61 protein-coding genes, 1 tRNA gene and 3 pseudogenes (1 of these 65 cut by a window edge) are annotated in these 54444 nt (G+C 69.7%); 49 read left to right on the top strand and 16 right to left on the bottom strand.

The window, feature by feature from the left end:
- The 22 genes from ACFWWQ_RS12235 to ACFWWQ_RS12130 form a co-directional block, all read left to right on the top strand.
- Nucleotides 1-245: the 3' portion of a hypothetical protein gene (locus ACFWWQ_RS12235; protein WP_384594253.1), read on the top strand. It extends 130 nt beyond the left edge of the window; 245 of the gene's 375 nt are visible here — the last part of the coding sequence; its start codon lies off the left edge, out of view; its stop codon occupies nt 243-245.
- On the top strand, nt 242-565 hold the full coding sequence (locus tag ACFWWQ_RS12230; RefSeq protein WP_384594250.1) for a hypothetical protein: 324 nt from the start codon (nt 242-244) through the stop codon (nt 563-565). The genes ACFWWQ_RS12235 and ACFWWQ_RS12230 overlap by 4 nt, the downstream gene beginning before the upstream one ends.
- A 46-nt stretch (nt 566-611) precedes the next feature.
- A complete protein-coding gene (locus ACFWWQ_RS12225) occupies nt 612-896 on the top strand; it encodes a DUF5403 family protein (protein ID WP_384594247.1) in 285 nt (94 codons plus the stop codon).
- Nucleotides 893-1306 carry a hypothetical protein gene (locus ACFWWQ_RS12220; protein ID WP_384594244.1) on the top strand — a complete coding sequence of 138 codons (414 nt, stop codon included), beginning with the start codon at nt 893-895 and terminating at the stop codon, nt 1304-1306. The genes ACFWWQ_RS12225 and ACFWWQ_RS12220 overlap by 4 nt, the downstream gene beginning before the upstream one ends.
- Nucleotides 1307-1379: 73 nt before the next feature.
- Nucleotides 1380-2027: a hypothetical protein gene (locus tag ACFWWQ_RS12215; RefSeq protein ID WP_384594241.1), complete on the top strand. Its 648-nt coding sequence runs from the start codon at nt 1380-1382 to the stop codon at nt 2025-2027.
- Nucleotides 2024-2374 (top strand): phage tail assembly protein, encoded by a 351-nt coding sequence (locus tag ACFWWQ_RS12210; RefSeq protein ID WP_384594238.1) that lies wholly within the window; start codon nt 2024-2026, stop codon nt 2372-2374. The genes ACFWWQ_RS12215 and ACFWWQ_RS12210 overlap by 4 nt, the downstream gene beginning before the upstream one ends.
- 386 nt (nt 2375-2760) lie before the next feature.
- Entirely contained in the window at nt 2761-5460 is a 2700-nt protein-coding gene (locus ACFWWQ_RS12205; RefSeq protein WP_384594236.1) for a hypothetical protein, read from the top strand.
- A 31-nt stretch (nt 5461-5491) separates the two neighbouring features.
- Nucleotides 5492-6328: a phage distal tail protein gene (locus ACFWWQ_RS12200; RefSeq protein ID WP_384594234.1), complete on the top strand. Its 837-nt coding sequence runs from the start codon at nt 5492-5494 to the stop codon at nt 6326-6328.
- 102 nt (nt 6329-6430) lie between these two features.
- Complete coding sequence (locus ACFWWQ_RS12195; RefSeq protein ID WP_384594231.1) at nt 6431-7348, top strand: hypothetical protein; 918 nt, start codon at nt 6431-6433, stop codon at nt 7346-7348.
- Nucleotides 7349-7359: 11 nt separating this feature from the next.
- The gene (locus tag ACFWWQ_RS12190; protein WP_384594228.1) at nt 7360-8475 is read left to right on the top strand and encodes a hypothetical protein; all 1116 of its coding nucleotides are present in this window, start codon (nt 7360-7362) and stop codon (nt 8473-8475) included.
- On the top strand, nt 8475-9260 hold the full coding sequence (locus ACFWWQ_RS12185) for a hypothetical protein (RefSeq protein ID WP_384594225.1): 786 nt from the start codon (nt 8475-8477) through the stop codon (nt 9258-9260). The genes ACFWWQ_RS12190 and ACFWWQ_RS12185 overlap by 1 nt, the downstream gene beginning before the upstream one ends.
- Before the next feature lie 48 nt (nt 9261-9308).
- Nucleotides 9309-9551 carry a hypothetical protein gene (locus ACFWWQ_RS12180; RefSeq protein WP_384594222.1) on the top strand — a complete coding sequence of 81 codons (243 nt, stop codon included), beginning with the start codon at nt 9309-9311 and terminating at the stop codon, nt 9549-9551.
- 132 nt (nt 9552-9683) lie between these two features.
- The gene (locus tag ACFWWQ_RS12175; protein ID WP_384594219.1) at nt 9684-10340 is read left to right on the top strand and encodes a hypothetical protein; all 657 of its coding nucleotides are present in this window, start codon (nt 9684-9686) and stop codon (nt 10338-10340) included.
- A gap of 124 nt (nt 10341-10464) precedes the next feature.
- A complete protein-coding gene (locus ACFWWQ_RS12170; RefSeq protein ID WP_384594216.1) occupies nt 10465-11535 on the top strand; it encodes a histone-like nucleoid-structuring protein Lsr2 in 1071 nt (356 codons plus the stop codon).
- Nucleotides 11536-11672: 137 nt separating this feature from the next.
- On the top strand, nt 11673-12467 hold the full coding sequence (locus ACFWWQ_RS12165; RefSeq protein ID WP_384594213.1) for a hypothetical protein: 795 nt from the start codon (nt 11673-11675) through the stop codon (nt 12465-12467).
- 124 nt (nt 12468-12591) lie between these two features.
- Nucleotides 12592-13317, top strand: a complete 726-nt coding sequence (locus ACFWWQ_RS12160; protein WP_384594210.1) for a hypothetical protein — start codon at nt 12592-12594, stop codon at nt 13315-13317.
- Nucleotides 13317-13946 (top strand): DNA cytosine methyltransferase, encoded by a 630-nt coding sequence (locus tag ACFWWQ_RS12155; protein WP_384594207.1) that lies wholly within the window; start codon nt 13317-13319, stop codon nt 13944-13946. The genes ACFWWQ_RS12160 and ACFWWQ_RS12155 overlap by 1 nt, the downstream gene beginning before the upstream one ends.
- Complete coding sequence (locus ACFWWQ_RS12150; protein WP_384594204.1) at nt 13867-14631, top strand: hypothetical protein; 765 nt, start codon at nt 13867-13869, stop codon at nt 14629-14631. Before ACFWWQ_RS12155 ends, ACFWWQ_RS12150 begins: the two co-directional genes overlap by 80 nt.
- Nucleotides 14628-14903, top strand: coding sequence for a hypothetical protein (locus tag ACFWWQ_RS12145; protein ID WP_384594201.1), 276 nt, complete (start codon nt 14628-14630; stop codon nt 14901-14903). Before ACFWWQ_RS12150 ends, ACFWWQ_RS12145 begins: the two co-directional genes overlap by 4 nt.
- Nucleotides 14904-14998: 95 nt before the next feature.
- Nucleotides 14999-15178, top strand: a complete 180-nt coding sequence (locus ACFWWQ_RS12140) for a hypothetical protein (RefSeq protein ID WP_384594198.1) — start codon at nt 14999-15001, stop codon at nt 15176-15178.
- On the top strand, nt 15178-15426 hold the full coding sequence (locus ACFWWQ_RS12135; protein ID WP_384594195.1) for a hypothetical protein: 249 nt from the start codon (nt 15178-15180) through the stop codon (nt 15424-15426). Before ACFWWQ_RS12140 ends, ACFWWQ_RS12135 begins: the two co-directional genes overlap by 1 nt.
- Nucleotides 15423-15806: a hypothetical protein gene (locus tag ACFWWQ_RS12130; RefSeq protein ID WP_384594192.1), complete on the top strand. Its 384-nt coding sequence runs from the start codon at nt 15423-15425 to the stop codon at nt 15804-15806. The genes ACFWWQ_RS12135 and ACFWWQ_RS12130 overlap by 4 nt, the downstream gene beginning before the upstream one ends.
- Here the strand turns inward: ACFWWQ_RS12130 and ACFWWQ_RS12125 are convergent, their stop codons facing one another.
- On the bottom strand, nt 15807-15962 hold the full coding sequence (locus ACFWWQ_RS12125; RefSeq protein ID WP_384594189.1) for a hypothetical protein: 156 nt from the start codon (nt 15960-15962) through the stop codon (nt 15807-15809).
- A 471-nt stretch (nt 15963-16433) separates the two neighbouring features.
- Here ACFWWQ_RS12125 and ACFWWQ_RS12120 point away from each other — a divergent pair, with 471 nt between their 5' ends.
- From ACFWWQ_RS12120 to ACFWWQ_RS12075, 10 genes are all read left to right on the top strand, one after another.
- On the top strand, nt 16434-18884 hold the full coding sequence (locus ACFWWQ_RS12120; protein ID WP_384594186.1) for a phage/plasmid primase, P4 family: 2451 nt from the start codon (nt 16434-16436) through the stop codon (nt 18882-18884).
- A gap of 91 nt (nt 18885-18975) precedes the next feature.
- Complete coding sequence (locus tag ACFWWQ_RS12115; protein WP_384594183.1) at nt 18976-20868, top strand: DNA polymerase; 1893 nt, start codon at nt 18976-18978, stop codon at nt 20866-20868.
- Between the two features lie 121 nt (nt 20869-20989).
- On the top strand, nt 20990-21292 hold the full coding sequence (locus ACFWWQ_RS12110; RefSeq protein ID WP_384594181.1) for a hypothetical protein: 303 nt from the start codon (nt 20990-20992) through the stop codon (nt 21290-21292).
- Nucleotides 21293-21654: 362 nt separating this feature from the next.
- Complete coding sequence (locus tag ACFWWQ_RS12105; RefSeq protein ID WP_384594178.1) at nt 21655-22506, top strand: sigma factor; 852 nt, start codon at nt 21655-21657, stop codon at nt 22504-22506.
- Nucleotides 22503-22808 (top strand): HNH endonuclease, encoded by a 306-nt coding sequence (locus ACFWWQ_RS12100; RefSeq protein WP_384594175.1) that lies wholly within the window; start codon nt 22503-22505, stop codon nt 22806-22808. The genes ACFWWQ_RS12105 and ACFWWQ_RS12100 overlap by 4 nt, the downstream gene beginning before the upstream one ends.
- A gap of 3 nt (nt 22809-22811) precedes the next feature.
- Nucleotides 22812-23006 (top strand): hypothetical protein, encoded by a 195-nt coding sequence (locus tag ACFWWQ_RS12095; RefSeq protein ID WP_384594172.1) that lies wholly within the window; start codon nt 22812-22814, stop codon nt 23004-23006.
- 326 nt (nt 23007-23332) lie between these two features.
- Nucleotides 23333-23713 (top strand): hypothetical protein, encoded by a 381-nt coding sequence (locus tag ACFWWQ_RS12090; RefSeq protein ID WP_384594169.1) that lies wholly within the window; start codon nt 23333-23335, stop codon nt 23711-23713.
- A gap of 165 nt (nt 23714-23878) precedes the next feature.
- Nucleotides 23879-24151 carry a hypothetical protein gene (locus tag ACFWWQ_RS12085; RefSeq protein WP_384594166.1) on the top strand — a complete coding sequence of 91 codons (273 nt, stop codon included), beginning with the start codon at nt 23879-23881 and terminating at the stop codon, nt 24149-24151.
- 92 nt (nt 24152-24243) lie between these two features.
- A complete protein-coding gene (locus ACFWWQ_RS12080) occupies nt 24244-24642 on the top strand; it encodes a hypothetical protein (RefSeq protein WP_384594162.1) in 399 nt (132 codons plus the stop codon).
- Nucleotides 24643-24862: 220 nt separating this feature from the next.
- Entirely contained in the window at nt 24863-25051 is a 189-nt protein-coding gene (locus tag ACFWWQ_RS12075) for a hypothetical protein (RefSeq protein WP_384594159.1), read from the top strand.
- Nucleotides 25052-25214: 163 nt separating this feature from the next.
- On the opposite strand, the gene ACFWWQ_RS12070 is transcribed toward ACFWWQ_RS12075, so the two are convergent.
- The 11 genes and pseudogenes from ACFWWQ_RS12070 to ACFWWQ_RS12020 all read right to left on the bottom strand — a co-directional run bounded on the left by ACFWWQ_RS12070 (nt 25215) and on the right by ACFWWQ_RS12020 (nt 29803).
- Nucleotides 25215-25412, bottom strand: a complete 198-nt coding sequence (locus ACFWWQ_RS12070) for a hypothetical protein (RefSeq protein WP_384594156.1) — start codon at nt 25410-25412, stop codon at nt 25215-25217.
- Between the two features lie 464 nt (nt 25413-25876).
- Entirely contained in the window at nt 25877-26470 is a 594-nt protein-coding gene (locus ACFWWQ_RS12065) for a hypothetical protein (protein ID WP_384594153.1), read from the bottom strand.
- A 74-nt stretch (nt 26471-26544) separates the two neighbouring features.
- Nucleotides 26545-26643 (bottom strand): annotated as a pseudogene (locus ACFWWQ_RS12060).
- Nucleotides 26644-26729: 86 nt separating this feature from the next.
- The gene (locus ACFWWQ_RS12055) at nt 26730-26873 is read right to left on the bottom strand and encodes a hypothetical protein (RefSeq protein ID WP_384594150.1); all 144 of its coding nucleotides are present in this window, start codon (nt 26871-26873) and stop codon (nt 26730-26732) included.
- Between the two features lie 484 nt (nt 26874-27357).
- Nucleotides 27358-27543, bottom strand: coding sequence for a hypothetical protein (locus tag ACFWWQ_RS12050; RefSeq protein ID WP_384594147.1), 186 nt, complete (start codon nt 27541-27543; stop codon nt 27358-27360).
- Between the two features lie 39 nt (nt 27544-27582).
- Nucleotides 27583-27678 (bottom strand) — tRNA-OTHER (locus ACFWWQ_RS12045).
- 399 nt (nt 27679-28077) lie between these two features.
- Complete coding sequence (locus ACFWWQ_RS12040) at nt 28078-28374, bottom strand: hypothetical protein (RefSeq protein WP_384594144.1); 297 nt, start codon at nt 28372-28374, stop codon at nt 28078-28080.
- 433 nt (nt 28375-28807) lie between these two features.
- Nucleotides 28808-29239 carry a hypothetical protein gene (locus tag ACFWWQ_RS12035; RefSeq protein WP_384594141.1) on the bottom strand — a complete coding sequence of 144 codons (432 nt, stop codon included), beginning with the start codon at nt 29237-29239 and terminating at the stop codon, nt 28808-28810.
- Between the two features lie 26 nt (nt 29240-29265).
- Nucleotides 29266-29469 (bottom strand): hypothetical protein, encoded by a 204-nt coding sequence (locus ACFWWQ_RS12030; RefSeq protein WP_384594138.1) that lies wholly within the window; start codon nt 29467-29469, stop codon nt 29266-29268.
- On the bottom strand, nt 29466-29591 hold the full coding sequence (locus ACFWWQ_RS12025; RefSeq protein ID WP_384594135.1) for a hypothetical protein: 126 nt from the start codon (nt 29589-29591) through the stop codon (nt 29466-29468). Before ACFWWQ_RS12025 ends, ACFWWQ_RS12030 begins: the two co-directional genes overlap by 4 nt.
- Nucleotides 29588-29803 carry a hypothetical protein gene (locus ACFWWQ_RS12020; protein ID WP_384594132.1) on the bottom strand — a complete coding sequence of 72 codons (216 nt, stop codon included), beginning with the start codon at nt 29801-29803 and terminating at the stop codon, nt 29588-29590. Before ACFWWQ_RS12020 ends, ACFWWQ_RS12025 begins: the two co-directional genes overlap by 4 nt.
- A gap of 168 nt (nt 29804-29971) precedes the next feature.
- On the opposite strand from ACFWWQ_RS12020, the gene ACFWWQ_RS12015 reads away from it, so the two are divergent.
- Entirely contained in the window at nt 29972-30811 is an 840-nt protein-coding gene (locus tag ACFWWQ_RS12015) for a Scr1 family TA system antitoxin-like transcriptional regulator (protein WP_384594129.1), read from the top strand.
- A complete protein-coding gene (locus ACFWWQ_RS12010; RefSeq protein ID WP_384594126.1) occupies nt 30808-31008 on the top strand; it encodes a DUF397 domain-containing protein in 201 nt (66 codons plus the stop codon). The genes ACFWWQ_RS12015 and ACFWWQ_RS12010 overlap by 4 nt, the downstream gene beginning before the upstream one ends.
- Nucleotides 31009-31164: 156 nt before the next feature.
- On the opposite strand, the gene ACFWWQ_RS12005 is transcribed toward ACFWWQ_RS12010, so the two are convergent.
- On the bottom strand, nt 31165-31434 hold the full coding sequence (locus ACFWWQ_RS12005; RefSeq protein WP_384594123.1) for a GntR family transcriptional regulator: 270 nt from the start codon (nt 31432-31434) through the stop codon (nt 31165-31167).
- 332 nt (nt 31435-31766) lie between these two features.
- Between ACFWWQ_RS12005 and ACFWWQ_RS12000 the strand changes: the two genes are divergently transcribed.
- From ACFWWQ_RS12000 to ACFWWQ_RS11970, 7 genes and pseudogenes are all read left to right on the top strand, one after another.
- Nucleotides 31767-32009, top strand: a complete 243-nt coding sequence (locus ACFWWQ_RS12000; protein WP_384594121.1) for a hypothetical protein — start codon at nt 31767-31769, stop codon at nt 32007-32009.
- Nucleotides 32010-32088: 79 nt separating this feature from the next.
- Nucleotides 32089-32748, top strand: a pseudogene (locus tag ACFWWQ_RS11995) (CpaF family protein); the annotation flags it as partial.
- Nucleotides 32745-33851, top strand: coding sequence for a type II secretion system F family protein (locus ACFWWQ_RS11990; RefSeq protein ID WP_384594118.1), 1107 nt, complete (start codon nt 32745-32747; stop codon nt 33849-33851). The pseudogene ACFWWQ_RS11995 and the gene ACFWWQ_RS11990, both read left to right, overlap by 4 nt.
- A 227-nt stretch (nt 33852-34078) precedes the next feature.
- A complete protein-coding gene (locus ACFWWQ_RS11985; protein WP_384594115.1) occupies nt 34079-34651 on the top strand; it encodes a type II secretion system F family protein in 573 nt (190 codons plus the stop codon).
- A 197-nt stretch (nt 34652-34848) separates the two neighbouring features.
- Complete coding sequence (locus tag ACFWWQ_RS11980) at nt 34849-35034, top strand: DUF4244 domain-containing protein (RefSeq protein ID WP_384594112.1); 186 nt, start codon at nt 34849-34851, stop codon at nt 35032-35034.
- 553 nt (nt 35035-35587) lie between these two features.
- A complete protein-coding gene (locus ACFWWQ_RS11975; RefSeq protein ID WP_384594109.1) occupies nt 35588-35884 on the top strand; it encodes a TadE family type IV pilus minor pilin in 297 nt (98 codons plus the stop codon).
- Nucleotides 35844-36134: pseudogene (locus ACFWWQ_RS11970) on the top strand (Rv3654c family TadE-like protein); the annotation flags it as partial. The gene ACFWWQ_RS11975 and the pseudogene ACFWWQ_RS11970, both read left to right, overlap by 41 nt.
- A 201-nt stretch (nt 36135-36335) precedes the next feature.
- Here ACFWWQ_RS11970 and ACFWWQ_RS11965 read toward each other — a convergent pair.
- Nucleotides 36336-38822 (bottom strand): DEAD/DEAH box helicase, encoded by a 2487-nt coding sequence (locus tag ACFWWQ_RS11965; protein WP_384594107.1) that lies wholly within the window; start codon nt 38820-38822, stop codon nt 36336-36338.
- Between the two features lie 81 nt (nt 38823-38903).
- Between ACFWWQ_RS11965 and bldG the strand changes: the two genes are divergently transcribed.
- From bldG to ACFWWQ_RS11935, 6 genes are all read left to right on the top strand, one after another.
- Nucleotides 38904-39245 carry an anti-sigma factor antagonist BldG gene (bldG, locus tag ACFWWQ_RS11960; RefSeq protein WP_004571875.1) on the top strand — a complete coding sequence of 114 codons (342 nt, stop codon included), beginning with the start codon at nt 38904-38906 and terminating at the stop codon, nt 39243-39245.
- A gap of 109 nt (nt 39246-39354) precedes the next feature.
- On the top strand, nt 39355-39774 hold the full coding sequence (locus tag ACFWWQ_RS11955; RefSeq protein WP_384594104.1) for an ATP-binding protein: 420 nt from the start codon (nt 39355-39357) through the stop codon (nt 39772-39774).
- A 676-nt stretch (nt 39775-40450) separates the two neighbouring features.
- Nucleotides 40451-42874, top strand: a complete 2424-nt coding sequence (locus tag ACFWWQ_RS11950) for a sodium-translocating pyrophosphatase (protein WP_384594101.1) — start codon at nt 40451-40453, stop codon at nt 42872-42874.
- 205 nt (nt 42875-43079) lie between these two features.
- The gene (locus ACFWWQ_RS11945) at nt 43080-43664 is read left to right on the top strand and encodes a small secreted protein (protein ID WP_384594098.1); all 585 of its coding nucleotides are present in this window, start codon (nt 43080-43082) and stop codon (nt 43662-43664) included.
- A gap of 172 nt (nt 43665-43836) precedes the next feature.
- Entirely contained in the window at nt 43837-45375 is a 1539-nt protein-coding gene (locus tag ACFWWQ_RS11940) for a methyltransferase (RefSeq protein WP_384594095.1), read from the top strand.
- 380 nt (nt 45376-45755) lie between these two features.
- Complete coding sequence (locus tag ACFWWQ_RS11935) at nt 45756-46160, top strand: hypothetical protein (RefSeq protein ID WP_384594092.1); 405 nt, start codon at nt 45756-45758, stop codon at nt 46158-46160.
- A 120-nt stretch (nt 46161-46280) separates the two neighbouring features.
- On the opposite strand, the gene ACFWWQ_RS11930 is transcribed toward ACFWWQ_RS11935, so the two are convergent.
- Nucleotides 46281-46727: a DUF2752 domain-containing protein gene (locus ACFWWQ_RS11930; protein WP_384594089.1), complete on the bottom strand. Its 447-nt coding sequence runs from the start codon at nt 46725-46727 to the stop codon at nt 46281-46283.
- Between the two features lies 1 nt (nt 46728).
- On the bottom strand, nt 46729-47364 hold the full coding sequence (locus ACFWWQ_RS11925) for a hypothetical protein (RefSeq protein WP_384594412.1): 636 nt from the start codon (nt 47362-47364) through the stop codon (nt 46729-46731).
- A gap of 627 nt (nt 47365-47991) precedes the next feature.
- Here ACFWWQ_RS11925 and topA point away from each other — a divergent pair.
- Both topA and tmk read left to right on the top strand, forming a co-directional pair.
- A complete protein-coding gene (gene topA, locus ACFWWQ_RS11920) occupies nt 47992-50862 on the top strand; it encodes a type I DNA topoisomerase (RefSeq protein ID WP_384594086.1) in 2871 nt (956 codons plus the stop codon).
- Between the two features lie 187 nt (nt 50863-51049).
- Nucleotides 51050-54310: a dTMP kinase gene (tmk, locus tag ACFWWQ_RS11915; RefSeq protein WP_384594083.1), complete on the top strand. Its 3261-nt coding sequence runs from the start codon at nt 51050-51052 to the stop codon at nt 54308-54310.
- The last annotated feature ends 134 nt before the right edge of the window (nt 54311-54444 follow it).

Raw genomic sequence — 54444 nt, 5'->3', positions numbered from 1 at the left:
CGTGGCCCCGTGCCGACACGGCCCCGGCCGTCGTCGTCTCGGTCGTCCTGGCGGTCGCTGAGCGGCGGGTACGCAACCCGGAGGGGTACCGGGCCGAAAGTCAGGGCGGTTACCAGTACCAGCTACCGGCTTCCGCGCCTACGGGGGTGGGGCTGACCGATGCGGAGATTCGTCTACTGCGCGCGGAAGCAGGTGGGGGCGGGGTGTACTCCGTCCCCATCGAGCGGCTGGGGGGCACGCTGTGAGCCTCCTCGATGCCGGACGGGACGAGGTCACGGTGTATCCGGCGGTGCCCGGCGACGACGGGTACGGGGGCACCTTGCCGACCGATGGGAATCCGGTGCAGGTACGGGCGCTGGTGATGCCCGCCGGGACCGACGAGGACGCGGGAGACGGCTACTTGACCGGGGCCGTGTATCGGGTCTCCGCCCGTTCCCTCCCCGCTGGCCCATGGTCCCGCGTTGAGTGGGCGGGTTCCGTGTGGTCGGTCGTCGGTGAAGTTCAACGGTTCGGCGGGTCGCATCGGGTGGCGTTCGACGTGGCGACGATCCGCAAGCGGGCCTGACCACCTACACACGCGTGTAGGTGGTCGCTGCGGACAGGGGGCGAGTGTGGCGAGCGTAAATCCGCGTCTTGACCGACTGGTGGCACACATGCCGGAGGTCACGGCCGAAGTACGGGCCGAGATGGCGCGCAGGGCGGCCCGTGTCCGTGCCGTGGTCGCAGCTCACGTGGACTCGGGCGCGCTGTCCAGGTCACTGAGCGTGGAGACCAACAGCGTGGACTCCACGGTGAGCATCGCTGATCCGAACGTCCTGGCAATCAACTACGGGCACCGTACGAAGTCCGGCCGCGTGGTCGAGGGGATCCACGCCATCGAGGCGGGGATGACATGACGGTCCCCCCGGTTCTGCCGGACGTGGACGAGCTGGTGACCAGTGCGCTGCGGGATGGCATGCCCGGCGTCACGGTGCGCGTGCTCTGGCCGGGCGACTGGTCCACAGCGCTGCCCCTGGTGGTGGCGCGGAGGGTGGCAGGCTCAGCCGTCGATCCGGTCGGCCTGGACGCTGCCGTACTCGATGTGCAGTGCGCCGCGGTGACCCGGCGCGACGCCTCCGTCCTGGCCCGTACCGCGCGGACTGTCCTGCTGGCCGCTTGCCGCTCCCAGTACCAGGGCACGGACGGGTACCTCAGCCACGGCCAGGACGTGGCCGGTCCGTTCGAGCTGCGTACGGGCGAGCCCGCCCCGGGGCCGGATCTCTTCCGTTTCCAGGCCACATATCGCGTGACTGCGCGCCCTCTTTAACACCTTTCCGCTTTTCATTTCCTACCGCCTGCGGGCGGTATCTCTTGTGCCGTGTGGAGGCTCACCCTTGCCCATGAATGACGACGCCACCATTGTGGCGGGACGCGGGTACATTTACTTCGCTCCACCGAACACGCCGAAACCTTCGCAAATTCTCGACCCCCTGAACCCGGGGCCCGAGTGGGCGACCATCGGCCACACGTCGCGCGATGATCTCCCCGAATTTGGGCGTGACGGAGACGACCCCGAGGCCATCGGGTCTTGGCAAAACGCGAAGCTGCGGCAGACCACACCGGATATCACCTACAGCGTCACAATCAATGCCATCCAGGCGAGCGCTGACGTATATCGCCTCTATTTCGGTGCAGGCCCAGAGCTTGTGCAGCCGGATGGTTCGGTCCGAATTCCAGCTACTCCCGTTCCGCAGATTCAGGCACTTCTCGTGATCCTGGTGGATGGGACACGCTTCGTCCCGCTCTGGCATCCCCGGGTTTCGCTTCTCGGCTCGGATTCTATCGAGATGGCAACCGACGATTTCGTCGTCTTCCCGATCACCGGGACTTTCCTCAGCTCTTCCCTAATCGGTGGCGCCGTCGGCGAATGGGCGCAGGCGCTACCGGTCCAGCCGTCGAAACTGGGCATGCCGCGACCCCTGCCCCCCGAGATGGAATTCGGTTTCAAGGCCCAGCTATTCGAGGCTGGAGAAGGAGAAGGGGAATGACGGTGACTGTCCTTTCGTGCGCTGACCTCATGGAGGAGGCGCAGCGCGATTACGCTGCACTTCCGATTCAGACCCAGGCTGGGAACCATGTCCAGCTTCGAAATCTTCTAATGCTGTCACGAGAGGGACTGAAGACAGCCCGTGTCCTCCTGGAGAAGTTCGAGAAGAACACGGGAGCCCTGGAGGAACTGGAACCCCACCTCCGGGATCTGATCCTGGTTATCGCGGATGACCCCAAGGCCATGGCAGACGAAATGCAGGCATGGCCGCTGGGGATGTACGTCCGCGTGGTGACCCTGTGGCAGGAGGCGACCCAGGCCCCGGAAGCGCAGGACTCGGACAGCTAATCCACGAGGGACACGGCGGGGCCCTCAGGGCCGATCTGCAACGGGTCTACGGACTCGATTTGGCGGACCTGTGGCGCGGCACTCTGGCGCCCCGCCGTGCGTGGACGCTGGCCGAGCATCTTCCGGATGGGTCCGAATTGATGTCCTCACTTTCAGGCGGGACGGACCATCGAGGCTGGACAGTGCAAACGCATCTGCTGGCCCATCTTCTTAACGCGGTGCGTTTCGCAGACGCCAACAATATCCGCGTGAACGGTGGGCGGCTCAAGAGTGAGCCAAAACCGGTACTGACGCCGCAATTCAAAGAGAAGCGGCGGGCGTGGACTCTTTCTGGTCATCCGCTCGCACAGCCATTGCCAGACAAGTACATACGGGGGTGATCGCACATGGCCGGACCCGGCGGGCAGGAAGTCGGCCGACTCGCCATTCGCGTACTGCCGACCACGGACGGTTTCGCAGCCCGTACACAGACCTTCCTGGACCGGATCGAAGAAAGGGCCCGGGTCAAGGTCACGGTCCTGCCGGACATTTCACATTTCGCGCCGGAGCTGCGGACAGAGCTGGACCGCGCTAAGCGGATGATCAAGGGCGTCCGCGTTCCGGTCGAGCCAGACATGACGCGCTTTGCTGCTGATTTGCGCGACGGGCTGGCCATGCTCAAGGCAAAAGTCTTGGTGCGCCTCGCGATTGCGCCGGGCGAAATCGCGCGACTTCGCGCGGAGCTGGCCAGTATTCGCCCGCGCCCTGTGGTCACAGTGGATATCGAGGCTAACCGGTCGGGCATCGATGGACTGCGTACCTCCCTGTCCGGCCTGAGTGGTTCAGGGGACGGCCTGGGCTCCCTGATGGGCAGCCTAGGGCGACTCACCTCGATAGCCTCCGCGGTCCCTGCCGTGGCCAGCCTGGCGTCTTCCCTGGCGCAGATGGCACCAGCCGCCGCCATCGCGGCCCCCGCCCTCCTCGCTGTCGGCGGCGCCGGGGCCGCCCTGAAGATCGGCATGTCCGGCGTGGGCGGGGCCCTCCAGGGCGACGCGGACGCAATGGCGAAGCTGGCGCCGTCGGCACGGTCGTTCGTTCAGGAGGTGCAGGTCCTGGGGCCTGCCTGGTCCGGTCTTCAGACCTCCGTACAAGGCGCCCTGTTCAAGGGCCTGGGCGACACCTTGGCCCGGGTCGCATCCTCTGTGCTGCCCACCCTAAAGACTGGCCTCACGGGAGCGGCCGGGGCCCTAAATCAAATGGCGACCGGGGCCATGAAGAGCGCCAAATCCCTAGCCGACAGCGGCGCCCTGGGGCAAGCGCTCACCGGCGCAGCGGCCGGACTGAAAAACTTGTCCGGCATTCCGGCTGTCGTCATCCAGGGCCTAACCCAGCTCGGGGCGGCAGCCGCTCCCGCCTTCCAGCGCCTAACGGCCGCCGGAGGCAGTGCGCTGCAATCGCTCTCGGCGAAGATGACAGCCGCCTTCAGCTCCGGCGCCATGCAAAGCACGATCGAGACCGCGCTTTCGATGGTGAGGACGCTGTTCGGCACGCTGGCAAACGTTGGTACAACTCTGGGAAATATATTTGGGCCAGCTTCCGCCGCCGGTGCGGGGTTTCTGGGAGTGCTCTCCAAAATAGCCGCGACGGCAGCGCAAGTAACTGCAACGCCGCAAGCACAGGCGACATTCACGGCGCTTTTTCAGACGCTTTCGGCGCTGGGTAGTGTGATCTCCGGGACGCTCGGGACTGCTCTCCAGTCCGTCATGCCGCTATTGAATTCTCTGGTAACAAATCTTGCCGGACCGATTCAAACTCTGGCGGCCACGGTCGGGCCGATTCTTGCCCGGATGGCCGCGCAATTGGGAAGCGCACTGAAGCCCGTAGTTGCATCCCTTTCATCTGCACTCGGTTTCATTCTGCCCATTGTTGGCCAGCTGGCCGGGCAATTGGCCGGGGTTTTGGGCCCCGCCCTCATTCGAGCGGGGTCATTGATTAGCCAGCTTGCAAGTACCCTAATGGGCACCCTGAAGCCAATTCTCGCCCAGCTCCCCGCGATCATTGGTTCGATTCTCGCAATCGCCGGTCAGCTTCTGGGGATTATTTTCAAAATTGCCGGACAGCTTCTCTCTGCCCTTGCTCCCTCTTTGGCAACTATCGGTGGCGCCCTGGGACAGCTAATGAAGGCCCTTGGCCCACTTGTCCTTGCTCTAGGCACAGCGCTGATGGGTGCCCTAAAGGCGCTCATGCCCGTGATTACCCCGATTATCGCTATCGTCGGAAAGCTGGCAGGAATTCTAGCGGGGCTTTTGGCATCGCAGATCACCAATATCGTGGTGCCAGCTATTCATTTGGTTACGAGCCTTCTCAAGGGTGACTTTTCGGGGGCGATAGATGCCGCAAAGCGCTTGCTGTCCGGAATGCTGACGCACTTCGGGAACATCTTTAAGGCGATCGGCCAAATCGTCCTCGTGGGCATCGGCAAGATTCTCCCGCTCTTCGCGCGGCTGGCCCTACGGGCGCCTGCCTACATCGTGAAAATGGGGCCGAAGCTGGCTCAGTTCGCTGCAATGGCGCTTATACAAATGGCCGTATCCCTCCGGGCTCACGCCCCCCAAATCATGGAATTCTTCCGAAGCATTCCAGGTCGGGCACTCGGCGCCCTAGGCAACCTCGCTGGCTACCTGGTTAACGCCGGGCGGCAACTCCTCGGAGGTTTCATTCAGGGTATTGCCTCTCGGATCTCTGGGGTAAAAAGCACCCTCCAGGGCCTCACCAGTAGCTTGACATCTTGGAAGGGGCCGCCGTCCGTAGACCGGCGAATCCTGACACCCAATGGCCGCCTAGTCATGCAGGGGTTCATGTCCGGGATTGCCGACCAATTACCGTACCTGCGAAGGCAGCTGGGCGGAATTACTGACAACGTCCCTATGTGGGCTGGAGGGGCCGCAGTGATCGGCGCGGAAAGATTTCCCGCCCGGTCTGGGCTGGGAGGCGTGGGCCCGTCGGATGGGGGTGCGTCGGTACAGATCGAGCACTTTCACGCCGATGGCATCTCGCCCCAGGAGGTGGCCCGCGAATTGGAATGGCGGATGAAGGCACGGGGGTAATGTGGACGATCTCATAACTCAAGACGGACAAATGCAGTGGGGTGGTCTTCTTCTCGGCGAGACCACGCCCTACGTGGGTGTTCAGCTCACCGGCTGGGACGACCTGCCCGACCTGGAGTCCGGGACGGTCACCATGCCCACCCAGCACGGGGCATGGCCTGGCGCGCTGCTGGCAGGAACGCGCACCCTGACATGGGACTTCCGCATCCTGCCCCACCGGGCCGACCACTTCCCCCTCCTGCTGGACCGCTTGCGCCGGGCAACCGGCATCCAGCAGGAGGAACAGTCCCTCGTGATCCAGCTCGCCGGATTCCGGCGCGTGATGTGGGCACGGGTCACCAAGCGCGCGATATCCGCGGATCGCGTCTACACACGCGGCGAGCCGACCGGCTCCCTGGTGTGGGAGGCATCCGACCCCCGCCGCTACGAGGTCACCCAAAGCGTGGCCCGAACCAGGCTCCCCGATGCGGAGCCGGGGCTCGGCTGGCCGCTCGCCTGGCCCCTGGAGTGGGAACGCTCCGGGGCTGGGCGGCTGGAAGTCGTGAACGACGGAGAGGCCCCCACCCATCCCGTTGTGGAGGTCCGGGGACCCGTCAAGCGGCCCGCCCTGATCGATGCCGACACCGGCAGAGCCCTGGAGTACGCCACGGCTCTGGGGCCCGGCGACGTGCTCACCATTGATACGGCGGCCGGGACCGTGCTCTTCAACGGAACGGACTCCCACCTGTACGCCGCTACCGCGCGCAGTGCGCCGGAGCGGACTTTCGCCTTGGAGCCGGGGCGGACCCGGTTCCTTTTCACCGCCGAGCCCGGCTTTCACGACCGGCGGGCCTCGGTGTCGATCGTGTGGCGGTCGGCCTTCTGGTAACTGGAGGAATACGTGACAGTACGAAGCGGCTGGCTCCTGGCCCGCTCGGAGTGCGGGGCAGGACAGAGCCGGGAAGACACGCGGCTTGTACCTGTGGGCACCATGACCCCCACGGGTGAGATCACGACCCGGGGCGGCCTGGTTCCCGGCGGCGACGCGTTCGCCCTGGCCCGGGTCTCGGACATGCAATGCGCGATCGGACAGGGCCGCGCGATCATCCAGGGCCGGGCCTGGCAGGGGGCATACCCCGTCGTTGTGACCGCCCCGGAGGTGCTGGCCTTCGCCGACGGAGACCCGCTGTACCCACGCATCGACGCCGTGTTGATCCGCGTGGTGGACACCGAGTACGACCTTGCCCCGCACAGTGCGGCCCGACTGGAGATCGTCCAGGGCACGCCAGCCACCAGCCCAGTGGCCCCGGTGATCTCCGGCACGGCCGAACTCCTCTACCAGGTCACCGTTCCGGCCGGAGCCTCCCAGTGGACCGGCGGCCTGGACTGGGCCACGGCAGTGACCGACCGGCGGCGCTTCACCACCTCCGTGGGTGGTATCACCCCCGCCGGGTGGTCGGACTCCTGGAGCGGGGCCTACGTCGGCCAGTACCGCGACAACGCCGGAGCCCTGGAGCGGTGGGACGGCTCGGCCTGGACCACCTACCCGGCCCCGGAGTCGGCGGTGAGCTGGACGGCCGTAGCGCTGGCCGAGGGCTACAACAACGACGGCAACAAGGCGGGACCTCTGCGTTACCGGCGGATCAACCTCGGCGGGGTCCCGCACATGCAGTGGCGCGGCGGGGTGAGCTGGTCGCAGAAGGGCGAGCCGCCCAACGACGGGGTGCCGCTCGCCAAGGCTCTGGCGGACGGGTTCCGCCCCGAGCGTCACACCCCGGTTGCGGCAGCCGCCGGCGGTGTCCCGCTGAAGGTCGATTTCACCACGGGCGGCCTGGCCCGCCTGATCGTGTCCGAAGGCGTGACCACATGGGCGTCCTTCACCGGGATCACGTATCCGCTGGACAGGTAGAAGGAGGCGGGGTGCCGGAACATGTTCCGGGCTCGCTCCCGTTCCGGATGCTGTTCACGGACCTGGTGACGGATCACCCCGTGGATGTACTGCCGGTCAAGGGGCTGAAGTTCGACGACTACATAGGGAAGGCCGGATCGCTCGCGGGCACGGTATTGGTCCCGGACCGGACGATGGCGGCCCGCGTGCGCCAAGCCATCCGACCGGGCCGTACGGCCGTCTGGGTCCAGCGCGGGGCGGACGTGTGGTGGGGCGGCATCGTGTGGACGATGACGCCCCAGACCGACGAACGGGGCTTCGTGTCGGCAGACCTCCAGGCGGCGACCTTTGACAGCTACCTGGACCACCGCACGGTCTACGACACCTACACCGCCACGGACCTGGACCAGTTGGCCATTGCGCGCCAGCTCGTGGACTACGCCCAGGTTCAGGGCGGCGGAGACCTGGGGATCAGGTTGGATTCCTCGCAGACCTCCGGGGTGAAGCGAGACCGGAAGGTTCCCGCGGACGAGACCCGCCGTGTGCGGGAAGTCCTGGATGAGCTGGCCAAGCTGGACAACGGGTTTGAGTGGCGGATCAGGGTCTCCCAGTCGGCTACGGGCGAGCGGACGCGGGCGTTGCAGCTCGGGTATCCGGTGATCCGCACCGGGGACCGCCCGGTGATGCTGACCTACCCGGGCAACGTCCTGGCCTACTCCTGGCCCGAGGACGCCACGGAGGTGGCGAACGTGTGGCAATCGCGCGGGGCCACGACCAACAAGAACCAGACCGCCGACTCAACCCCGCTTCTGTCCGACCGGCTGGAGGCCGCGGAGGAGCTGGCGGCCGGGTGGCCCCGTCTGGACGGATCATCCGACTACAACACCGTACGAGACGCCAAGACGCTGAACGCTCATGCCCGCGCAGACCTGAACGGGGCTCGGCAGCCGGTCACCATCCCCACTTTGCGCGTGCGCCTGGACGACGAGATCTCCGCCGACGTGATCGGCCGGTCCGCGCGTCTGCGCGTCACGGACACCTGGTTTCACGAGGGTCTGGACGCCTCGTACCGGGTCGTGGGCTGGCAGATCACCGCAGGCGAGCGCGGCAGCGCGGAGAGCGCAGAACTGTATTTGGAGGCGGCATAGTGGCCAACGTCCCGCAGGACATCACCGACCGACTCAAGCGCGTGGAACGGCAGCTCAAGGAGCTGACCAGCGCGGCCAACAAGGCTCCGGCCCTGGACCAGATCCATTCCGGGGACGTGGTGATCGGCGAAGGCGGACAGCTCCGCGCCGAAACCCCCGACGGCCACCGCGTGTTCAGCGTCGGCCAGACCCCCCGGGACGACTGGGGCGCCACCTTGGCCCGCCAGGACGGCACACCGGCCCTCGCAGTCGGCATCGACCGCACCGCCGACGACGCCCAGATGATCCGTGTACTCGCCCGCGACGGCGCCGCCATCGTCATGGACGACCCGTGGGCCGGTGACTACCTCGGCCGCCCTGCCCTGCCGATCCCGTGGCAGCCGACCCCGGGATGGCAAACCGCGACCACGAGCGACGCAGGGGCGGTGAGTTGGTATGCGGCCACTCGCGTTCAGTGCCCGGTCCTCCACCTGATCACGGAGACATACGCCCCCACCAGGACCACGGCGACCATGGTTCTGGAGTGCTCCACCGGCGACGGCTACGAGACATGGGAGACCTGGACGGCCGCCGGTGGACGCGACGGGGCGTGGACCACGCACACCGTGACCCGCCCCATGCACGCGATCTCGCATTTCACCGATGCCGTGTGGCGCATCCGCCACCGTGTGAGCAAGGGGCGGGGGCGGATCAGCACGCACGTGATCGGCTCCTACCAGCGCAACACTCTGGCCAAGGACGAAGTCCCGAAGCCCGCCAGGCAGGAGGCGCACCCCAGCGAGTGACCACAGGCCGGAGCCTGACGCCTTCATGACCGAGATACGGAGCAAAGCATGATCGAAGCAGCGCGGGAGTGGCTGAAGGCCAACCCGGTGCGCGTCCACGCGGCCATCGCGGCACTCGTCGGATGGCTCGCCCACCAGTTCCCCGAGATCGAGACCGCCATAGGCAGCGACACCCTGACGGGCGTTCTTGTCGGCCTGGTCGCGCTCGCCCTGGGAGAGTCGGCCTCTCGGCAGGTAGCCAAGACCAAGGCGGCGGCCAGGACGTATGACGGCGGCGAATTCACACAATGACCAAGGGCCTGGACCGAACGGAGCCAACTCCGTTCGGTCCAGGCCCTTTTCCGCGTCTTGGGCAAGCAGAACATCCGTACGGGTCATGTGGTGTACGGTCGGCAGCGGACAGCTACGACGGAAGGCCCACCGATGACCGACAGCAACGCGGCGCTCCTCGCCGCTCTGGAGACCGCGTGGGAGGTTGTGCAGAGCCGGCACCCGGACCTACCAGCGGTTACGTTCACCACCGGCAGCGCGGTCAAGCGTGACGCGCTCAAGTGGAGTGTCCGCGACAGCGTGTCTGCCCAGGAGTCCACGTCCGTGATCTCCACCGACCGGCCCGAACTGCGTCTTGCCGACGCGACCTTGCACGCCGGCCCGAAAGCCTTGATCACAGCCCTTCTCCACCAGGGAACCCATGCGGCGTGCGCTCAGCGCGGCATCCGCGACACCACCAACCGGGGGAAGTGGCACAACCGGAAGTTCCGCGACGCGGCGGCGGAGTTCGGCCTCGCCTGGCCCCAGGGGCAGGAGCGGGACATGGTGCGCGGGTTCGCGGCAGTCGAGATGACCCCGGAGGCCGAGGCCGCGTTCCAGCCCCTAACGGAAGCGCTGAGCGACACCCTTAAGGCGTGGAAGCGGACCGCGAAGAAGGCCGCTGGCGCAGCCCCGCTGGCCCAACCGCGTACGGACTCCAGGCTGTGCCTGGCCTGCGCCTGCGGTCGAAAGCTGTACATGTCCAAGACCGTGTACGCCCAGGGTGGCGTCACGTGTGAAGTGTGCGGGGAACCCTTCACGGAGAACTGAAAAACAATCACCCGTACGGGGTTGAGTATGTGTTACGGTTTTCTTGTCGCTCCACCGGAGAAGGCAAGACTCCGGTGGGCGCGGCAGCGCAGACACTGAGTTGACCAAGGGAAGGGGGGCCGACATGTCGGCCAAGGAGACCAGCGAGGGCAAGCCCGCAAAGAAGGCGCAGGCCCCGAAGGCCGCGACGGAGAAGGGCGCCGGCGCCAAGCAGACCGCCGCCATCCGGACATGGGCGAAGGCCAACGGTATGCCGGTAGGCCCCGGCCGCATCCCCGCGAAGATCCGGCAGGCGTACGAGGCGGCGCACCGGCAGGCAACGGACACTGCCGACAAGCCCGAGCAGGAGGCCCCGGCGGCGCCGTCGGCAGACGAGCTCAAGAAGCGCATGCAGGAGAAGACCGCCCAGAAAACGGCCGAGGCCGCCGGCCCCGCCCACCGCGTGTTGGTGGGCAAGATCGTGGACGGCGTGGACCAGGAGGCCGTCCGTAAGGGCCTGGAGAACCCCGACGCCGCGGCGATCTACAACGAGACCAAGCCTCTCGTGACCGAGTACACGCAGGTGGACGGTCGCGCAACGGAACTCCTGCGGCAGATCTCCCACAAGCTCATGGACCTGCGTGGGCTGTTCAAGGATGCCCAGGGTCGGGTGGACTGGAACGGCGAATCCCCGCAGTACGTCGCGCTGGCGGCGTCCCTCCTCCGGGAGGCCGGTGTCCCGAGCGACAGTGCGGCCGGTACCCGCCGCGCGATCGGACACCACATCGAGGATCGCAAGCGGGAGCGCGTCCCGCAGGCGGAATGGGCGGACTACGGCGTCCAGGCGCTGACTCGCGGGCAACGCGCGGGCCTGGAGAAGAAGCAGGCCAAGGCCCTGGTGGAGGCCGACAAGGCCGTGAAGGACATCACGAAGAAGGGTGGCGCGGACAATTCCAGCATGCTCGTGCTTGCCCGCAAGATCGATGCGGGGATCTCGGCGTACAACGTCGACCAGCTGGCAGCGCTGAACCCGAAGCAGCGGAACATGTTCCGGGAGTCCCTGGAGGAGACGCGCCAGAAGACGGAAGCCCTGTTGGCCAAGCTCCAGGAGCTGGAGGCCGAGGCGAACCCCAAGGCCACCCCCGATGCCGAGGCGGCGCCCGACGCGGCGTCAGCGGCGGGTGCGGCCGGTGACACCAAGGACAGCGAGAGCTGACCTTCTGCGACGAGCCCCCGTTCCGGAAGGAGCGGGGGCTTCGCGCTGTTCGCGCCCAGATCGGCGTAACGCCTCCCAGACAACACCCCAGACAGCCGCAGAGGTCCGAGAGGGCCGTGTAGCAAGGGGAGTTGGGCATGGGAGCCCTGACCACCATCACGCGCGGCGGAAGCCGCTTCTACATCGACGCCGACACGGGGACCAAGGCACCGGGCGTGACTTCCATCCTGTCCATGCAGCCCAAGACGTTCCTCCAGTTCTGGGCGGCCAAGACAGTGGCGGAGAGCGCCGTTTCCAACCTGCCCGCCCTCGTCGGCCTGGTCCTCAACGACCGGTCCGGAGCGGTCGACTACCTCAAGGGGGTACCGCGCCGGATCACCAAGGAAGCCGCCGACACCGGATCGGCGGCACATGAGCTGTTCGAACGCCTGGCGCGTGGCGAGGCGGTGACACGTGTCCACCCGGACCTTGAGCCGTACGCGCGGCACTTCCGGGAGTTCCTGGAGGTCGTGAAGCCGGAGTTCCTGTTCATTGAGGACGCCGTGTGGAGCGACGAGCACAACTACGCCGGATCGTTCGATGCCATCTGCCGTATCGGCGACGAGACGGTGATTCTGGACTTCAAGACCACCCGGAGCGGCGTTCACGAGGACGTGGCGCTCCAGCTCGCCGCGTACGCCAACGCGGACCGGATCGTCCGCGCCGACACCGGGGAGTCCGTGCCCGTGCCCGCCATCGACGCGGCGGCCGTTCTCCACGTACGCCCGGAGGGCTGGAAGCTGGTCCCCGTCCGGCACGCGCCGGAACTCTTCTCCGTCTTCCTGCACCTGCGCGCGGTGTTCGACTGGGACCGGGACCTCAAGCGGGGCGTGGTCGGTCGTCCCGTCGCCTCCGGCGGCGAGGCCGAGACCGGCACCCAGCGCCGCAAGTAGCCAGCGCACGGGGGCTGTAACCGCCCCCAGACAACGACACCGAGCCAGGACCCCGGACGGGTTGACCAAGCCCCCGGGGTCTTGCGCTGCCCCTTCCCAGCCTTTGCCAAGAAGTGAGGTACGCGTGTCACTGCGCATCTTTGAGACCGACCCCGGAGCACTTCCCAAGACCTTCGCCGCCGACTTCGTAGGCCGCTTCCGCGCCGGCCAGCTTCTCAACAACCGCCCCGTGGCGTTGTCGGCATGGCGCGTGACCACAGGAGACCCGGACGTGGCCGACGAGGTGGCCCGGCTGTACGGCGGTGCCCCGCAGGAGTGGGAGACCACCAAGGAGGACAACCGGGAGGTCCTGACCGGCGCGGACAGCGTGCGCATCATCGTGGACGGCGCCGACGCCATTTCGGCCCGTATGGCCCTGTACGGCATGCAGGGCCCCATCCACGTCTGTGACGGCGTGGAGTTCCTGGACCCTGAGGAGGACCGGGGCAAGCCGTGCGGCTGCCCGACCGACTTCAAGGACCGGCGCGCGGCGGCCAAGTCCGGCCGTGGCCCCAAGCCGGACATTCGGATCTCCTTCCGGCTGGCGGACGCCCCGGAGCTGGGTGTGTTCCGCCTCGTGACCAGCAGCTGGGAGTTCACCAAGACGCTTCCGGCGACGCTCACGGCTCTGGACAAGGTGGACGGCCCCGCCGCGTGTGACCTCGCGCTGGAGCTGGTGGAGTTCACCACGGCCGCCGGCGTGGACGTGGCGTACCGCAAGCCTGTCCTCAAGGTCCGCGGCCCCGCCCCCAAGGAAGTGGCCGCGGCTGTCCCGTCGCTCGCTGCCGTTGCCGAAGAGGTGCCGTACTGATGGGCGACGTCGGCGCCCCGCCGACGGGGGGCACGGAACGGATCTTGGAGCTGTGCGCGGGGTTCGGCGGGCTGGGAATGGCCGCCACCGCGCTGACCGGCGCGCGTATCGGCTGGGTCGCGGAGGTCGACAAGGCCGCGTCCACCGTGCTCGCCGCCCGTTACCCCGACGTCCCGAACATCGGCGACATCGCCACGTACGACTGGTCCCAACTGGCGGGCCTGGTCGACATCCTCACGGCCGGGTTCCCGTGCCAGGACATCAGCAACGCTGGAAAGCGAGTGGGCATTGACGGAAAGCGCTCCGGTATCTGGCGGAACGTCGCGGAAGCCATTCGCGTACTTCGACCCCGGCTCGTCCTCCTGGAAAACGTCTCCGCCCTCCGCATCCGCGGACACGGCGTCGTCGTCGCCGACCTGGCCGCGATCGGGTATGACGCAAGGTGGGTGTGCGTACGCGCTTCCGCCGTGGGCGCCGCCCATCACCGGGACCGGTGGTTTTGCGTTGCCCACCCCTCCGGCGATGTTCCGTACGCCCACGGTCACGTTCATGAGCACGCACGCCACAGCGAACTCCGGCCGGGACCGGATGCTGGGCAATCAGGTGGTCCACTCCCTGCCGCCGCATGACTGCGGCGACCCGAACTGCAGAACGCCGTACCTGCCGACACCTCGCGCGTCGGACGGTCCGCACGGTGGGCCCAACCAGCGGGGCAGCGGCGGGGACTACGCGCTCCCCGGGGCGGTGGTGCACCTCCTTCCGACGCCGACCGCACGCATGGGAGCCGGACCCTCACCGCTGGAGAGGCGGCCTCCGGGGCGGGACGACCTCCAGACCCGCGTGAAACGCGAACTCACCCCATCTGGGCCCCTGCTCAAGACCCCGACCTCCAACCTGGGCGGAAGCGGGTCCGCGCAACACCCGGACAAACGCAAGGCCGGCGGCCACGGTCCCACCCTTGACGACGAAGCGGTGTTCCTCCTCCCCTACCCGGACGGGGGAGCGGGCGAGGACGCCCGCCAGTCGCCCGCGCAATGGTGGGGGGAGTACCTGCCCGCCATCCGACGGTGGGAGGCACTGACCGGGCAGGCGGCTCCGCCGCCGACCGAGGTAGGGCCTCGCGGCGGCCGTCGGCTGGCGGCCCCGTTCGCGGAATGGCTCATGGGGCTGCCCCGCGGGTTCGTGACCGGCGTTGAAGGGCTGAGCCGGTCCCAACAGCTCAAGATGATCGGTAACGGCGTTGTCTGGCAGCAGGCGTACCACGCGTATGCCTGGCTGCTGACCGCGCCAGCAGAAACAGGAGAGCGGACGTGAGTAAGCGCGGCGCCATCCACGACTTCACCGGAGCCCCGATCATCAGCGGGGACACCGTGGTCTACGCGACCCGGCAGGCCAACCGGGTGCGGATGACGGAGGCCGTAGTCATCAAGACCACCTCCGCGATCCTCGGCGGGCGTGTCGTCCCGATGCTCAAGGTCAAACCCACGGGCCAGGAATCGGGGTTCGTGCGTCGCCGAAGCCTGCGACTGGAGACCATCGCGGCGGAACACGTCGCCGTCACCATCCCGGGCGACGACGCGTACTGACCCGGCGCACCCCCGTCCGTGGCCCCCGCCGTGCACACCACGGCGGGGGTCCTCACGTCCGGAACATGTTCCGGACACAACCGAGGAGTTGAGACATGAGCACACTGGACATCAGCCGCACCACGGCCCCGCCGTTGGGCGACATCCGTGCCCTGAACGGCGGGGAGGTCCGCCTCTACCCGACCGCCCGGGAGCGGGAGGACTGGCCCCGCTACCTCGATGCCCTGGCCTCCGCTCTCGCCCACGGGGTGAGCGTCAAGTGGGTGAGGCTCTGATGGCCCGCAGCATCGGCATGGACACGAACCGCCTGTACCGCGCGGTGATCGTGAAGACGTACCCGGAAGCCCCCGGGGAACGACCCGAGACCACCACGGTTCACGCAGAGGGCCCCTACGTGACAGCTGGCCTCGCTCGCGCCCGCCTGACGTGGTGGAAGGGCTATGCCGATCGCTCCTGCTTCGGACCGGCGAAGGTGACCGGCCACGTGGAGAAGGCAGAACTGACGTGGGAGCGGGTGGAGTGAGTAACGCAAACAAGGCCCGCGGCACGGCGTGGGAGTCGGCTGTCTGCCGATACCTCAACGGGGTGTTGGGCATCCCCATGGCGGAGAGCGGGCTCCCGAAATTCGGCGCCCGTCACCTGCTGCCCGTGACCCGCAAGGTGCAGACCGGCGCGAAGGACACGGGCGACATCGAGGCACACCCCTTCATCCTGGAGGCCAAGGACGAGAAGGCCCACCGGTTTTCGGCGTACGTGGAGCAGGCCAACCGCGAGGCGGTCAACGCCGGTGCCCCCTACGGTGCGGCTGTGGTGAAGCGGCGCGGGAAGAACGTCCGCCACGGGTACGTGGTGATGGATCTGGAGACCTTCGGCCGGATGCTCCGCGACGGGCGTGACCGGTGATCACCTGCGGCGCCAGAAGCCCATCAGGTCCGCCAGTGCCCTGATGATCTCCGGCCGGTGCTCCGCCTCGGTCCTCCGCAGAGCGATGACCAAGGCCAGAAGCACCATGAGCGCCAGAAGCCCCACGAAGTAGATCAACACCATGGGTGCCGACACGGCAAGTTCCTGCATAACGGCCCACATGCGCCCCTCCAAGGCGGGTTGGCCGTCGCCTTCGAGAGAGGGTGCGCCGAAACGCGAACCTCAACGAAGACAGACGGATGCCTGTCAAGACACAGCGCCCGCCGACTGTGCACCGCCATGATTGGCGGCTATTCGCTGAGGTCGTAAGACCCATTAATTTATTGGGTTTCGAGTGTGGGTGCGGGCCACGTCAGGGGCCTTAGCCCCCTTCGTGTTTCGCCAGGTGCCACCCCGGCATGAATGCGGAAGGCTCCACCCTGGGAATAGCCGCCATGGAATGCGGGGGCCCAGGAACGAACCGCCTCTTCACCAGGCTACAGGGCACCCCCTCGCTTCCCAACTCTCCCGCTCAGAACTCTCATTGCCCCAGCCGACAGGCGGGCGTGCAACGGCCCCCAGACAACGGGACCGATGCACGCCCGCTTTTGCGTTGGAAGGGACACCTTGAAGAACTTCGCCCGCTTCCTGGAGCGCTTCGGGGAGGTCGTGGAGGAGCGCGGGGAGTACGGCGTCCGCTGCCCTGCCCACGATGACAGCCGGCCGTCCCTGTGGTTCCGCCTCAAGGAGGACGGAAGCCTCCTGGTCAACTGCTGGGTGTGCAACGACCGCGCCAAGGTCCTGGCCGCGCTCGGCTGGACAACCGCCGACCTGTACGACTGGGAGCCGGGGGAGGGCGTGCGCGTTTCCTCCAAGCCTGTTCCCGAAGCGCTGTCGCCGGGTCACATCGCGGGCTTGGCCGCCTACGTGGACGCCACGAATATGGCCTTCCTCGGCGAGGGCAGCCACGCCCGGCGGGCACGTGACTACGTGCGCGACCGCTTCGGCTTGGACGCCGAGACGGCCGCGGATCTCGGCCTTGGGCTGGACGCCCCGGGCGTAGAGACCACGTTCCCGTACCGCTCGGTGGCCTTCCAGCGCTATCCCCGCGTCACGGTCCCGCTGCTGGACTGGCACGGCGTTCCCAAGGGCCTCCAGGGCCGCGACCTCACCGGGGACTGTCCGGCGCGCTGGGTGAGTGTGTCGAACCCAGAGGGCGCGGAGTGGTCCAAGTACGGGGTCCTGCGCTCCCGCAGCGCGGAGGGACCGGTGTTCGTCACGGAAGGGCCCGGCGACGGGCTGACAGCCGTAGGAGCCGGGTTCGACGCGGTGCCCATCCGGGGCGCGTCGCTGGCGCGGAATCCCGCCCTGGTGGCGGAGTTGGCCGAGGGGTTCGGGGATCGGGGGGTGATCCTTGCCGGTGACCGCGACGCCGGCGGGGAAGGCTTCAACAACGCGTTGGCGGACGCTCTGGTCCGCGCGGGCATCGTCGTGCGCATCCTGGTGATGCCGCACGAGGGCGACGACCTGACCGACTGGCGCGCACGGGACACGGCCGCGTTCCCGGTGCTCCTGCGGTCCTTCGCGAAGCGGGCCCGGCTCCACGTCGTCAACGTCGCCCAACCGGACCCGGAACCTGTTCCGGCCCGAGCACAGCGTGAGGACGCCGGGCCGCTGCCGCTCTCGGACCTTGGGAACGCCGAGCGGCTGTTCGCCCAACTGGGCGGCCACGTCCGCATGGTGCCCGGGATCGGTGTCACCAAGTGGACCGGACGACACTGGAAGACCGTTCCGAAAGAGGCCCTGTACGCCGACGTACGGGCGGTCATCCACTCCATGGCCGACGAGGCGGGCCAGGACGCCCAGCGCCTGGCCAAGTGGACGTCCGAGTCCCAGAACGCGGGCCGGGTCCGGGCCATGGTGGAGATGCTGGCGTCCATCCCCGGCGTGTACGCCGACGTGGACGAGTTCGACGCGTTCGCCCACCTGCTGGCCTTCCGCAACGGAGTGGTGGATCTGCGCACGGGCGCGCTGCGCGGGTCCCGGCCCGTGGACATGAACACGTACTTCGTGAACATCGACTACGACCCGGAGGCGACGGCCCCGCGCTGGGAGCGGTTCCTCCGCGAGTGCCATCCGCACAGCCCGGACATGCCCGCGTTCCTCCAGGCGCTCACCGGCTACGGGATCACCGGCCACGGGGCGGAGCGGGTGTTCATCCTGCACACCGGTGAGACGACGAACGGCAAGACCACGTTCTCCGACACCCTGGAGAACGTGTTCCGCGAGACCGTCAAGCGTGCGGACCCCTCCCTGTTCGAGCGGCGGAGGGAGTCCGGCGGCCCGCGGGCGGACATCGTGGGCCTGCGGGGCCGGCGCCTGGTCCTGTCCTCGGAGTGGCCCGCGAATATGAAGATGGACCAGGCCCTGATGAAGGCGCTTACCGGGGACCAGACGATCACCGCCCGGGGCGTGTACGCGCGGAATGAGATCACGTTCCGGCCGGTCGGCCTGGTCATGGTGGACACCAACTACGCGCCGGACGTGGACGCCACGGACGCCGCCCTGTGGCAGCGCGTCCGGGTCGTGCCCTGGAACGAGGATTTCCGAGGGCGGGAGGACCGCCACCTGAAAGCCACGCTCCGCCGTGAGGCCGCCGGTATCGCGGCATGGGCGGTGCGCGGGGCCGTGACCTGGTTCCGGGAGTACGAGGCCGGTAGGGGGCTGGAGTACCCCCAGGCCGTGGACACGCGCACGGCCCGCTATCGGGACACCTCGCATCCGCTGTCCGGGTTCATCGCCCAGGACGGGGATGAATTCGAGGTCTGGGACGGTGCGTTCACTCCGCGTACGGAGGTGTGGGAGCGCTACCGGACGTGGGCGGAGGAGTCCGGCATCCGGCACACGATGACGCGGAACCGGTTCTATGACGCTGTGCGGACCTTCCCCGGCGTCGGCGAAGGCAAGGGCAGCGGGGCCCACCACGGTGTTCGGGGCTTTCGGAACCTGCGCGACTGCCGCACGGTGAAACCAGCCCCAGACAACGCAGGTGCCGACATCTTCGGCCAGCCGAAGTAACCACGCGACACCACAGAGGGGGTCGGCCGAGCGCCGGCCCCCTCTTCGCATGCCCGGGACCGGCGGCTGGCCCCCGAGCAGGGGAGTGCACTTGCAGACCTACCGCCACCGCATAGCCGGAACCGAGACGACCATTCACGCCATGGAGACGCCGGAGGACGTGGAGACCGCCCTCCAGTGGCTCCGGCAGCACAACCCCCGCTCCCTGGCCGTCGACACCGAGACCAGCGGCCTGGACACCTACCGGCCGGGCCACCGGCTGCGCACCCTCCAGTACGGCACCGCCGACACGGCATGGGTCGTGCCAGTCGAACGGGGCGCGGACTTCCACGCCTTCGCCTCACGTGTCGTACGGGGAGCCGCGGAGCTGGTCCTCCACAACGCCTCCTTTGACCTCTTGGTCATGGACCGTCACGGCGTCGCAGGACTCGATGAGTTGGCGGGCAAGGTCCGGGACACCAAGATCTTGGCCCACCTGTGTGACTCCCGGCAGGAACACGAGGGCGGCACGGGGCATGGCCTCAAGCCCCTGTCGGCACGCTACGTCGACCCCACCGCCCCGGACACCCAAGCGGGACTGAACGCCGCCTTCCACGCCTACGGGCTGACCAAGGCCACCGGCTGGGCCCGGGTGCCGTACGAGGACGAGATCTACCAGCGCTACGCGGGCCTGGACGTGATCCTCACTGCGCGGTTGCGGCCGGCACTGGAGGAAACGTTCCAGCGGCTGGGCCTCCCCGAGCAGTTGGCGGTGTTCGAACACCGCCTGATGGCCATCTGCGCGAAGTTTCAGCGGGCCGGGATGCTCCTGGACGTGGAGTACACCCGCGGCCTCGTGGACCGGCTCCAAGCCGACGCCGAGCACCACACCCGCCGCGCGGCCCGCTACGGCGTGCAGAGCATCAACTCCTCGGCCCAGGTCGCCGCCGCCTTGACCGGCATGGGCGAGAAGCTGACGGAGACCACTGCCTCCGGCGCACTGAAGGTAGACAAGGCCGTCCTCCTCGACCTGGCCGACCTGGACGACCAGTGGAATCCACGCGGCACCCGCATCCCCAACATCTTGGCCAACGCGGTACTTCACGCCCGGCGTGCCGCGCGCTGGCGCACCTCCTATGCGCTCGCGATGCTCGACAGCCGCGACGCCGACGACCGCGTACACCCCTCCATCAACGCCTTGGGGGCCCGAACGGGGAGGGCCAGCGTCTCCAGCCCACCGTTGCAGCAGCTCCCTTCCCGAGACTGGACGATCCGCCGCGCGATCATCGCGGAACCCGGACATGTGTACTTCTCCGTAGATCAGTCCAGCGTGGAACTCGTGGTGCTGGCCGCTCTGTCCCAGGAGCCCCGCATGTGCGCCGCGATCAAGGAGGGTCGTAACCTCCATGACTTCACCGCAATGTTGATGTTTGGTGATCACTTCACGAAGGCGCAGCGCGACTTGGCGAAGGTGGCCGGCCTCGGGACGAGCTACCAGGGAGGGCCGACAGCCCTCGCGCGGCAGACCGGTCTACACGTGTCCACCATGCGCGACACCCTGAACCGCTACGCACGGGCCTATCCGGGCATCAAGCGGTGGGCCCACGCCATGCAACGCCATGCACGCTCCAACGGATGTGAGGTCCGCACCCCATCAGGGCGGCGACTCGTACTTGACAGGGACAAAACGTTCAGGGTCGTGGCGTACCTGTGCCAGTCCACTGCACGGGATGCAATGGGTCAAGCCCTCGTAGATCTGGACGAAAAGGGTCTGACCGGCCATCTCAATCTCTGGGTGCACGACGAAGTTCTAGGCACCGCGCCTGCGGCGGAAGCTGCCGACATCGCTCGTGAAGTCGCAGAAACAGTGCGTATGTCACTGTTCGGTATCCCGATCGATGCCAGTGCGGACGTATACGGACCGACCTGGGCAGGCGGTTACGGACTCCCCGACGAATGGCAAGTCTCGGCAAAAGAAACCGCCACGTTCAGTACCGGCGCCTAAACGTACGGTCGTGTGAAGGTCAACAGGGCGGCGCTCTGAACGCCCTTGATCCCCATACGGGTTGCTGTTTGGGTGAGGGGACGCCTGTGGGGGCAGGCGGTACGAACAGGGGGTTTTACGCATGAGTGACCCTGTGCTCTTCCGCGAGCGTGGCAGTCGATCACGCCTGTGGGCCATCGCGCAGCATCACCGGAATACCACTCGAACGGCCAAGGTCTCCAACTTCGCTCGCAAGCAAGCGAAGAAGGTGTTCGCCTATCTGGCGACACTGAGCAGGGGCCCTGTCGCCACGACGGCCGCAGACGCCGCGACCGTCCGCAACACATCACTGCGCGATCATGCGGCCCCTGAGGGCCTGATTCGCGATGCCCAGTGCGCAATGGCAAATCTCTCTGCCAGCATGGCGCACCATGTCCGCCCCTGAGGGGCGGACGGAATCCATAGCGTGTAGACGCTGATTCGGCCGGTCGCTTGACCGGTCCCACGCCCCCGTCCGGCATGCCCGCCGGCCGGGGGTTTTCCGTCTCTTGCCCGCCTCGGCCGCCTCTCTGCGGCGCGGGCTTTTCTCATCTCTGACGCCAGCATGGCCCGCCGCCTCGGGCCCCGCGTCGATCCCGCATTCCGTTTGCGCCCGGAACATGTTCCGGACCCCGCCAAGAGACGGGATCTCTGCGACTTCTGATTCGAACATTTAAGCGAATCTCCAGGGCTCGGGCCGGGCTGTAACCGCCCCCAGACAACCGCGGCATCGGCCGCGCGGGGCGGCCCATTCGCCCAGGAGATTCCGTGCTCTCACCAGCACTCGTTTGCGATGCCCAAAATCAGGACCCGCAGGCCGTCGCCGCCGTTCTGGAAGCCGCGGAGCCATACATAAAGGATGCCGCCAAGCGCCATGTGCGCACAGCGGCCGCGGCGTCCGCCGGCTCCTCCGATCTGTTCGACGAGCTGTGCCAGGAGGGCCGGCTAGCGACCCTGGAGGCGCTGCGTACCTATCGCGACGACAAGGGCGCGCAGTTCACCACGCACGCGTACCGGCGCATCCACATGCGCGTATACGAGGCGGCGAACGGCGGGACCGACCTGGGGGCCACGGCCGACCAGCGTTCAACCTTCCTCAGCTGCATGGCCGTTGTCGGCGGCGACTGGGAAGCCGCCGAATACCTGTGCACGGTCCTGCCCGGCTCCGGACACCGCATGTCCCCGGAGACCGCCGGACACGTCCGCCGCGTCATGCAGGGAATCAGCTCCCTGGACGCACCGACGCCGACCCGCACCGCAGGGGAATCGGTCGCCCTCCTGGAGACCCTGACCGACCCACGCGGACTCGGCCTGCCCGATGACCTCGTAGAAGCGAGGGACCTGAACCAGAACCAGCGAGCGCAGCGCATCGCTCTGGCCCACGCGCTCCTCGCGAACCTGGACGACCGCAAGGCCCAGGTCCTGCGCCTGACGTACGGCATAGCCCCCGAACCCCACCTCGCGAACGCGGACGGCTCGCCGGACAACGCCGCGATAGCGCAGGTCATGGGAATCGACCGGCCCAACTCAGTGGCCGTGATGCGCACCCGGACCCTCGCGAAACTTCGGCAGGTCGTGGAGAAGATCGCGGAGGAACTGGAGCGCGAGGCCGCGGAGTGACCCCAGCTGAGCGCCGCCACCGCGCCCGCCGGCGCAGGTCAGCACATCTTGCGTGGAGCCCGGCCCGAAAATCGGCGGTCTCCCGGCGCCGACGACGGCCCGAGCCGTACGACCGCGCGGAGGTCCTGGCCCGCTGGGGCGGCTGCTGCTACTGCGACGGGCCGGCGCAGGAGCTGGACCACGTGGTCCCCCTGGCGCACGGCGGGCCGGACAACGCGGCCAACGTCGTTGCCTCATGCCGCGACTGCAACGCCCGCAAGTACACCAAGACGCTTGCCGACTGGGCGGCGGAGACGGAGTGACCCATGAAGCCGAACCTCACCCCGGAGGACGCCGCCCTCATGGGCCTGCCCATCCTCAGCCGTGACCGCGGGGACCCGCACCACTGGGAGGCACCGGAGTTCCAGCGCATTTCCCTGGGGCTGCTCTTCCAGCCCTCCGACGACGAGGCGGAAGGGGCCGGAGAGGCCGAAGAGGGACCGACCAGCCACGATAACTGACCTGCACAGGTCAAACACCGTACGGGTCATGCACGTTGTTCGTACCCGGAGTGCATCCAAAGCTCAAACAGGAGGTCCGCACGCGCGCGCCTCCACCTCGGCCCGCGCGGCGGGGTGCGCATCGAGAGCACGTGACCCAAGGCGCTTCGGTGAAGGCAAGACACCGAAGCGCCTTCACCCAGAGGACCCCGCCCTCAAGGGCGGGGTCCTTCCGCATTTCTGCCCGGAACATGTTCCGGACATTCCGACGACCCCGTACGGGTTGGGTAATGTCGTGGGTGTCGGGAGCGAACGAGACCCGACACCACAGGGGAGGAGAGGTAGCGATGACACAGGACAACAGCCTTCGCGAAATGCGCGTCTGCCTGGACGTGGGCGACGCCCCGACCTATCTGGCGAAGGTCAACCTCGCCGTGCGGTGGAACGGATGGCTCAACCCCAGGTTCCCGTTGAGTGAAGTCCGCCGCATGGCGGAGTACACGCAGGCGGACTTGGCTCGGGGGGACGAGGTGGACACGGTCCACGTCATCGACCGGGCCCAGATCGCGGGCGGTACGTACCACGAGGGCGCTCAGCCCGTGGTCCTTCACGTCCGGTGGATGTTCCTTGGCGAGGCGGGGCCGAAGGCGGCGGTCGAAGTGATCGAGCCCGACGAAGCGGGCCTCTACTGGATCGGCGGCAACGAGTGGGCGTGGACCGAAGACTGACGAACGCGGGCGTGTAGCCGCTCTTGGCGGGACCGGCGAAGGCAAGGCGCCGGTCCCGCCAAGGACCCCCACCCCCTGACAACCCCGTTCGGGTTGAGTAATGTTCTCGGTGTCGGGAGCGAACAGGGCCCCGGCGCCACATTGAAAACAGAAGAGAGGGAATCCATGCGGGAGATCATTTCGGATCTTGACGCACGCAGGATCGCGAGCGAGTGGCACGGGGGGCAGGCAACAGCTCTGTACTCCCTGACCTCGTGCGGCGCGATCCTCCCCGGACTGGGCGGCGAGATCGACAGGGAGCTGCGGTTCCTGCTCGATGGCGGCGCGATGACGCAGGACGAGCGTGACGGCGTCGCCGAGCTGAACAGGCTCAAGCGGTACGCCCAGTGCCACGGAGAGCGCGGCGCTCGTGACGAGTGGACCGAACTGGATTGGTAGCGCACCAACAGGGGCCCGCCGAAGGCAAGTCGGCGGGCCCCACCCCCTCTCATCGTTTCGGAACGCATTCCGAAGAAGGAAAGGAATACCCGATGGCGGCGAATACCCGCTTTCACACTGGCGGATTGAAGTCCGACGGCCGTGGCCTCTTCACCGCGGAGTGCCATCCGACGTTGGATGCCGCGCTGGATTGGCTCATCCAGGACGCTGGACTCGCGGTGGTCTACTACGCCGAGGAACACCGCTTGGAGTGTGGAGTCTCCGCCTCGAACGGTGAAGCGTGCGATTGCGTCCCTTACAAGGCCCATCTCCAGGCGCTGGAGTTGGCGGAACGCTGCCTTCAGGGCGACGCCATACCCTCGTTCATGGTCGGTGGCGAAGAATACTGGGCCCGCCCTGTTGAGGGCTGCGAATGCGACTGTGACGGCCTGTGCGAATGCAGGCACTGGGACGAGCTGAATGCGGCCGCGTCGCAGACGGAATCTCCCTGAAAACCCCGGTCCCGTCGGCGCAGTCGCGTCGGCGGGACCGCTCGCGCGGCTCATGTGCGATGCAGCCCTTGAAGCCCCGGAACATGTTCCGGGTAGGTAATTCACAACCCCGTACGGTAAATCTCTCGTTTTGGTTGTCGGACTCCGCCGAAGGCAAGTCGGCGGAGCCAACCGCATCCGGCCCGAACGAGGTCCGTCCCAAAGGCAAGGAGAGAAGCGAATGGTGAAGCGCTGTGACGGGTTCAGCCCGCTCGGGCGTCAATGTGGAGATGACGCCACTTGGAAGGTCAAGCGCCGGGACCTGGTCTTTTCCTGGTTCTACACCTGCGGCCTGCACCTTGACGAGATCTGCCAGGAGCAGGAAGAGAAGACCGGCCAGACGGTCGAAGTGATCCGACTTACCGCATAACGAAGCCAAGTGGGCTCCCGCCGAAGGCAAGTCGGCGGGAGCCTGCGCCCCAGGATCGCACACCGCTGCGACTCGCAGGGCGACGGGACTTCTGGAGTTTCGCCCGGACCACGCAAAGCCCCGCCCGACAGCCCGCGTGGCCGCCGGGCGGGGCCGCCGGCGCCTACCGCTCAGAGTCCGGGCGGAGGCATTCGAGGCAGACCCAGCGCTTGCGGGCGATCAGGTGGGTTCGGTCCTTCGGGTGCTTGCCACACCACTCGGACGCCCCTGCCTGGTCGGGCAGATCGCGCTTGATCAGCATTCCGATGCGCTGTCGGTTGGTCGGCGGTTCGTCAGAGAACGGTGCCGGTTCACTCGTCATCGTCGCTCGTGGTTTCTTCGGATTCGGTCTCGGTGGCCGTCACCGTCTCATTCTCGAATACGTCGTAGCCGTTCACGTTGTCGTTGGGCATTTTCTGGCACCCCCTTTCTTCCTCGAATTTCTGTGCGGTGGGCCGGTGGTGTACGGGGGCGGAGTTCTCTGAGGGGCGCGCGTGGCGGCACGGCAGTCGCTACCGTGGCGGCGTATGGAGCCCCCCTTCATCTCCCCCGAGTCGGATCATTCAGCGTGTGGTATCTGCCCGGCGAAACGCCTTCCCCGGTCGGGTTTCGTGGTCTATGACCGACCGACCAGAGAAGCGCCTTTCGACCCGGCGGACGGCTACCGCTACACGTCCGATGGGACACCGGCCTGCGTTCACCCCCACAAGGTGGGGCTTGAACCTGATCGGATCGTGCCGCCTCCGGCTCCGCTCGAACCGGAGACGGCGGACCCTGCCCCGGTGCCTAGGCGGCGGCGCCTAGCGGGATGGAAACGCGCTTTCCGCGCTCGGTGACGCCGATGCCGGCGTACACCGTGTCGAGGACGCGGCGGCGGCGCTCGGTTTCGTCGGCCCCGATCCAGTACCGCGGGTTCAGGTTGCCGAACGCCGCCTTGTAGACCTGGTGGGTGTAGTCACCGTGGTCCCACGCGGCGTTGCCGTGCTCCATGTCCGTCATGTGCACGAACTGGATGCCGTGACGGGCCATCATGCGCGTCAGCAGGGAGAACTGCGCCATCATGGCGTGCGTCATGGTGTCCACCGGTACGGGGAGCGGGAGTTCCGCCGTCCGCTCCCGCTCGTTGGCGTCGGTGAGGTCCCACACCGCGGACTTGATCGCCATGGCGCGGATGGCCTCGGTGAAGAGGCCGCCCGCGTCGGCCACGGCGTCGTAGTCCGTGATGATCGGGTACCCGTAGAAGTCGTCCCAGTCAGACGAGTACTGGGAGACTGCCTTTTCCAGGCGCCCGATTTCCGGGTCGCCCATCAGGGCCGTGTGGATTTCGCGGGTGCGCTCCGCCACCCGTTCCGGGGTGGGGCGGTTGATGCTCTCGTTCACGTCGTGCACTCCTTTTCTGGTGGTGCATTCGGCTACCGCCCGACTGCCGCTGTCCTTTAGACAGTCGCGCGGAGTCCCCTTGCCCGGATTCGAACCGGAGTCTTCCCAGTGACGCGCCCCCGCTCATAGACGCGCGTCTTTTTGGGTGCTCTTCCTGACTGAGCTACAGGGGGTGGTGCCCGCCCCTGCCGAGATTCCCCGAGCCAGGGGGAGACTCGGTTGTCGATCGGCAGGGGCGGAGTATGAGGGGGCGTGCGCGTCAGCTCTTCTTGCCCTTGCCGTCGATCCGGTCCTTCATCTTCTCTACCAGATCGGCCTTACCTCGGGCCTGCTTTTCCGCGTTCTTGTCGTCCTTATCGGAAATTGCATTGGACATCTGAACGGCCTTGGCCTTCTTGGACATACTGACTCGCTTATCTATCTCTGTGACTGACAGGCTTACGCCTACAGTATTCAACTGATTTATCTAGATAACCCGCCCCGTGAAACCGAGCTTTCAGGGAAAGCGGGGCGGGGGTTTTGGTGGGGCACTGCATATGCGACAGGGAGTTCTGCCTCTCTGTGTGGCCTTTTCGAGTGACCAAACATAGAAGCGCATTGTGTGGTACTTCCCCAGTGCTGCGCAGTTACCAGAGTGGTGGTACCGACTGCCACCTGGGATGACGTAGACAGACGTTGTGACTGCCTGCCCGCTCATGAGTTTTCCCGGGGCCGGTCAGCGGGCGCATTGATACGGGCGCGCATCCGCATCAACAGATCGAGCGTCCTTGCGTTTTGCCTGGCATCTTCGGCGTCCGACTTCACGGTCCGACTGTCCCGATTCCCGTTGGAATGAGGTTTGTGGACACGGGGCCTACCCACGCCGTCCACCCCCCAGGATTTGTACGTCATGAACCCATGCAATCGGCGCAGTTGACCGCGCGCATCCACTCATAGATTTCGTTCTCCTCTTCTCCGGCACCACACTTCGGCCGCAGGTTGCCGTCAACGGGGACCAGTTCGTGTACGGCCACCACGTCTTTGCCGACGGTTCCGGCGCGGGCCGCCATCTCCTTGGCAGGCTGGGGGTGCATGGGTACCTCCATGGGTCGGTCATCCGCCGATGGGCGGTGGTCCCCTTCCCGGATTCGAACCGGGGTCTCCCGTGATGCGCGCCCCTCAGTCACACGCGCTTCATCGGGTGCTCTTCCTGACTGAGCTACAGGGGGTGGGGTCCGCCCCTGCCGAACGGGGGGAGCTTGAATATTCGGCAGGGACGGAGCATGGGAGCGGCCTACCTCAAACGCGCACCAGGGGCTTGCGGCCGGCGTGCGATGAAAATAGCGCTGAATCCGCTGGCCGCGACAGTTCCGAGGAATCCGGCCAGAATGAACGGAAAGCGCGGCCAGGGCGGCGGACGGTACCCCGGTTCGTAAGGGGTGTGCGCACAGGCAGTTGTAGAGTCGCAAAGTATGAGCTTTGCGACGCCGAGGAGCCAACCGAACGCTGCTCCGTAAAAGGCAACCAGCACCCCAAGGAACAGCACAGCGGCCGGTATTGCATACCAACCAGCGTGCGGCCGTCGAAACTGAGCATTCATGAGTGCCCCTTGGTGCATTTTCGGGTTCTTACTGTCCCTGCCGCAAAGGAACGGGAGTCTCGGCGGCGCGATATCGCTCCAATTGATCAAGCGTTTCGTTGACCAATTCGGTGATCTCTTTTGCTTCATCAAGGCTGATATTTCCGAGGTTGATTCGGTAGTCGATGCGGGGTGGACAGCATTCGCGTGGCCAACGAATCTCGCTATCAACGAAAGTAATACCCATCCGTCGAAACGCATTGATGAAGTTCGTAGCCGCGGTTTTCACGTCGTCGTACTCGTCATTGTCCCAATACGAGTGGTCGACGGGTGGGAGGTAATTCATGCGATGCGCCTTTCGCATTCCTTTGGTTTCCGGTGCGCCATCTGCGGCTACGTGGTGCGTGTGCCGCCTCGGTCCGTCTTTCGCGTGTGGGTGCGAGTACCGGTCCGGTCCCGCCAGCTACGCCGGGGAGGTTCGGGGGCGTGGGGCCGGAGCAGCGGTCTAGGGAGCCAACAGTGCGCGCAGGGTCGGGTAGCGCACGGAGCGGCAGCGGGCGCAGCGTTGGGAGTCGTCCGCCTGGGGTTGCCAATCGCACTGATGGGAGTCCGCGCCGGGGTCTACCGATGCCTCTGCCTGAATGCCGGCCGTCGTCCCGTGAGTGCACACGTCGGCGTGGGCGGCAGCTTTCGCCTTCCACCACCGGCCTGCCGCCAACGCGCCCTGTGCGGCGTCCTTTTCGCCACGCTCGTACAGCGCGCGCCAGGTGGCGCACCCGTCAGTCATGACCCCGCTCCTGATACACATCGGCCAGGCGGTCGTAGACGTTCAGGGCAGCGGCCATCTGCTGTGCGGCGGCTGCCGGGAACGGGCCCTCGATCACCACATGCGACCTGCCGTGGCGGCGGGGCGCGCCCCAGACGGGCACCTCGTAGCCGAAGCCGAGCAGCGCCGAACGGAGCAGCTGCGCCGTCATGACCCCCGCGGCATCCAGCGCCGAAGCGGGCGGGTGCGACACGGGAGTTCGCACGGCGTAGCGGTGCCTGTCCCTCCACAGCGCATCGGCGATGCGTCCCACCACCAGTGGCGAGGCCGTGCCCAGCGGAATGCCGGGATAGATGGGCGTCACGCCGTCATCCGCCAGCAGTTGGCGTTCGCCGATGCCGTCAATTCGTAGTCGGCACTCCTCGGCGGCCGCTAGCAGCTTCATCGTCGCCGAATGGTGTGTGTAGGCGCTCACCGGGACGCCTCCCCACCGGGCGTGTGGCGGTGGTCGGGGTGCTCTCGCAGGTAGATGCGGGCATCTGCGGCGGCGGACTGGTCACGCGTCTTGGCCGCTTCGTCCAGCAGCTCGCCCGCAGCGACGCACGCCGGACAGTCCGAGTGGATTGCCACGCCGCCGGCGCCGAACGAGTCGTCGGCCCAGACGTGTTCGCTCACTTGAGGGGCCTCCCGTCGTGAGCCTCACGGTTCGCGCGCCGGGCGCTGTTCGTCTCCTTCAGCTTGCCCCGGAGATCCTTGGTGCTCCCGGCCGCGTCCTTCTTTTCCGTCTCCTTGCTCATCGGCGGGCCGCCTCCACGATCCGCACCAGCCGAGCCGCCTGTGTCGGCGTGAGCAGGGGAGGGGCCACTCGGGTCGCCCGGACACCTCCGGTGTGCATCTCGCTCTCGACGCGGGACGGCGAGGCGTTTATGCCGACCGCCCGTAGCGCCTCATCGAACTGTTCCGCTGCTTCCTTGCGCGCCTGGTACGGCGTCCGGACAGCCTGAGTCATCGGCTGTTCTCCTCGCCTCTGGGGGGTCCCAGAGTGGACCGAACGGCCGCTACTGTGTAGAGGGTTGGGCACTCAATCAGGCATGTGAATGCCACCGCATATACCAATCCATCTGACCAGCAGCTTCGTTCACGTGTACGGCTTCGTTCATGAGACTGGAGATGACGTATGACCACGGTCCCGCAGAGTGATGTTGACGCCGAGAGCGGCGAAGACCCCCGGCGTCTGTTCGGGGATGCGCTCCGTGAAGCCCGCGAGCTGTACGAGCCCAAGCCCATGACGCAGGCGGAGCTAGGCAAGGAATTGAAAATCAGCCCGGCGTCCGTGAGCCGACTAGAAGGGACCGGGACCATCCCCGCTGATGTTCCGGCGAGGCTGGACGAGATTTTCAAGACGGACGGGCTGTTCAAGAGGTTGTACGAAGCCATCATGAAGTCCGCATTCAGCGACTACGCCAAACGTCGAATCGAGTTGGAGGAGCGCGCCACCGAAATCGCTGACTGGACACCCACCGTGATTCCGGGCCTGCTCCAGACCGAGAACTACGCTCGCACGCTCCTGCGGGCGGGTAACCCACGGACCACGGATGCGGAGCTGTCCAAGTGGGTGAAGAACCGGATGGCGCGGCAGGCAATCTTGTCAAGGAGCGGGTGCCCGGATCTCACTGTTGTTCTCTGCGAGTCAGTCATCAGGCGGCGCGTTGGTACGCCAGAGGTAATGCGTAGTCAACTCTCGTACCTTCTCTCCCACTCCAACCGCCCTACCACTCGCCTGCAAGTGCTCCCCCTCCACGCCGAGCCACACGGCCTGATGGACGGCCCGCTAACTACCCTGACGATGCCTGACGGGGCGGTCGTCGCGTACACGGAGGGCATCCACACGGGCGCCGTGATCGAGGAACCGACGAAGGTTCGACGCCTGCGGCGGGCATACGATGGGGTAAGCGCGTCGGCGCTTTCAGGCATGGAGTCGGCGAGCCTGATCCGTAGGTGCATGGAGGAACTATGAAGCCGTCCGAGCGGCCGTCCGACTGGACCAAGTCCAGCTACAGCAACCAGGATGGGGGCGGAGCCTGCATCGAGTACCGAACTACAACCAGCACGGTGCAGGTTCGGGACAGCAAGAACCCTCACGGCGCCCGCCTCACCCTGACGGCCGCAGGATGGGCCGGGCTGGTCTCGTTCGCCCGGAACGCCGACGCGTAGCCCGCAGGCCCTCCCCCGGCCGGAGCCCCGCCACTCCTTCCCCTGTGGAGTGACGGGGTTCATTGCTGTCCCCGATCTGTCTTGGCCGTTCAGCTTTGCCATGCCCCGCGGCACTTCACTAGGTATCTCAGAGAGAAGCGGCCCGGAGGGCGCCCCTCACGCCCCTTCGGTCGGCTCCGCCGGCGGAGGGTCGGCGACGAAAGTGCCCCGGCCGTGCACCGTGACGATCAGGGCGCGCTCGCGCAGCACCTCTGTCGCCCGGCGCATCGTGACGTAGGAAACGCCGTACTCCGCGGCGAGGTCCCGCTCGGACGGCAGGCGCACACCCGGCTTGAGGTCACCCGCGGCGATCCGCGCCGCCACGTGGTCAGCCACCGCGACGTACAACACCTGGGACGGCTGAGGGGCGAACTCGGGAACACGCATGAAGCCAAGCTAGAACACCTGGAAACTCCCAGAAGCTCTGTAGAGCTATACATAGCTCTACAGAGCTATGTACGATCGCGGATACCAAAAACCCCCGCGACCTGGCCGGGTCCGGGGGCATGGCCGACAGCTACACAGGAGCTGACAGCATGCGCGACCTTACCGTGCACCTTCTCGGACGTCTCGTCCTGGCGCTCATCCCCGGACCGAACCCCCGCACAACCCTGCTTCGCTGGGTGGAGAGGCTGCTCCCCGCCGCAGGACGACACCGCGCGCCGGCGCCGACAGCCGAGCCGCAGCCTGAACGCCGACACCGACCCCTGCCGCCTCACATGAGCCCATACGCCCGGGAGGCGTCCGAAGCTCAGCCCTTCCTGGACACCGTCCACCCCGTGCGCCCCTACCTCACCGCCTCACCCCGCAGGCGGCCCACCACCCCCGAAGAGCAGGCCGGGGCGCACAGGCTCTGGGTACTGGACATGGCGCTACGCGGCATCGACGTAGGCCCCAGCAAGATCCACGGTGTCCACGTCGGACCGAAGAGTCGCACCATCCACCTGGCAATGGCGGGGTAGGCCCGTCTCCATCCATGTCGGCCCCGCCCGGAAGCCAACTCCGGGCGGGGTTTTCTGTTGGGGATAGCGGTGGCAGTTGACCAAAGTAGGTAAGACGACGTTGCTGTGCGCGTTGCTCGGGCTGGTCGGCCCGGCCGAGCGGATCGTGCTGGCCGAGGACTCCGCGGAGCTGCGGCCGGTCCACCCCCATGTGGTGCGGCTGGAGACCCGCCCGGCCAACCAGGAGGGCGTCGGCCGGGTGACGCTGCGGGACCTCGTCCGGCAGGCGCTGCGGATGCGGCCGGACCGGCTGGTCGTCGGGGAGGTGCGCGGCGCCGAGGTGACCGACCTGCTGGCGGCCCTCAATACGGGCCATGAGGGCGGCTCGTGCACGATCCACGCCAACGCCGCCTGCGACATCCCCGCCCGGCTGGAGGCGCTCGGCTCCACGGCCGGACTGGACCGCGCCGCCCTCCACAGCCAGTTGGCGGCCGCGCTGTCGGTGGTGCTGCACCTCGTACGGGGCCGGGAAGGGCGGCGGCGGATCGCCGAGATCCACGTCCTGGAGCGGGACCGCGACGGCTTCGTGGTGACCAGACCGGCTGCCGTGTGGAGCCCGGACGGGTTCGTGGCGGCGGACGGTTGGGGGCGGTTGATGCGGCTCTGCGAGCGGGGCGGGCACGGTGCCCGGCCGGCGGGCGGCGGCCCGGCGGGGGCGCGTACGGCGGCCGGTGCGCCGGTGACGGAGGTGGCGCGATGACGGGGGACGCGGGGGACGCGGCGCTCGCTTCCATGGCGGCGGGAGCGGTCGTGTGGTGGGCCTGCACCACCGGGTGGCCGACGGTTGCCCGGCGGTGGGAGTGGCGGCGGCGGGCACGGTGGCTGGCCGCGGCAGCCGGAACGGACGCTGCGACAGGGGCTACCCGTAAGCGCCTCGGGGGAGCGTGGCCGCCACCGGGGCGCGGGCGCGGGACCGGCGCCAGGTGGTGGTGTGAGGCGGGGCGGGGCCCGTCGTGGCCGGGCGCCGGGCAGGAGATCTGGTGCCTGCCCGCCGGGCTGCTGCTCGGGGCGGTGGGCGGATCGGTGCTGCCGGTGCTCGCCTCCCTGGGGGCGCTGGTCGTGGTCCGCCGGATGCTGGCGGCGCGGCGGGCGGCGCGGGCGCGGGACCGGCGTGCGGCAGCGGTGATCACGCTCTGCGCGGCCGTCGCGGCCGAGTTGCGCGCCGGACGTCAGCCGAATCGTGCGCTGCTCTCCGTCGGCGCACCGGAGCTGGGCGACGCGGGCTCGGCGATCCTGGCCGCCGCGCGGTACGGAGGCGATGTGCCCCGGGCATTCCGGGCCGCCGCGGCTCTCCCGGGCGCCGACGGGCTGAACGGCGTCGCGGCGTGCTGGCGGGTCGCGGTCGAGGGCGGCGCCGGACTGGCCGCCGGACTGGAACGCATCGCCGCGGCGCTCCGGGCCGCGCGGGACCAACGGGAGGAACTGAACGCCCAGTTGGCGGGACCGCGCGCCACGGCGCTGATGCTCGCGCTGCTCCCCGCCTGCGGACTGCTGATGGGCACGGCCCTCGGCGCCGATCCCCTACGGGTCCTGCTGCACACCCCGTTCGGCTGGGGCTGCTTGGTGGTCGGCGGCCTTCTGGAGTGGGCCGGGGTCGCCTGGACGGCCCGGATCGTCGCCGGGGCGCTGCCACCCACCACCGTGGCGCGGCGGGGGAGCGGACGGCGGGGCGTGGCGTCGGGCGGTCGGGCTGCCGAGCGGGCTGCCGAGCGGGCCGGCGGGCGAAGGCCCGGCGCCCGGTACGGCCTGCCGCCGGAAGGCGCGGCGATGCCGGCGCAACGTACGGAAGGGGTCCCGGTATGAGCGTGGAAGTTGTCCACAGGCTGTGGATGGTTGTGGCGGTGGCGCTTACGGTCCTCGCCGGGGAGTGGCTGTGGGCCCGGCTCCGGCACGCGCGCCGGAGGCGGATCGTACGCAGACGGGTGGGCGCTCTGGGGCACCGGCTCCCCGGAGGGCGGGGTCCCGTGGGGCGCGGTCGCCGGTGGGCGCCGGGGGCCGGGCGTCTTCGGGAGTGGCTGGGGCCGTTGGGCGTGGCGTGCTTCGCGCTTCTGATCGTCGACGGGATGCCCGGCGCCGTGGCGGGCATCGTCGCCGGGTACGCCGCCCACCGCTGGCGGCTGCGGCAACGCGCCACGGATGCCGACCGGTTGACGCGGGACGCGGTGCGGGCCGAGCTGGCCCCGGCGGGCGACCTGCTGGCCGCGTGCCTCGCGGCGGGCGCGGGCCCGCGGGAGGCGGCGGAGGCGGTCGGTCGCTCGCTGGACGGCACGGTCGGGGAGCGGCTGCGCAGCATCGCGGCCGAGCTGCGCCTGGGTGGCGAACCAGCGGTCGTATGGCGGCGGTTGGCGGAACTCCCCGGCGCCGAGGGGCTGGCGCGGTGCATGGCGCGCGCCGGGATATCCGGGGCGCCCGCCGTGGACACGGTCTCCCGGCTCGCCGCCGAACTGCGATCGGAAGCGGCCCGGGCCGTGGCCACACGGGCCCGTCGGGCGGGCGTCCTGGTGACACTGCCGCTGGCCGCGTGCTTCCTCCCGGCGTTCCTGGCGCTCGGGGTGGCACCGGTGCTGATCGGGCTCGCCGGGGGGCTGTTGGGGCACCGGTGATGTTCCGGGGAGGGGCGTGTGTCCGGCGGGATGGGGGCGCGTTCCTCGGGCCGAGGCGCAGATGCGCGGATTCCCCCTTCACCAATTCCCGTCGGCAATCCATCAATTTGCCCCATCAACAACCGACTTCTTCAACAACCGACTTCTTCAACAACTGACTTCATTCAACAAGGCACGGACGTAAGGAGAGAGCGGAGATGTTTCGACGGTGGCGTGCGGCGGTGCGTAGGGGCCGTGACCGGGGGATGACCACGGCCGAGTACGCGGTGGGGACCTTGGCCGCGTGCGCGCTGGCCGCGGTGCTCTACAAGGTGGTGACCAGCGCGACGGTGCAGACGGCGCTCCGGTCGCTGATCGAGAGGGCGCTCGATGTGCAGTTCTGAGGCACGCCGGGACACCCGACGACGCGCGCCGAGAGGAACGCGGCGCCCGGCGAACGGGCACCGAGCAGCGGCGAACGGACGACGCACGAACGGCCGCCACCGGGCGGCCCGGGGGGAGCGAGGACGGGGATGGACACGGCGAGCGAACGGCACCGGGCGGTCGGGGCACGGCACACGGCCGCCGCGAAGGAAGGGCGCAGACGCCTCCGGGCCGGATGGCCACGCCTCCGCCCCGGGGGCAGGCACGCCAAGGGGCGTCGCCCGGCGGGTGCACGAGCCGGGGCGGGACGGCCTCCTCGGCACCGGCGCGGCTGCCCGTGGCCGTATGGCCCCCGGGGGCGCGGGCGTGGGGAGGGCTGGGTACCCGGCGGCGGGTGGTGCGCGGGGTGAGGTCAGCGAGAGGGACGCGGACAGTACGTTCGGGGCCTCCTCCGGGCAGGCGGCCCGCTCCGGTAGGGCAGCCCCCTCCCCGGACGCGCCGCACCGGGCGCTCCGCCCCGGGCGGCCTCCGGGGACGGACGCAGGTTTCGTCACGGCGGAGGCCGCATTGGTCATGCCGGTGCTGGTGGCCGTCGTGGCGGCGCTCCTCTGGGGGCTGATGGCGGCCTGCGCCCGGATCGAGTGTGTGGACGCCGCGCGGGCCGGAGCGCGGGCCGCGGCCCGGTCGGAGCCGCACGGTGCGGTGCTCCGGGCGGCCCGCGGCGCGGCGCCGTCGGGCGCGCGCGTCGTGGTGTCCCGCGAAGGCGATCTGGTGCGGGTACAGGTCGCGGCGGAGCTGCCGGGGATCGGGCGCCTGACGGTACGCGTCGGTGGAGAGGCGGTGGCCCTTGCCGAGGACACGGTGCGATGACCGGGGCTCGGCCACGGTGTGGACGGTCTTCGCCGCGGCCGCGCTGTGCGCGGTGTTCGTCGCCCTGCTCGCCCTGGGACAGGCTGTCGTGGCCCGGCACCGGGCGGGTGGCGCCGCGGACCTGGCGGCCCTGGCAGCGGCTGACCGGGCCGCGCGGGGCCCGGCGATGGCTTGCGCCGAGGCCCGGCGGGTGGCGGTGGCACAACACGCGCGCCTGGTGCGCTGCACGCTGAACGCCGCCGTCGCCGACGTGTCGGCCGAGGCCGGGGAAGCCCCCTTCACGGCCCGGGCCCGCTCCCGGGCGGGGCCGCCCGAGGCCGGGCCACCCACAGCCGGCCCACACGAGGCTGACCCGCTCGGGGCTGACCCGCCCGAGGCCGGGCCGTCCACAGCGGGCGGCAGCGGCATCACCAGGACACGCGTCGGCCCCCACGAGGACGGGATACGGGCCCTACCCGGCCCCCTCCGGGGCCCCGCGCAGCAGCTCCGTCAGCAGCCGGATCGCCCCGCGCTTGTGCAGCGGCTCGTTGCCGTTGCCGCACTTGGGGGACTGGATGCAGGACGGGCAGCCGGCCTCGCATTCGCAGGCGGCGATGGCGTCGCGGGTGGCCGTGAGCCAGTCGGCGGCCGTGTGGAAGGCACGTTCGGCGAAGCCGGCGCCGCCGGGGTGGCCGTCGTAGACGAAGACCGTGGGAAGGAGGGTGTCGGGATGCAGCGGTACGGAGACGCCGCCGATGTCCCAGCGGTCGCAGGTCGCGAAGAGCGGCAGCAGACCGATCGAGGCGTGCTCGGCGGCGTGCAGCGCGCCCCCGAGCAGTTCGGGATTGACGCGGGCGGCGTCGAGCTGGTCCTCGGTCACCGTCCACCACACCGCGCGGGTCCGCAGCGTCCGCGGCGGAAGGTCCAGCTTGCTCTCGCCCAGGACCTCACCGGTGACGAGCTTGCGCCGCAGGAAGGAGACCACCTGATTGGTGACCTCGACCGAACCGAAGCACAACCTGCCCGCGCCCCACGACACTTCCGTCTCCGTTTCGAGGACGGAGATGGCGGTGGTGTCCCGGGCGGTCGTGGAGTACGGCGGGTTGGCTTCCGAGACGAGCGCGACGTCGTCCGCCAGGTCGAAGTGCTCGACGACATACGTACGGCCCTGATGGAGGTGGACGGCGCCGTCGTGGACCGTCGTATGGGCCGCGGCCGCGTCCACCGTGCCGAGCAGCCGCCCCGTACCGGTCTCGACGATCTGCACCGGGGCGCCGCCCTGCCCGCGGATGTCGGTCAGATCGCAGGCCCGCTCGCGGCGCGTCCAGTGCCAGGCCCGGGCGCGCCGCCGCAACAGGTTTGCCGCCTCCAGCTGCGGCATCAGGGTGGCCGCCGTGGGCCCGAAGAGTGCGAAATCTGCCTCGGTGAGCGGGATTTCCGCTGCGGCGGCGCACAGATGCGGGGTGAGGACGTACGGGTTGTCGGGGTCCAGCACCGTCGACTCGACCGGCTGGTCGAACAGCGCCTCGGGATGGTGGACGAGATAGGTGTCCAGCGGATCGTCACGGGCCACCAGCACCGCCAGCGCCCCCTGCCCCGAACGCCCGGCGCGGCCCGCCTGCTGCCACAGGGACGCGCGGGTGCCGGGATAGCCCGCGATCAGCACGGCGTCCAGACCGGAGACGTCCACGCCCAGCTCCAGCGCGGTGGTGGCGGCGAGCCCGAGCAGTTCGCCGCCGTGCAGCGCCCGCTCCAGGGCGCGCCGCTCCTCGGGCAGATATCCACCGCGGTACGCCGCGATCCGGGCGGGCAACGCGCGGTCCACCTCGGCGAGCCGCTCCTGCGCGATCAGCGCGATCAGCTCGGCGCCCCGCCGGGACCGTACGAAGGCGACGGTGCGTACGCCCTGGACCGCGAGGTCGGTGAGGAGGTCGGCGGTCTCGGCGGTCGCGGTGCGGCGGACGGGCGCGCCCTGCTCGCCGTGGAGTTCGGTCAGCGGCGGCTCCCACAGCGCGAAGACCACCTCACCGCGCGGCGAGGAATCGTCCGTGATCTCCACCACGGGCAGGCCGGTGAGCCGGCCCGCGGCTTCGGCGGGCTCGGCGGCGGTCGCGGACGCGAGGAGGAAGACCGGGTCGGAGCCATAGCGGGCGCACAGCCGCCGCAGCCGCCGGACGACCTGGGCGACGTGCGAGCCGAACACTCCGCGGTAGGTGTGGCACTCGTCGATGACGACATAGCGCAGCGCGCGCAGGAAGGAGGCCCAGCGCGGGTGCCCGGGGAGGATGCCGCGGTGCAGCATGTCCGGGTTGGTGAGCACGTAGTTCGCGTACTGGCGCACCCACTCGCGCTCCTCCACCGGGGTGTCGCCGTCGTAGACCGCCGGGCGGATCGCGTCGCCGAGCGGGGCGGCCAGCTCCCGCACGGCGCGCCGCTGATCGGCCGCGAGCGCCTTCGTGGGGGCGAGATAGAGCGCCGTGGCGCCGCGCCCGCCCACCGGCGCCCCGCGTTCGCGCGGCAGCCGTCCGGTAGCGGCGGGCCGCGCGCCGTCCAGGAGGGTGGACAGTACGGGGGCCAGATACGCGAGCGACTTGCCCGAGGCGGTACCGGTCGCGATGACGACGGAGGTGCCGTTCAGCGCGTGCTCGGCGGTGATGGCCTGGTGGGTCCACGGGCGCTCGATTCTGGCGTCCCGGAGGGCGGCGATCACTTCCGGCCTGATCCGTTCCGGCCAGTCGGCATGGCTGCCCGGACGCGGGGGCAGGTGCTCCGTATGAGTGATGCGTGCAGCGCGGGTCGCACCCCTGGCGAGACGGTCGAGAATGATGCCAGGGGAAGGGCTTGCGCCCGTATCCGTCGGGAGTCGATTGGAGGCCATCGGCACCGAGTCTGTCACCGGTGTGACGGACAATGCTGAAAGGGCGTCGTGCACGCCTGCTGGTAAGTGATTGAATGCCATCGCGGCTGCCGATCCGTCCCCTACCTTCGGTGGGGAGGCCCCAGAGGGGCGACCGCTCGATAGCAAGGTGCTGGAGGATCCGTGGACCTGTCCCTGTCGACCCGGACCGTTGGCGACCGTACGGTCGTCGAGGTCGGTGGCGAGATTGATGTATACACCGCGCCCAAGCTGCGCGAGCAGCTGGTCGAGCTTGTGAACGACGGCAGCTACCACCTTGTGGTGGACATGGAGCGTGTCGACTTCCTGGACTCCACCGGGCTCGGCGTGCTGGTGGGTGGGCTCAAGCGTGTGCGCGCCCATGAGGGCTCGCTGCGCCTGGTCTGCAACCAGGAGCGCATTCTCAAGATCTTCCGTATCACCGGACTGACCAAGGTGTTCCCGATTCACACCTCGGTCGACGAGGCCGTCGCAGCGACCGACTGACGGCTCCGCGGTGCCCGCGCGCAGGCGCGGGTGAGGAAGAAGTGTGGGGGGTACCGGGCGAAGCCGTCCGGCCCCCTGCGTTGCACGCCCGCAAATCGAGGGGGATGGCATGGCCACCGTCGAACTCCGTTTCAGTGCCCTGCCCGAGCACGTCCGGACCGCGCGTCTGGTCGCGGCCGCGGTGGCGCGGCGCGCGGGGGTGGACGAGGCCGTGCTGGACGAGGTGCGGCTCGCCGTCGGAGAGGCGTGCAGCCGGGCCGTCGGCCTGCATCTGGCGCACGGCATCGAGGCGCCCGTCCACGTCGCCCTGATCGAGGACGAGAAGAAGTTCGCGATCGAGGTCGGCGACGACGTGCCGAGCGGCCCCGGGGAGCACGCGTCCGACGACGGCTCCGAGGCGGACGGCGAGGACGAGATGGGTCTCGCGGTCATCAGCGGGCTGGTCGACGACGTCGAGGTCACCTCGGGCGCGAACGGCGGGCTCATCCGCATGAGCTGGCCGACCGCTGCGGCCACGGCCGCTCCGTAGCGTTTCCCGCCGGGCTCCTCGGGGGCTTCCGGCCCTCCTTGCCGGACTCCTCAGCTTCCGGCCTCTTGCCGGGCTCCTCGGATTCCGGCCCGCCCAGGGCTTGTCGTGGCGAACCGGCCCGCGCCCTGTCGTACCTCCCGCGCCGCCCTGGCGCCCGCGCCCTGTCGTACCTCCCGCGCCGCCCTGGCGCCCGCTGCCTGTCGTACTTTCCGCGCCGCCGGTCGCCTCGCCGCGCGGCCCCCTCCCGCGTCTCCAGGCCCCGGCGTGGCCCCCTGCCACGCTCCCGGACGGGTCGCCACCCCGATCCAGCCGCAATCTGACGTGAGGTCAGCCCGCTTTTCCGTACGCGATCACGTCGTATCGGCGACCGGAGAAACGTTCCTTACGGCTGCGACGGCGGGTGCCAAATGGGCGCCGGAGGTGGGAGTGGCGTCTTTGAGCAGCGGTGATCAGTAGGAAACTGGGATCATCGTTCAGCGGTCAGCTGAATAGTCGCTTTCCATCGTCCGGGCTAAATTCTCCGGGCGCTGTCCTTTTGATCTTCCCGGCCGCGGCCGAATTACGTTTCCGGCGCACTGTTTTGATGCCGTGCGGCTCCCTACAATCCGTCCACATCTTGCTCAGTTCGCCTGAGCGTGCTCGCGCGCGCCCATGTGCCAAACGTCAAGGAGGACGAATGGCGGGGCCATACACCCCTCAGTCGCTGAACTCCCCCTCCCTTCTCGCCGGGCCGTCGCTGACGGCGGGCAACCGCGGGATCGTACTGGTGATCGCCGTCATCGCGCTGGCGGCGCTGGCCGTCGCCGCGGTGCTGGTACGTCAGGTGCTCGCCGCCGGCGAGGGAACCGACAGTATGAAGAAGATCGCCGCCGCGGTGCAGGAAGGCGCGAAAGCGTACTTGGCACGGCAGTTGCGCACCCTCGGCGTATTCGCCGTGGTGGTCTTCTTCCTGCTCATGCTGTTGCCCGCGGACAATTGGACGCAGCGGGCGGGCCGCAGTGTGTTTTTCTTGATCGGCGCCGGATTCTCGGCGGCCACCGGCTATATCGGCATGTGGCTCGCCGTACGCAGCAATGTGCGGGTGGCGGCCGCGGCCCGGGAAGCCACTCCGGCCGAGGGCGGGAACGACGGGACCGGGAAAAAGGATCTTACGGCGGTCTCGCACAAGGCCATGAAGATCGCTTTCCGCACGGGCGGCGTCGTCGGCATGTTCACCGTCGGCCTCGGCCTGCTCGGCGCGTCCTGCGTGGTGCTGGTCTACGCGGTCGACGCGCCCAAGGTGCTGGAGGGCTTCGGCCTGGGCGCCGCGCTGATCGCGATGTTCATGCGGGTCGGCGGCGGCATCTTCACCAAGGCCGCGGACGTGGGCGCGGACCTCGTCGGCAAGGTCGAACAGGGCATTCCGGAGGACGACCCGCGCAACGCCGCGACCATCGCCGACAACGTGGGCGACAACGTCGGCGACTGCGCCGGAATGGCCGCCGACCTCTTCGAGTCGTACGCCGTGACGCTGGTCGCCGCGCTCATCCTCGGCATGGCGGCCTTCGGCGACGCCGGGCTCGCCTTCCCGCTGCTGGTGCCCGCGATCGGCGTCGTCACCGCGATGATCGGGATCTTCGTCGTGGCGCCGCGCCGCGCCGACCGCAGCGGGATGACCGCCATCAACCGCGGCTTCTTCATCTCCGCGACGATCTCGCTGGTCCTGGTGGCGGTCGCGGTGTTCACCTACCTGCCGTCGACGTACCAGGGGCTGGCGGGCGTCACCGACCCGGAGATCCTGGGCCGGAGCGGTGATCCGCGGATCCTCGCGCTGATCGCCGTCGCCATCGGCATCGTGCTCGCCGCGCTGATCCAGCAGCTCACCGGCTACTTCACCGAGACCGGACGGCGGCCCGTCCAGGACATCGGCAGGACCTCGCTGACCGGCCCCGCGACCGTCGTGCTGTCCGGTATCGCCATCGGCCTGGAGTCGGCGGTCTACTCGGCGGTGCTGATCGGCCTCGCCGTCTACGGGGCGTTCCTGCTCGGCGGCGCCTCCATCATGCTGGCGCTGTTCGCCGTGGCGCTGGCCGGTACGGGGCTGCTCACCACCGTCGGCGTCATCGTCGCCATGGACACGTTCGGGCCGGTCTCGGACAACGCGCAGGGCATCGCCGAGATGTCCGGCGATGTCACCGGCGACGGCGCGCAGGTCCTCACCGACCTCGACGCCGTCGGCAACACCACCAAGGCGATCACCAAGGGCATCGCCATCGCGACGGCGGTGCTGGCCGCGGCCGCGCTGTTCGGTTCGTACCGCGACGCCCTCGCGACGGCGAAGCAGGCCGTCGGCAAGGCGGCGAGCGGGATGGGGCTGAGCCTGGACATCTCGCAGCCGAACAACCTGGTCGGGCTGGTCCTCGGCGCCTCCGTGGTCTTCCTCTTCTCCGGACTGGCCATCAACGCGGTGTCCCGGTCGGCCGGTGCGGTCGTCTTCGAGGTGCGGCGGCAGTTCCGCGAGCACCCGGGGATCATGGACTACACCGAACAGCCCGAGTACGGACGGGTCGTCGACATCTGCACCAAGGACGCGCTGCGCGAACTGGCCACCCCGGGGCTGCTCGCCGTGCTCACCCCGATCGCGGTCGGCTTCGCCCTCGGCGTCGGCGCGCTCGGCTCGTTCCTCGCCGGCGCGATCGGTACGGGCACGCTGATGGCGGTGTTCCTGTCGAACTCCGGCGGCGCCTGGGACAACGCCAAAAAGCTCGTCGAGGACGGACACTTCGGCGGCAAGGGCAGCGAGGCGCACGAGGCGACGATCATCGGCGACACCGTGGGCGACCCCTTCAAGGACACCGCGGGACCGGCGATCAACCCACTGCTGAAGGTGATGAACCTGGTGGCGCTGCTGATCGCCCCGGCGGTCGTGAAGTTCAGCTTCGGCGCCGACAAGAACACCGGGGTACGCATCGGCGCCGCCGCGCTCGCCCTGCTGATCATCGTCGGCGCGGTGTACCTCTCCAAGCGCCGCGGTATCGCCGTGGGTGACGAAGACAACTCCCAGAAGACCGCGAGGACCGCCGAGGCCGCCGAGACCGCGAAGACGGTTGCCGCGTCCTGACGGGAATGCGTCTTTGACGGCATGACAGACGGTGGCGGGTGCCCGGTGGCGGGCGCCCGCCACCCGTCGTCGTGCGAGTGCGGAAGACCTCACCTTCCTTGGTGCAAATGGCTTCATTGCGGTACGTAGCGGATGGCCCGCTCGTGGGCCAGGTCCTTTGGCCGTGTATGTTCCGGGGCCGAGAGCCATGGAAGGGACCGATCCGGTGAACAAGAAGCTTGTGGCCGCACTGTCCGGCGGTGCGGCACTGATGCTCGCGCTGACCGGGTGCAGCGACGACAGCAGCAAGAAGCTCGACGACTGGGCCAAGACGTTCTGCGACCCCGCACAGGCACAGTTCAAGAAGATCCAGGACGCCAACGCCGCGATGCAGACGGCCGATGACGGCACCACGGATTCCAAGAAGGTCCAGCAGACCGACTCGGCTGCCTTCCAGAAGATCTCCGGCGCCTACGCGTCCCTCGCCTCCTCCCTGAGCAAGGCGGGCCCCCCGCCGAGCGAGAACGGCGAGGCGGCCCAGAAGGACGCGGTCAAGGAGCTGAACGCCCTCTCCAAGGGGTACGCCGACCTCAAGAAGCAGGTCGACGGCCTCAATACCGGCGACAAGCTGAAGTTCGCCGACGGTCTGCGGGACCTCTCCAACGGCATCAACAAGCTCAACAAGCAGAGCGAGGCCGCCTTCAAGAAGCTGGAGTCCGGCGACGTCGGCAAGGCGATGGCCGGTCAGAAGGGCTGCCAGAGCCAGAACGCGCCCGCGTCGCCCTCGGGCGGGGCGTCCAAGAAGTCGTAACGGCGGGCCGCCTTCGCCGGCGGGCTCCCCTCCCCGGCGGGCCGCGCCCCGTACGGGGTCGGTGCCGTCCGGCCCGAATCCCGGAACCGGTCCACGGCCCGGTGCCGCGCCCGTGAGGCGCGCGGTGCCGGGCCGTCGCCGATTGTCGGTGGCGGGGTCGACAATGGACGGTGTGAGTACGCACCTCCCCACCACAGATGTCCGCGACCCCGCCAGCCGCGCCCGTACCGACCGGATGCGCGACGCACTGCTCGCCGCCGGCTTCACCGCCGACGGCCTGCTGGAGCTGCTGGGTGCGCCCGCCTACGCCGCGCTGGCCCGCAGCGAGACGGTGCCCGCGCTGCGCGCCACCCGGGGCGACTCCCCGCTGGAGACGCTGGTGCGGCTCTTCCTCCTCCAACGCCCGGTGGAGCGCGCCCGCGCCGGGGCCGCGCTGCCGGTGGCGGACTGCCTCGCCGACGGCTGGCTCGTCCAGGACGGTGACGAGGTGCGCGCCCAGGTGGACGTGCGGCCGTACGGCGGTCCCGAGGGGCAGGACTGGTGGGTCGTCTCCGATCTGGGGTGCGCGGTCGGCGGCGCGGGCGGCATCCGCGGCGCCGGGCAGGTGGACCGCTCCGAGCTGGTGCTGGGCGTCGGCGGCGCGTCCACGACGCTCGCCGGGATCACCGTCCCCACGCCCGTGGGCCGGGCGCTCGACCTCGGCACGGGCTCCGGCATCCAGGCGCTGCACGCCTCCCGGCACGCCACCCACGTCACGGCGACGGACCTCAATCCCCGGGCGCTGCGGATCACCTCCCTGACGCTGGCGCTCTCCGGGGCCTCCCCCGCCGAGCTGCGCGAGGGCTCGCTCTTCGAGCCGGTGGGGGAGGAGAGGTACGACCTCATCGTGTCCAACCCGCCGTTCGTGATCTCGCCGGGCGCCCGGCTGACGTACCGCGACGGCGGGATGGGCGGCGACGACCTGTGCCGCACCCTGGTGCAGCAGGCCGCCGCGCATCTGAACGACGGCGGGTACTGCCAGCTGCTGGCCAACTGGCAGCACGTCGAGGGCGAGGAGTGGACGGACCGGCTGCGCTCATGGGTGCCGCGGGGCTGCGACGCCTGGGTGGTCCAGCGCGAGGTGCAGGACCTCACCCAGTACGCCGAGCTGTGGCTGCGGGACGGCGGCGACCACCGGACGTCCCCTGAGGAGTACGCCGCGCGGTACGACGCCTGGCTGGACGAGTTCGAGGCGCGCTCCACCCGGGCCGTCGGCTTCGGCTGGATCACACTGCGCAAGTCCGGCGCGGACGACCCGTCGATCACCGTCGAGGAGTGGCCGCACCCGGTGGAGCAGCCGCTGGGCGAGGCCGTCGTCGGGCATTTCGCGCGTCAGGACTATCTGCGCCGGACGGACGACGCGGCGCTGCTGGCCGGGCACTTCCGGCTCGCCGGAGAGGTGGTCCAGGAGCAGGTCGGGCTGCCGGGCGCGGAGGACCCGGAGCATGTGGTGCTGCGGCAGAACCGCGGGATGCGCCGCGCCACCAAGGTGGACACGGTCGGCGCCGGGTTCGCCGGGGTCTGCGACGGCTCGCTCCCGGCGGGCCGGATCCTGGACGCCATCGCCCAACTCGTCGGCGAGGACCCGGTGTTGCTGCGGGACCGGACGCCGGAGGCGATCCGGATGCTGGTGGAGCAGGGGTTCCTGGAGCCGGTGGGGACGGAGGGCTGAGGGGGGCCGGGGCTGAGGGGGGACGGGGCTGACAGCGGCCTCGGGGCGCGGAGGGGGCCGCTTGGCACGCGTACGGCCCGGTGCGCGTACGGCCCGGTGCGCGTACGGAGGTCTCGGGCGCGGACGGCGGCGGCGAGGCGCGCCCGGCGCCCGGGGCGGCGCCGCTCCGTGGCCGGCCGCCGCTCCGTGGCAGGCGCCCAGCTCAGGGGCCGGATCCGGCCATATCGGAAGAGGCGCCGAATTCGGGAGGTGGCGGCGGAACCCGAGGGCCGTTCCCGACCCTCACTCGGGGTGAGGACGGGCGGGGGCGCCGGGCAGGCGACGGGCCGCCGCTGCGCGTCCGGTTGTCAGATCCATCAGCCCAGCCAGTGAGGACTGTCATGAACCGAGCACTCCGTTTGACCGCCGTCAGCATGATCACCGCCTCCCTGCTCGTCGGGGGAGGGGCCGCCGCGTTCGCCGCGCCCGCCCAGTTGCACTCGCCCGCTCCCGTTGCGGCGACGGCACCGGCCACGGCGTCGCTCACCGCCAAGGCGAACGTCTCCGCCGTGCGGGCGTGGGAGGAGTTCCGCATCGCGGGCACTTCGCAGGGCATCGAGCGGGGCACCAAGGTCACCGTCCAGCAGAAGCAGGGCACCCGCTGGGTCTCGCTCCCCGCGCAGACCCCGGTGAGCGCCACCGGCGCCTACTCGGTGCGCGTGAAGCTCGGCGTCAAGGGCGTGAACCACCTGCGGATGGCCGTGGACAAGACCGTCTCGCCCGAGGTCACGGTCACGGTGCGCTGACGCCTGCCGTACGGCGCCGTCGCCGCGGAGGGCCGCCCATCGGGTGAAGCCCTTCGCGGTGACGGCCGGTGCATCCGGTCCCGTCGGCTTACGGTCCGAGGACTCTTGCTCCCCAGGCCGTCAGCCCACGAGATTGCGGACGAGCATCCACACCGCGGCGATGCCCAGGACCGCGGCGCCCGCGCGGCTCGACAGGCGGAGGCGGTAGTAGCGGCCGCGCAGTCCGGCTGTCAGCCAGCGTCCGACGGCGTAGGCGGCGGCCGGTACGCCCAGGATGAGCAGGGCGGCGTTGTCGTGGAACGCCGCTACGACGTCGCCGTGCAGCAGGTCGTACGCGAGGCGGGTGCCACCGCACAGCGGGCAGAGCAGGCCGGTCGCCCACCGGAGCGGGCAGCCGGGGAGCAGATGGCCCGGCTCGTGCGGATTGGTGTGCCAGAGGTAGACGGCCCCCACCGCGCCGATGCCGAGGCCCAGGGCCGCCCGGCGGAGCGTGGCGGCGCGGAGTGCGGCCCCGGTCGGCGGTCCGGGCGGGGCGGCGGGGTGGGGTGCGGGTCCGGTGGCGGTCATGTCACAGGCTCAGCGACCTGGCGTGGTTGACCTGGTTGAGCACGTACATGACCTGATCCCGGGACTGCACGGGGACCATCGTGGCGTGATGACGTCCGCCGCTGGCCACCGTGACCTGCACGAAGCCGGTGGTGACCCGCTCCTTCATGAGCAGGAAGAGCAGGCCGAGCAGGCAGAAAAAGAAGAAGACGATGCCCAGCACGATCGCGTGCGTGGGGATCTTCTCCTCGGTGCGCGACATGTCCGTGGCGGTCCAGATGGCGCCCTTCAGCGGCATCGGCCCGGACGGCGTCATGATCGTGTCGCCGCTGATCGCGATGTCGCCGATCGAGAAGGCGACCCCGGCGCCCTGCGGCTGCCCCGGCGCGAAACCGCCGCCAGGCGGGGGAAACCCCGGCGCGCCCTGCGGCTGCGGCTGCGGCGGGGCGGCCGGCGGCGCGGCAGGCGGTGCCGGGGGCGTGGCGCCGCCCGGGTAGCCGTACCCGGACTGCGGCGCGGCCTGCGGGTACCCGTAACCGGGCGCGCCGGGGCTGCCGCCCTGCGGGTACCCGTACCCCTGCGGGTACCCGTACGGGGAACCGGCCGGTGCGGCGGGCGCGCCCGGACCACCGGGGGCCGCACCGGGCTGCGGCGGCATGCCGGGCTGCGGCGGCACACCGGGCGCCGCACCCGGCTGGGGCACCGCACCTGCCGCACCCGCCGCACCTGCCGCACCCGAAGTACCACCCGGTTCCGCCAGCGGATCCGGCTTCGCCAGCGGATCCGTTTTGGCCAGCGGATCGGCCCCCGCGGGAGGGTTCGGTGCGGCGTACGGGTTGGGTTCGTCCTGGGGAGGGCCGGGATACTGGTTCGCCATGGGTGATCTGTCCCCCGAGAGTGCGTGATGACGGCAGCGTGCGGTCCGTGAGAGGAGCCGTACCCGGCCATCCTGCCAGTAGGCCGCCGTGCGGAGCCCGGGTGAGCGGACATCGTGACCGGACCCGGGCGGCGGCCCCGTCCCGGCCGTACACGCCACCGGTACCGCGTGGCTGCGGAGCGTCAGGGCTGCGCGCGCCCTCGCACCGCCCCGCCACCGGGGGACGCGGTCCGGGCGGCAGGAAGGCATGTAGTCGGGTTACCGTTCGAGTGGCGTTGCGGGGATTTTCCGTTTGACACGGGGGCGGGAGGTACCGTCACACTCCGCAGCGTCAAGCGACACCGCAGTGTCCGCCTCCAGCGCTACCGACTGGAGGTATCCAGGCGTCGACCGGAGAGAAGAGCGAAGTTGTCCCCGACCAGCGAGACCGCAGAGGGCGGCGGCCGCCGACTCGTCATCGTCGAGTCGCCTGCCAAGGCGAAGACGATCAAGGGCTATCTCGGCCCCGGATACGTGGTCGAGGCCAGCGTTGGGCACATCCGTGACCTTCCCAACGGCGCGGCGGAGGTCCCGGCGAAGTACAAGGGCGAGCCGTGGGCCCGCCTCGGGGTGAACGTCGATGCCGACTTCCAGCCCATCTACGTCGTCAACAGCGACAAGAAGGACCAGGTCAAGAAGCTCAAGCAGCTGCTGGCCGAGTCCGACGAACTCTTCCTCGCCACCGATGAGGACCGCGAGGGCGAGGCCATCGCCTGGCATCTCCAGGAGATCCTCAAGCCCAAGGTCCCCGTCCACCGCATGGTCTTCCACGAGATCACCAAGGACGCCATCCGCGACGCCGTGGCCCACCCCCGCGAGCTGAACAAGAAGCTCGTCGACGCCCAGGAGACCCGCCGCATCCTCGACCGCCTCTACGGCTACGAGGTCTCGCCGGTCCTGTGGAAGAAGGTCATGCCGCGACTGTCGGCGGGCCGGGTGCAGTCCGTCGCGACCCGCCTCGTCGTCGAGCGGGAGCGCGAGCGCATCGCCTTCCGCTCCGCCGAGTACTGGGACCTGACCGGCAGCTTCGCCACCGGGCGGGCCGGGGACAGCTCCGACCCGTCGACGCTGACCGCCCGCCTTGCCACCGTCGACGGCCGCCGCGTCGCCCAGGGCCGCGACTTCGGCGCCGACGGCCGCCTCAAGAACGACGCGGTGCTCCACCTCGACGAGGCGAACGCCCGCGCGCTGGCCGCCGCCCTCGCGGAGACCGCCTTCGCGGTGCGCTCCGTCGAGTCCAAGCCGTACCGCCGCTCCCCGTACGCGCCGTTCCGGACGACCACCCTCCAGCAGGAGGCGAGCCGCAAGCTCGGGTTCGGCGCCAAGGCGACGATGCAGGTGGCCCAGAAGCTGTACGAGAACGGCTTCATCACCTATATGCGTACGGACTCCACGACGCTCTCCGACACCGCGATCTTCGCGGCCCGCGCGCAGGTCACGCAGCTCTACGGCGCCGACTACCTGCCGGAGAAGCCGCGCAGCTACGCCGGGAAGGTCAAGAACGCGCAGGAGGCGCACGAGGCGATCCGCCCCTCCGGCGACCGCTTCCGCACCCCGGCCGAGACGGGCCTGACCGGCGACCAGTTCCGGCTGTACGAGCTGATCTGGAAGCGGACCGTCGCCTCCCAGATGAAGGACGCGACCGGCAACTCCGTCACCGTCAAGATCGGTGGCCGCACTGCCGACGGGCGGGACGCCGAGTTCACCGCGTCCGGCAAGACCATCACCTTCCACGGCTTCCTCAAGGCGTACGTCGAGGGCGCCGACGACCCCAACGCCGAGCTGGACGACCGTGAGCGCCGGCTGCCGCAGGTCGCCGAGGGCGACGCGCTGGGCGCCCGGAAGATCACCGCCGACGGCCACGCCACCAAGCCCCCGGCCCGCTACACCGAGGCGACGCTGGTCAAGGAGCTGGAGGAGCGGGAGATCGGCCGCCCGTCGACGTACGCGTCGATCATCGGCACGATCCTGGACCGCGGCTATGTCTTCAAGAAGGGCACCGCGCTCGTCCCGTCCTTCCTCTCCTTCGCCGTCGTCAACCTCCTGGAGAAGCACTTCGGGCGGCTCGTCGACTACGACTTCACCGCCCGGATGGAGGGCGACCTCGACCGCATCGCGCGTGGTGAGGCGCAGTCCGTGCCGTGGCTGCGGCGCTTCTACTTCGGCGAGGGCGGCGAGGACAGCGCCTCCGGTGCCGCGTCGGACGCCGGGAACGGCGACGGCGACCACCTCGGTGGCCTGAAGGAGCTGGTCACCGACCTCGGCGCGATCGACGCCCGGGAGATCTCGTCGTTCCCCGTCAGCGACGACATCAAGCTGCGGGTCGGCCGCTACGGCCCGTACGTCGAGCGGGGCGAGAAGGACGCCGAGGGTCACCAGCGCGCCGATGTGCCGGACGACCTCGCGCCCGACGAGCTGACCGTGGAGCTGGCCGAGGAGCTGCTGGCCAAGCCCAGCGGCGACTTCGAGCTGGGCGCCGACCCGGAGAGCGGCCATCAGATCGTCGCCAAGGACGGCCGGTACGGCCCGTACGTCACCGAGATCCTGCCCGAGGGCACGCCGAAGACCGGCAAGAACGCCGTGAAACCGCGGACCGCATCGCTCTTCAAGTCGATGTCGCTGGACACGGTGACCCTCGCGGACGCGCTCAAGCTGATGTCGCTGCCGCGGACCGTCGGCGCGGACGCCGAGGGCGTGGAGATCACCGCGCAGAACGGCCGCTACGGCCCGTACCTGAAGAAGGGCACCGACTCGCGCTCCCTGGAGAGCGAGGGGCAGCTGTTCACGATCACGCTGGAGGAGGCGCTGGCGATCTACGCCCAGCCCAAGCAGCGTGGCCGGGCCGCCGCCAAGCCGCCGCTGAAGGAGCTGGGCACCGACCCGGTCAGCGGCAAGCCGGTGGTGGTCAAGGACGGCCGGTTCGGCGCGTACGTCACCGACGGCGAGAGCAACGCGACGCTGCGCCGCGACGACGACGTCGAGACGATCACGCCGGAGCGCGGCTACGAGCTGCTGGCGGAGAAGCGCGCCAAGGCTCCGGCGAAGAAGACCGCCAAGAAGGCCCCGGCGAAGAAGGCGGCGGCCAAGAAGGCGCCCGCGAAGAAGGCGGCGGCGAAGAAGACCGCGGCCAAGACCACGGCGGCGAAGAAGACCACCGCCGCGAAGAAGACGACGGCCGCCAAGAAGACGACCGCGGCGAAGAAGACGACCGCGGCGAAGGCGGCGCCCGGCGAGGAGTGAGCGGGCGGGCGGCGGGCACGGTCTGCCGCCCGTTTCGTGTCCCGGCGCGCGGCCGCACCCCGCGCGCCCGGGGCGGCCTCCACGCCGTACGGGGACAAGGGCGGGCAAGGCGGGCGCCGGCCCGTCGGGCCCGCCCCTTTGTTCGGGCGGGGCTAGCGCGTGCACGGCCTGCCGATAGGCTGGGCGGATGACGCGTGCCGAGCAGCCAACGGCCCAGACCCCCACCTCAGGCGCCCTCGCCGCGGATTCCCGCGAGCGCGCCGTACGAGCCCTGTTGCGCTTCCCCCCGCTGAAGCGACTGTGGAGCGCCCAGTTCGTCGGGGCCATCGGCGATGCCCTGTCCATGCTGGTCCTCGTACTCCTCGCCCTCCAAGCGGCGCTGTACGTCCCCCTGGGAGGCCAGGCCGTGTTCGGCGGTGGCTACCGGGGCGCCGCCCTCGCGGTCACCGTGGTCTTCGCGGCCAGGATGCTGGCGACCCTGCTCTTCGGGGCGGTTCTGCTGGGCCCGCTGTCGGCGCTGACGGCGCCCTCCGGGCCGCTCGACCGCCGCTGGACGATGATCGTCGCCGATGTCGTACGGGTCGCGCTGCTGGTCGTCGCGCCGCTCTGGCTGGACTGGACGCGGGCGAACGCGCTCGCCTGGCTGCTGGTCACGGTGTTCCTGACCGGCGTCGCCGAGCGCTTCTGGACCGTCGCGCGGGAGAGCGCGGCGCCGGGACTGCTGCCCGCACCGCCGCCCGAGGGCGCCACCGTCCGGCCGCTGCCCGACAATCTCGCCGCGCTGCGGCGGCTGTCGCTGCGCACCACCTTCGTCTCGCTGCCGCTCGCGGCCGCGGCGCTCGTTGTCGTCACGCTCATCGGGAAGCTGCTGGGCACCGGCGTCGCGTGGTTCGACAGCCACCAGGCGGCCCTGGGCTCCTATGTGGCGGCGGGCCTGTTCGCCGCCTCCGTGTCGGTCCTCTACTTCATCGAGCTGCCCGGTGGCGCCACGCCGCGGCCGCGCTCCCCGCTGGAGGGGCTGCGCCGTCCGAAGGCCGCCGGTGGTGCGGACAAGGGCCGCACCGGTACCGCCCCGCTGCTGGTGCTCGCCTGCGCCGCGGTCGCCGCGGCCGTCGCCGCCGCGGTCTCCCTCGCCGTGCTGCACTCCGCCGACCTGGGCGGCGGCCCGGTCCTCTTCGCGCTGCTGGTGCTGGTGCTGACCGGCGGCCCGGTCGCCGGGATCCGCGGTGCCCGCCGGGTGCTCCCGGCGTTGTCCCGCCGCCGTCTGCTGGCCCTCGCGGTCGCCGCGACGGGCCTGTCGCTGCTGGTCATGGGCCTGGTGACGGACGCGACGACGGCGGTGTTGCTGGCGCTGCTCGCCGGGGTGAGCGCAGGGATCGCCGCGAACACCGGCCACGTCCTGCTGGAGCAGGAGGCCGAGGAGGCCGACCACGCCCGGACGACCGGGCAGCTGCACGCCGTCGTCCGCCTCGTGGTCGCGGTGGCCGCGATCGTTGCGCCGCTGCTGGCCGCGGTCATCGGCCCGCACCGGGTCGGGAGCGGCGCGTTCGTCTTCGACCACGGCGGCGCCGCGTTCGCACTGATGCTGGTCGGCGCGCTGCTGCTGCCGGTCGCCGCCTGGGTGCTCGGCAAGGTCGACGACCGGAACGGGGTGCCGCTGCGGCGCGATCTGCGGGAGGCGCTGCGCGGCGGCGACCCGGAGCAGGCGCCCGCGCCCACCGGCTTCTTCATCGCCCTGGAGGGCGGCGACGGCGCGGGCAAGTCCACGCAGGTCGAGGCGCTCGCGGAGTGGATCCGCGCCAAGGGCCACGAGGTCGTGGTGACCCGCGAGCCGGGCGCGACGGCCATCGGCAAGCGGCTGCGCTCGATCATCCTGGACGTCTCCACCTCCGGCCTCTCGGACCGCGCCGAGGCGCTGATGTTCGCCGCCGACCGCGCCGAGCACGTCAACAGCGTCATCCGGCCCGCCCTGGAGCGCGGCGCCGTCGTCATCACCGACCGGTACATCGACTCGTCGGTCGCCTACCAGGGCGCCGGACGCAACCTCGCGCCCACGGAGATCGCCCGGATCTCCCGCTGGGCCACGGACGGCCTGGTGCCGCATCTGACGGTGCTGCTGGACGTCACCCCGCAGACCGCGCGGGAACGGTTCACCGAGGCGCCGGACCGGATGGAGTCGGAGCCCGCGGAGTTCCACGAGCGGGTGCGCGCCGGGTTCCTGACCCTGGCCGCCGCCGACCCGGCCCGCTACCTCGTCGTCGACGCGGGCCAGGAGCCGGAGGCCGTCACCACCGTCGTACGGCACCGCCTCGACGAGGTGCTGCCGCTGTCGGAGGCCGAGGTCAAGGCGCAGGAGGCGGCCCGTAAGGCGGCCGAGGAGGAGGCCCGCCGCAAGGCCGAGGAGGAGGCCGCGCGCAAGGCCGAGGAGGAGCGCCTGGCGCGCGAGCGCGAGGAGCAGATGGCGAAGCTGCGCGCCGAGGAGGAGGAGCGCAAGCGCCGCGAGCTGGAGGAGGCCAAGGCCCGCGAGGCTGCCCGTCAGGCCGAGGAGGCCCGGCAGCGTGCCGAGGAGGCCCGGCTCGCGGCGGAGGCGGAGCGCAGGCGCCGCGAGGCCGAGGAGCGGGCGCGCGCCGAGGAGCAGGAGCGGCTGCGGCTGCGCGCCGCGGAGGAGGCGCGACTGCGCGCCGAGGCGGAGGAGCGCCGCAAGGAGAAGCAGCGCAAGGCCGAGGAGGCGCTGCTCCGCGCCGAACAGGCCCGGATCGCGGCGGCCGAGGCGGCTGCCGCGGCGGAGGCGAAGGCGGCGGAGACAGCACGGGCCGCGGCCACGGCCGCCGAGGCGCCGACGACGGAGACGCCGGTCGCCGATCTGCGGAAGCGGACGGCGCGCGAGGGCGGTACGTCCACGGGGTCGTCGGCGGAGCCGTCCGGCGGTGCGTCGGGTTCCGGCTCGGACCGGGCGCGCCCCGGCTCCGACGACGGTTCCGACTCGGCCACGGATTCCGTGTCCGGCTCCGACAACGAGCGGACCGCGGCCCTGCCGCTGCCCGGTACGGCCTCCGTGCCCGGTGCGGCGGACGAGACCGCGGTGCTGCCGCGCGCCACGTACGACCCGGACTCCGAGCAGACCAGCGTGCTCCCGGCGGTCCGCCCCGAGGAGCGCGACGCGGCCCCCGAGGACCGGGTGCCGTCGTGGCTCTTCCGCGACGAGGAGCGGGGCGGTGCGCACGGCACCCCGCGCGCGTACCCGGCGCCCGCCGAGTCGGGCGCCGAGCGCACCCGCGAGCTGCCGCAGCTGGACCCGGAGACGGGCCGTCCGGCCGAGCCCCCGCAGCGGGCCCGGCGCCGTCCGGAGTGGGCGGAGGAGACCCCGCTGGACGATCTGCCGACCCTCTCCGACGAGCTCTTCGGCCGCCCGGAGGACGGCAACGACCACCGGGGCCGCCGCGGCTGACTCTCCCGCCGCCCCCCGAACGCCCGTGGCCGCAGCCTCTCCGCTGCGGCCGCGGGCGGTTGGCGTAGCGGCCCGGCGGCCGCCCGGACCGGGCTCGTAGACCCCGCGGACGCGGCCGACGCCCAAGCACGGGT

This window comes from Streptomyces sp. NPDC059080 (assembly GCF_042739975.1).
Lineage (GTDB): Bacteria > Actinomycetota > Actinomycetes > Streptomycetales > Streptomycetaceae > Streptomyces > Streptomyces benahoarensis.
This window is presented reverse-complemented; position numbering and strand designations above follow the sequence as displayed.

Excerpts from the sequence above, each read along its gene's own strand:
- ACFWWQ_RS12220 (WP_384594244.1), top strand. The coding sequence starts at position 893 with ATGACGGTCCCCCCGGTTCTGCCGGACGTGGACGAGCTGGTGACCAGT.
- ACFWWQ_RS12215 (WP_384594241.1), top strand. The coding sequence starts at position 1,380 with ATGAATGACGACGCCACCATTGTGGCGGGACGCGGGTACATTTACTTC.
- ACFWWQ_RS12210 (WP_384594238.1), top strand. The coding sequence starts at position 2,024 with ATGACGGTGACTGTCCTTTCGTGCGCTGACCTCATGGAGGAGGCGCAG.
- ACFWWQ_RS12205 (WP_384594236.1), top strand. The coding sequence starts at position 2,761 with ATGGCCGGACCCGGCGGGCAGGAAGTCGGCCGACTCGCCATTCGCGTA.
- ACFWWQ_RS12200 (WP_384594234.1), top strand. The coding sequence starts at position 5,492 with ATGCAGTGGGGTGGTCTTCTTCTCGGCGAGACCACGCCCTACGTGGGT.
- ACFWWQ_RS12195 (WP_384594231.1), top strand. The coding sequence starts at position 6,431 with ATGACCCCCACGGGTGAGATCACGACCCGGGGCGGCCTGGTTCCCGGC.
- ACFWWQ_RS12180 (WP_384594222.1), top strand. The coding sequence starts at position 9,309 with ATGATCGAAGCAGCGCGGGAGTGGCTGAAGGCCAACCCGGTGCGCGTC.
- ACFWWQ_RS12175 (WP_384594219.1), top strand. The coding sequence starts at position 9,684 with ATGACCGACAGCAACGCGGCGCTCCTCGCCGCTCTGGAGACCGCGTGG.
- ACFWWQ_RS12170 (WP_384594216.1), top strand. The coding sequence starts at position 10,465 with ATGTCGGCCAAGGAGACCAGCGAGGGCAAGCCCGCAAAGAAGGCGCAG.
- ACFWWQ_RS12165 (WP_384594213.1), top strand. The coding sequence starts at position 11,673 with ATGGGAGCCCTGACCACCATCACGCGCGGCGGAAGCCGCTTCTACATC.
- ACFWWQ_RS12155 (WP_384594207.1), top strand. The coding sequence starts at position 13,317 with ATGGGCGACGTCGGCGCCCCGCCGACGGGGGGCACGGAACGGATCTTG.
- ACFWWQ_RS12150 (WP_384594204.1), top strand. The coding sequence starts at position 13,867 with ATGAGCACGCACGCCACAGCGAACTCCGGCCGGGACCGGATGCTGGGC.
- ACFWWQ_RS12140 (WP_384594198.1), top strand. The coding sequence starts at position 14,999 with ATGAGCACACTGGACATCAGCCGCACCACGGCCCCGCCGTTGGGCGAC.
- ACFWWQ_RS12135 (WP_384594195.1), top strand. The coding sequence starts at position 15,178 with ATGGCCCGCAGCATCGGCATGGACACGAACCGCCTGTACCGCGCGGTG.
- ACFWWQ_RS12110 (WP_384594181.1), top strand. The coding sequence starts at position 20,990 with ATGAGTGACCCTGTGCTCTTCCGCGAGCGTGGCAGTCGATCACGCCTG.
- ACFWWQ_RS12095 (WP_384594172.1), top strand. The coding sequence starts at position 22,812 with ATGAAGCCGAACCTCACCCCGGAGGACGCCGCCCTCATGGGCCTGCCC.
- ACFWWQ_RS12090 (WP_384594169.1), top strand. The coding sequence starts at position 23,333 with ATGACACAGGACAACAGCCTTCGCGAAATGCGCGTCTGCCTGGACGTG.
- ACFWWQ_RS12085 (WP_384594166.1), top strand. The coding sequence starts at position 23,879 with ATGCGGGAGATCATTTCGGATCTTGACGCACGCAGGATCGCGAGCGAG.
- ACFWWQ_RS12080 (WP_384594162.1), top strand. The coding sequence starts at position 24,244 with ATGGCGGCGAATACCCGCTTTCACACTGGCGGATTGAAGTCCGACGGC.
- ACFWWQ_RS12075 (WP_384594159.1), top strand. The coding sequence starts at position 24,863 with ATGGTGAAGCGCTGTGACGGGTTCAGCCCGCTCGGGCGTCAATGTGGA.
- ACFWWQ_RS12070 (WP_384594156.1), bottom strand. The coding sequence starts at position 25,412 with ATGACGAGTGAACCGGCACCGTTCTCTGACGAACCGCCGACCAACCGA.
- ACFWWQ_RS12055 (WP_384594150.1), bottom strand. The coding sequence starts at position 26,873 with ATGTCCAAGAAGGCCAAGGCCGTTCAGATGTCCAATGCAATTTCCGAT.
- ACFWWQ_RS12050 (WP_384594147.1), bottom strand. The coding sequence starts at position 27,543 with ATGCACCCCCAGCCTGCCAAGGAGATGGCGGCCCGCGCCGGAACCGTC.
- ACFWWQ_RS12040 (WP_384594144.1), bottom strand. The coding sequence starts at position 28,374 with ATGAATTACCTCCCACCCGTCGACCACTCGTATTGGGACAATGACGAG.
- ACFWWQ_RS12035 (WP_384594141.1), bottom strand. The coding sequence starts at position 29,239 with ATGAAGCTGCTAGCGGCCGCCGAGGAGTGCCGACTACGAATTGACGGC.
- ACFWWQ_RS12025 (WP_384594135.1), bottom strand. The coding sequence starts at position 29,591 with ATGAGCAAGGAGACGGAAAAGAAGGACGCGGCCGGGAGCACCAAGGAT.
- ACFWWQ_RS12020 (WP_384594132.1), bottom strand. The coding sequence starts at position 29,803 with ATGACTCAGGCTGTCCGGACGCCGTACCAGGCGCGCAAGGAAGCAGCG.
- ACFWWQ_RS12015 (WP_384594129.1), top strand. The coding sequence starts at position 29,972 with ATGACCACGGTCCCGCAGAGTGATGTTGACGCCGAGAGCGGCGAAGAC.
- ACFWWQ_RS12010 (WP_384594126.1), top strand. The coding sequence starts at position 30,808 with ATGAAGCCGTCCGAGCGGCCGTCCGACTGGACCAAGTCCAGCTACAGC.
- ACFWWQ_RS12005 (WP_384594123.1), bottom strand. The coding sequence starts at position 31,434 with ATGCGTGTTCCCGAGTTCGCCCCTCAGCCGTCCCAGGTGTTGTACGTC.
- ACFWWQ_RS12000 (WP_384594121.1), top strand. The coding sequence starts at position 31,767 with ATGAGCCCATACGCCCGGGAGGCGTCCGAAGCTCAGCCCTTCCTGGAC.
- ACFWWQ_RS11990 (WP_384594118.1), top strand. The coding sequence starts at position 32,745 with ATGACGGGGGACGCGGGGGACGCGGCGCTCGCTTCCATGGCGGCGGGA.
- ACFWWQ_RS11980 (WP_384594112.1), top strand. The coding sequence starts at position 34,849 with ATGTTTCGACGGTGGCGTGCGGCGGTGCGTAGGGGCCGTGACCGGGGG.
- ACFWWQ_RS11975 (WP_384594109.1), top strand. The coding sequence starts at position 35,588 with ATGCCGGTGCTGGTGGCCGTCGTGGCGGCGCTCCTCTGGGGGCTGATG.
- ACFWWQ_RS11965 (WP_384594107.1), bottom strand. The coding sequence starts at position 38,822 with ATGGCATTCAATCACTTACCAGCAGGCGTGCACGACGCCCTTTCAGCA.
- ACFWWQ_RS11955 (WP_384594104.1), top strand. The coding sequence starts at position 39,355 with ATGGCCACCGTCGAACTCCGTTTCAGTGCCCTGCCCGAGCACGTCCGG.
- ACFWWQ_RS11950 (WP_384594101.1), top strand. The coding sequence starts at position 40,451 with ATGGCGGGGCCATACACCCCTCAGTCGCTGAACTCCCCCTCCCTTCTC.
- ACFWWQ_RS11935 (WP_384594092.1), top strand. The coding sequence starts at position 45,756 with ATGAACCGAGCACTCCGTTTGACCGCCGTCAGCATGATCACCGCCTCC.
- ACFWWQ_RS11930 (WP_384594089.1), bottom strand. The coding sequence starts at position 46,727 with ATGACCGCCACCGGACCCGCACCCCACCCCGCCGCCCCGCCCGGACCG.
- ACFWWQ_RS11925 (WP_384594412.1), bottom strand. The coding sequence starts at position 47,364 with ATGCCGCCGCAGCCCGGTGCGGCCCCCGGTGGTCCGGGCGCGCCCGCC.
- tmk (WP_384594083.1), top strand. The coding sequence starts at position 51,050 with ATGACGCGTGCCGAGCAGCCAACGGCCCAGACCCCCACCTCAGGCGCC.